This is a genomic window from Sporosarcina sp. FSL W7-1283, from assembly GCF_038003105.1.
GTDB lineage: Bacteria > Bacillota > Bacilli > Bacillales_A > Planococcaceae > Sporosarcina > Sporosarcina newyorkensis.
The window spans coordinates 1,268,772-1,326,442 of sequence record NZ_JBBOOL010000001.1; the positions used below are offsets into that span (position 1 = coordinate 1,268,772).

59 protein-coding genes (2 of these 59 cut by a window edge) are annotated in these 57,671 nt (G+C 43.1%); all 59 read left to right on the top strand.

What is annotated here, in order from left to right:
- On the top strand, window positions 1-1,044 hold the 3' portion of the coding sequence (locus MKY93_RS05950) for a DAK2 domain-containing protein (RefSeq protein WP_340758534.1). The gene continues 615 nt to the left of window position 1, outside the view; only the last 1,044 of its 1,659 coding nucleotides appear in the window; its start codon lies beyond the left edge, outside the window; the stop codon is at window positions 1,042-1,044.
- A 91-nt stretch (window positions 1,045-1,135) separates the two neighbouring features.
- A complete protein-coding gene (gene recG / locus MKY93_RS05955) occupies window positions 1,136-3,199 on the top strand; it encodes an ATP-dependent DNA helicase RecG (protein ID WP_340760910.1) in 2,064 nt (687 codons plus the stop codon).
- A 527-nt stretch (window positions 3,200-3,726) separates the two neighbouring features.
- Window positions 3,727-4,302, top strand: a complete 576-nt coding sequence (gene fapR, locus MKY93_RS05960) for a transcription factor FapR (RefSeq protein ID WP_009765546.1) — start codon at window positions 3,727-3,729, stop codon at window positions 4,300-4,302.
- A 1-nt stretch (window position 4,303) separates the two neighbouring features.
- Window positions 4,304-5,296, top strand: a complete 993-nt coding sequence (gene plsX / locus MKY93_RS05965; RefSeq protein WP_078817773.1) for a phosphate acyltransferase PlsX — start codon at window positions 4,304-4,306, stop codon at window positions 5,294-5,296.
- Entirely contained in the window at window positions 5,293-6,237 is a 945-nt protein-coding gene (gene fabD / locus MKY93_RS05970) for an ACP S-malonyltransferase (protein WP_009765544.1), read from the top strand. The genes plsX and fabD overlap by 4 nt, the downstream gene beginning before the upstream one ends.
- Window positions 6,237-6,983, top strand: coding sequence for a 3-oxoacyl-[acyl-carrier-protein] reductase (gene fabG, locus MKY93_RS05975; RefSeq protein WP_340758535.1), 747 nt, complete (start codon window positions 6,237-6,239; stop codon window positions 6,981-6,983). The genes fabD and fabG overlap by 1 nt, the downstream gene beginning before the upstream one ends.
- 114 nt (window positions 6,984-7,097) lie before the next feature.
- On the top strand, window positions 7,098-7,337 hold the full coding sequence (locus MKY93_RS05980; protein ID WP_040758847.1) for an acyl carrier protein: 240 nt from the start codon (window positions 7,098-7,100) through the stop codon (window positions 7,335-7,337).
- Window positions 7,338-7,666: 329 nt separating this feature from the next.
- Window positions 7,667-8,434: a ribonuclease III gene (rnc, locus tag MKY93_RS05985; protein ID WP_009765541.1), complete on the top strand. Its 768-nt coding sequence runs from the start codon at window positions 7,667-7,669 to the stop codon at window positions 8,432-8,434.
- Window positions 8,435-8,436: 2 nt separating this feature from the next.
- Window positions 8,437-11,997: a chromosome segregation protein SMC gene (smc, locus tag MKY93_RS05990; protein WP_340758537.1), complete on the top strand. Its 3,561-nt coding sequence runs from the start codon at window positions 8,437-8,439 to the stop codon at window positions 11,995-11,997.
- Between the two features lie 13 nt (window positions 11,998-12,010).
- On the top strand, window positions 12,011-13,033 hold the full coding sequence (gene ftsY, locus MKY93_RS05995) for a signal recognition particle-docking protein FtsY (RefSeq protein WP_078817769.1): 1,023 nt from the start codon (window positions 12,011-12,013) through the stop codon (window positions 13,031-13,033).
- 63 nt (window positions 13,034-13,096) lie between these two features.
- Entirely contained in the window at window positions 13,097-13,429 is a 333-nt protein-coding gene (locus MKY93_RS06000) for a putative DNA-binding protein (RefSeq protein WP_078817768.1), read from the top strand.
- Between the two features lie 12 nt (window positions 13,430-13,441).
- Window positions 13,442-14,797 (top strand): signal recognition particle protein, encoded by a 1,356-nt coding sequence (ffh, locus tag MKY93_RS06005; RefSeq protein WP_340758538.1) that lies wholly within the window; start codon window positions 13,442-13,444, stop codon window positions 14,795-14,797.
- Between the two features lie 91 nt (window positions 14,798-14,888).
- Window positions 14,889-15,161, top strand: coding sequence for a 30S ribosomal protein S16 (rpsP, locus tag MKY93_RS06010; RefSeq protein WP_040758254.1), 273 nt, complete (start codon window positions 14,889-14,891; stop codon window positions 15,159-15,161).
- Between the two features lie 15 nt (window positions 15,162-15,176).
- The gene (locus MKY93_RS06015) at window positions 15,177-15,410 is read left to right on the top strand and encodes a KH domain-containing protein (RefSeq protein ID WP_009765535.1); all 234 of its coding nucleotides are present in this window, start codon (window positions 15,177-15,179) and stop codon (window positions 15,408-15,410) included.
- A 695-nt stretch (window positions 15,411-16,105) separates the two neighbouring features.
- Window positions 16,106-16,621: a ribosome maturation factor RimM gene (rimM, locus tag MKY93_RS06020; protein ID WP_340758539.1), complete on the top strand. Its 516-nt coding sequence runs from the start codon at window positions 16,106-16,108 to the stop codon at window positions 16,619-16,621.
- Window positions 16,621-17,358, top strand: coding sequence for a tRNA (guanosine(37)-N1)-methyltransferase TrmD (gene trmD, locus MKY93_RS06025; protein WP_078817866.1), 738 nt, complete (start codon window positions 16,621-16,623; stop codon window positions 17,356-17,358). Before rimM ends, trmD begins: the two co-directional genes overlap by 1 nt.
- Before the next feature lie 128 nt (window positions 17,359-17,486).
- Complete coding sequence (rplS, locus tag MKY93_RS06030; protein ID WP_040758253.1) at window positions 17,487-17,831, top strand: 50S ribosomal protein L19; 345 nt, start codon at window positions 17,487-17,489, stop codon at window positions 17,829-17,831.
- A gap of 105 nt (window positions 17,832-17,936) precedes the next feature.
- Window positions 17,937-18,503 carry a signal peptidase I gene (gene lepB, locus MKY93_RS06035; RefSeq protein ID WP_425441341.1) on the top strand — a complete coding sequence of 189 codons (567 nt, stop codon included), beginning with the start codon at window positions 17,937-17,939 and terminating at the stop codon, window positions 18,501-18,503.
- Between the two features lie 18 nt (window positions 18,504-18,521).
- Window positions 18,522-19,373: a ribosome biogenesis GTPase YlqF gene (gene ylqF / locus MKY93_RS06040; RefSeq protein ID WP_078817764.1), complete on the top strand. Its 852-nt coding sequence runs from the start codon at window positions 18,522-18,524 to the stop codon at window positions 19,371-19,373.
- Between the two features lie 158 nt (window positions 19,374-19,531).
- Window positions 19,532-20,557: a ribonuclease HII gene (locus MKY93_RS06045; protein ID WP_340758540.1), complete on the top strand. Its 1,026-nt coding sequence runs from the start codon at window positions 19,532-19,534 to the stop codon at window positions 20,555-20,557.
- A complete protein-coding gene (locus tag MKY93_RS06050; protein WP_340758541.1) occupies window positions 20,554-22,611 on the top strand; it encodes a hypothetical protein in 2,058 nt (685 codons plus the stop codon). Before MKY93_RS06045 ends, MKY93_RS06050 begins: the two co-directional genes overlap by 4 nt.
- Complete coding sequence (locus tag MKY93_RS06055) at window positions 22,608-22,895, top strand: EscU/YscU/HrcU family type III secretion system export apparatus switch protein (protein ID WP_078817762.1); 288 nt, start codon at window positions 22,608-22,610, stop codon at window positions 22,893-22,895. Before MKY93_RS06050 ends, MKY93_RS06055 begins: the two co-directional genes overlap by 4 nt.
- Before the next feature lie 114 nt (window positions 22,896-23,009).
- Window positions 23,010-24,170, top strand: coding sequence for an ADP-forming succinate--CoA ligase subunit beta (sucC, locus tag MKY93_RS06060; RefSeq protein WP_078817761.1), 1,161 nt, complete (start codon window positions 23,010-23,012; stop codon window positions 24,168-24,170).
- Window positions 24,171-24,188: 18 nt separating this feature from the next.
- Entirely contained in the window at window positions 24,189-25,091 is a 903-nt protein-coding gene (sucD, locus tag MKY93_RS06065) for a succinate--CoA ligase subunit alpha (RefSeq protein ID WP_340758542.1), read from the top strand.
- Window positions 25,092-25,164: 73 nt separating this feature from the next.
- Window positions 25,165-26,043 (top strand): DNA-processing protein DprA, encoded by an 879-nt coding sequence (gene dprA, locus MKY93_RS06070; protein WP_340758543.1) that lies wholly within the window; start codon window positions 25,165-25,167, stop codon window positions 26,041-26,043.
- A 125-nt stretch (window positions 26,044-26,168) separates the two neighbouring features.
- Window positions 26,169-28,244 carry a type I DNA topoisomerase gene (topA, locus tag MKY93_RS06075; protein WP_078817758.1) on the top strand — a complete coding sequence of 692 codons (2,076 nt, stop codon included), beginning with the start codon at window positions 26,169-26,171 and terminating at the stop codon, window positions 28,242-28,244.
- A 37-nt stretch (window positions 28,245-28,281) separates the two neighbouring features.
- On the top strand, window positions 28,282-29,592 hold the full coding sequence (gene trmFO, locus MKY93_RS06080) for an FADH(2)-oxidizing methylenetetrahydrofolate--tRNA-(uracil(54)-C(5))-methyltransferase TrmFO (RefSeq protein ID WP_340758544.1): 1,311 nt from the start codon (window positions 28,282-28,284) through the stop codon (window positions 29,590-29,592).
- Window positions 29,593-29,927: 335 nt separating this feature from the next.
- Window positions 29,928-30,827, top strand: a complete 900-nt coding sequence (gene xerC, locus MKY93_RS06085; RefSeq protein ID WP_078817757.1) for a tyrosine recombinase XerC — start codon at window positions 29,928-29,930, stop codon at window positions 30,825-30,827.
- Window positions 30,828-30,838: 11 nt separating this feature from the next.
- Window positions 30,839-31,375 (top strand): ATP-dependent protease subunit HslV, encoded by a 537-nt coding sequence (hslV, locus tag MKY93_RS06090; protein ID WP_078817756.1) that lies wholly within the window; start codon window positions 30,839-30,841, stop codon window positions 31,373-31,375.
- A gap of 6 nt (window positions 31,376-31,381) precedes the next feature.
- Window positions 31,382-32,773 carry an ATP-dependent protease ATPase subunit HslU gene (gene hslU, locus MKY93_RS06095; protein ID WP_078817864.1) on the top strand — a complete coding sequence of 464 codons (1,392 nt, stop codon included), beginning with the start codon at window positions 31,382-31,384 and terminating at the stop codon, window positions 32,771-32,773.
- A gap of 86 nt (window positions 32,774-32,859) precedes the next feature.
- Window positions 32,860-33,636: a GTP-sensing pleiotropic transcriptional regulator CodY gene (gene codY, locus MKY93_RS06100; protein ID WP_078817755.1), complete on the top strand. Its 777-nt coding sequence runs from the start codon at window positions 32,860-32,862 to the stop codon at window positions 33,634-33,636.
- A gap of 491 nt (window positions 33,637-34,127) precedes the next feature.
- The gene (gene flgB / locus MKY93_RS06105) at window positions 34,128-34,517 is read left to right on the top strand and encodes a flagellar basal body rod protein FlgB (protein WP_078817754.1); all 390 of its coding nucleotides are present in this window, start codon (window positions 34,128-34,130) and stop codon (window positions 34,515-34,517) included.
- Between the two features lie 2 nt (window positions 34,518-34,519).
- Entirely contained in the window at window positions 34,520-34,981 is a 462-nt protein-coding gene (gene flgC / locus MKY93_RS06110; protein ID WP_009765515.1) for a flagellar basal body rod protein FlgC, read from the top strand.
- A gap of 34 nt (window positions 34,982-35,015) precedes the next feature.
- On the top strand, window positions 35,016-35,324 hold the full coding sequence (gene fliE / locus MKY93_RS06115; protein WP_078817753.1) for a flagellar hook-basal body complex protein FliE: 309 nt from the start codon (window positions 35,016-35,018) through the stop codon (window positions 35,322-35,324).
- Window positions 35,325-35,386: 62 nt separating this feature from the next.
- Window positions 35,387-36,979, top strand: a complete 1,593-nt coding sequence (gene fliF, locus MKY93_RS06120; RefSeq protein WP_340758545.1) for a flagellar basal-body MS-ring/collar protein FliF — start codon at window positions 35,387-35,389, stop codon at window positions 36,977-36,979.
- Window positions 36,980-36,993: 14 nt separating this feature from the next.
- Window positions 36,994-38,007: a flagellar motor switch protein FliG gene (fliG, locus tag MKY93_RS06125; RefSeq protein ID WP_078817751.1), complete on the top strand. Its 1,014-nt coding sequence runs from the start codon at window positions 36,994-36,996 to the stop codon at window positions 38,005-38,007.
- Window positions 38,000-38,776: a flagellar assembly protein FliH gene (gene fliH / locus MKY93_RS06130; protein ID WP_050804633.1), complete on the top strand. Its 777-nt coding sequence runs from the start codon at window positions 38,000-38,002 to the stop codon at window positions 38,774-38,776. Before fliG ends, fliH begins: the two co-directional genes overlap by 8 nt.
- A gap of 2 nt (window positions 38,777-38,778) precedes the next feature.
- Window positions 38,779-40,113 (top strand): flagellar protein export ATPase FliI, encoded by a 1,335-nt coding sequence (gene fliI / locus MKY93_RS06135; protein ID WP_009765510.1) that lies wholly within the window; start codon window positions 38,779-38,781, stop codon window positions 40,111-40,113.
- Window positions 40,110-40,562: a flagellar export protein FliJ gene (gene fliJ / locus MKY93_RS06140; protein ID WP_009765509.1), complete on the top strand. Its 453-nt coding sequence runs from the start codon at window positions 40,110-40,112 to the stop codon at window positions 40,560-40,562. The genes fliI and fliJ overlap by 4 nt, the downstream gene beginning before the upstream one ends.
- 1 nt (window position 40,563) lies before the next feature.
- On the top strand, window positions 40,564-41,172 hold the full coding sequence (locus tag MKY93_RS06145) for a MotE family protein (RefSeq protein WP_340758546.1): 609 nt from the start codon (window positions 40,564-40,566) through the stop codon (window positions 41,170-41,172).
- A gap of 28 nt (window positions 41,173-41,200) precedes the next feature.
- Window positions 41,201-42,502: a flagellar hook-length control protein FliK gene (locus MKY93_RS06150; RefSeq protein WP_340758547.1), complete on the top strand. Its 1,302-nt coding sequence runs from the start codon at window positions 41,201-41,203 to the stop codon at window positions 42,500-42,502.
- A 3-nt stretch (window positions 42,503-42,505) separates the two neighbouring features.
- Window positions 42,506-43,189, top strand: coding sequence for a flagellar hook assembly protein FlgD (gene flgD / locus MKY93_RS06155; RefSeq protein WP_009765506.1), 684 nt, complete (start codon window positions 42,506-42,508; stop codon window positions 43,187-43,189).
- Between the two features lie 20 nt (window positions 43,190-43,209).
- Window positions 43,210-43,587: a TIGR02530 family flagellar biosynthesis protein gene (locus tag MKY93_RS06160; RefSeq protein WP_009765505.1), complete on the top strand. Its 378-nt coding sequence runs from the start codon at window positions 43,210-43,212 to the stop codon at window positions 43,585-43,587.
- 84 nt (window positions 43,588-43,671) lie between these two features.
- Complete coding sequence (gene flgG, locus MKY93_RS06165) at window positions 43,672-44,469, top strand: flagellar basal body rod protein FlgG (protein WP_040758248.1); 798 nt, start codon at window positions 43,672-43,674, stop codon at window positions 44,467-44,469.
- A 56-nt stretch (window positions 44,470-44,525) separates the two neighbouring features.
- Window positions 44,526-44,747: a flagellar FlbD family protein gene (locus tag MKY93_RS06170; protein WP_340758548.1), complete on the top strand. Its 222-nt coding sequence runs from the start codon at window positions 44,526-44,528 to the stop codon at window positions 44,745-44,747.
- Window positions 44,737-45,168: a flagellar basal body-associated protein FliL gene (gene fliL / locus MKY93_RS06175; protein WP_340758549.1), complete on the top strand. Its 432-nt coding sequence runs from the start codon at window positions 44,737-44,739 to the stop codon at window positions 45,166-45,168. The genes MKY93_RS06170 and fliL overlap by 11 nt, the downstream gene beginning before the upstream one ends.
- A gap of 48 nt (window positions 45,169-45,216) precedes the next feature.
- Window positions 45,217-46,218: a flagellar motor switch protein FliM gene (gene fliM, locus MKY93_RS06180; RefSeq protein ID WP_078817746.1), complete on the top strand. Its 1,002-nt coding sequence runs from the start codon at window positions 45,217-45,219 to the stop codon at window positions 46,216-46,218.
- Window positions 46,211-47,389: a flagellar motor switch phosphatase FliY gene (gene fliY, locus MKY93_RS06185; protein WP_340758550.1), complete on the top strand. Its 1,179-nt coding sequence runs from the start codon at window positions 46,211-46,213 to the stop codon at window positions 47,387-47,389. Before fliM ends, fliY begins: the two co-directional genes overlap by 8 nt.
- Window positions 47,390-47,411: 22 nt before the next feature.
- Window positions 47,412-47,774, top strand: a complete 363-nt coding sequence (locus MKY93_RS06190; RefSeq protein WP_078817745.1) for a response regulator — start codon at window positions 47,412-47,414, stop codon at window positions 47,772-47,774.
- A gap of 8 nt (window positions 47,775-47,782) precedes the next feature.
- Entirely contained in the window at window positions 47,783-48,466 is a 684-nt protein-coding gene (locus MKY93_RS06195; RefSeq protein WP_078817744.1) for a flagellar biosynthetic protein FliO, read from the top strand.
- Window positions 48,459-49,124: a flagellar type III secretion system pore protein FliP gene (fliP, locus tag MKY93_RS06200; RefSeq protein ID WP_221836078.1), complete on the top strand. Its 666-nt coding sequence runs from the start codon at window positions 48,459-48,461 to the stop codon at window positions 49,122-49,124. The genes MKY93_RS06195 and fliP overlap by 8 nt, the downstream gene beginning before the upstream one ends.
- Before the next feature lie 12 nt (window positions 49,125-49,136).
- A complete protein-coding gene (fliQ, locus tag MKY93_RS06205; protein ID WP_009497384.1) occupies window positions 49,137-49,406 on the top strand; it encodes a flagellar biosynthesis protein FliQ in 270 nt (89 codons plus the stop codon).
- Between the two features lie 4 nt (window positions 49,407-49,410).
- Window positions 49,411-50,187, top strand: a complete 777-nt coding sequence (fliR, locus tag MKY93_RS06210; RefSeq protein WP_078817742.1) for a flagellar biosynthetic protein FliR — start codon at window positions 49,411-49,413, stop codon at window positions 50,185-50,187.
- A complete protein-coding gene (flhB, locus tag MKY93_RS06215; RefSeq protein WP_009497382.1) occupies window positions 50,180-51,271 on the top strand; it encodes a flagellar biosynthesis protein FlhB in 1,092 nt (363 codons plus the stop codon). The genes fliR and flhB overlap by 8 nt, the downstream gene beginning before the upstream one ends.
- A gap of 24 nt (window positions 51,272-51,295) precedes the next feature.
- Entirely contained in the window at window positions 51,296-53,326 is a 2,031-nt protein-coding gene (gene flhA, locus MKY93_RS06220) for a flagellar biosynthesis protein FlhA (RefSeq protein WP_340758551.1), read from the top strand.
- Window positions 53,326-54,441 carry a flagellar biosynthesis protein FlhF gene (gene flhF / locus MKY93_RS06225; RefSeq protein ID WP_340758552.1) on the top strand — a complete coding sequence of 372 codons (1,116 nt, stop codon included), beginning with the start codon at window positions 53,326-53,328 and terminating at the stop codon, window positions 54,439-54,441. Before flhA ends, flhF begins: the two co-directional genes overlap by 1 nt.
- A complete protein-coding gene (locus MKY93_RS06230; RefSeq protein ID WP_078817740.1) occupies window positions 54,434-55,300 on the top strand; it encodes a MinD/ParA family protein in 867 nt (288 codons plus the stop codon). Before flhF ends, MKY93_RS06230 begins: the two co-directional genes overlap by 8 nt.
- Window positions 55,293-56,432: a protein-glutamate methylesterase/protein-glutamine glutaminase gene (locus MKY93_RS06235; RefSeq protein WP_340758553.1), complete on the top strand. Its 1,140-nt coding sequence runs from the start codon at window positions 55,293-55,295 to the stop codon at window positions 56,430-56,432. Before MKY93_RS06230 ends, MKY93_RS06235 begins: the two co-directional genes overlap by 8 nt.
- A 15-nt stretch (window positions 56,433-56,447) precedes the next feature.
- Window positions 56,448-57,671 carry the 5' portion of a chemotaxis protein CheA gene (locus MKY93_RS06240; RefSeq protein ID WP_340758554.1) on the top strand. The gene runs 852 nt beyond the window's last position, so the window shows 1,224 of its 2,076 coding nt (coding positions 1-1,224); its start codon is at window positions 56,448-56,450; its stop codon lies beyond the right edge, outside the window.

A 57,671-nucleotide genomic window follows, 5' to 3' on the forward strand; every position in this document is an offset into this window, starting at 1 on the left:
TTGCCTGCAAAGACTGTTGTCCATTCCATGGAAGACTTGGTCAAGACAGAACATCACCGCAGTGTGCAAAGCTTCATGAACACCGAAGATATTGAGTTTGGCTATTGTACAGAGTTTATGGTGAAATTGGATGCGGATAAGCTGCATGAGAAACCGTTTGATGAAGATACTTTCCGCCAAGATCTGAGTGAGTTGGGTGATTCATTGCTTGTAATATCCGACGATGAAGTGGTGAAAGTACATATTCATACAGAAGAGCCGGGAGATGCTTTGTCTTATGGGCAGAAATACGGTTCCCTGACAAAGATGAAAATAGAGAATATGCGCGAACAGCACAGTGATATTATGGAGCGCGACAGCATTCCGACAGCTGCCCCTAAACAGCAACACAAGTATGCTATCGTCACAGTTTCGATGGGTTCAGGAATCGCTGAGCTTCTAAAGAGTATCGGTGCATCCGCTGTCATTGAAGGCGGACAGACGATGAATCCTTCTACTGAAGATATTATCAAAGCGATAGAAGAGATTGGTGCAGAAAAGGTATTGATCCTGCCGAATAATAAAAATGTTATTATGGCAGCTGAGCAGGCAGCGGATGTTTTGTCTATTGAAGCAGCGGTCGTGCCTACCAAATCTGTACCTGAAGGATTGGCGGCAATATTAGCATTCAATCCGGAAGCGACAGTTGAAAAGAATGCGCAGACTATGAAGGAAGCTGCTTCTTCTGTTAAGACAGGACAGGTCACATATGCGGTACGGGATACTTCTATTGACGGAGTGACGATTCAAAAAGATGATTTCATAGGAATTGCTCAAGGTAAAATCACAAGTTCAGCTCCTTCATTGGATGACGTGACAAAAAGCCTGGCAGCCTCATTGATTGATGAGGACGATGAAATCGTCACGATTATTTATGGAGAAGACGTTGCATCAGACGAAGCGGAAAAGATTGCTGCACATATCGAAGAGCAATTTGATTTCGTAGATGTGGAATTGTATGCAGGAAAACAACCGCTCTATCCGTATATTTTATCAGTTGAATAAAATGATGCGTTGTCCTTTTTTACAAGGGCAACGTTTTTATTTTCCAGCTTTTTCGTGGTAAACTAAAAAAGAAGAACATCCGTTTTCTAACCTGCGTAGAAAGGAGGAGTTTCGGGTGGAAAATATACTGCAAAATAGTGTCGGCACAGTGAAAGGTATCGGAAAGACCACTACTGAACAATTTCAAAAGCTGGGTATTGTGACGATTGAAGATTTACTGTACACATTTCCTTACAGGCATGAAGATTTCAGAATGACCGACTTGACGGAAACTCCGCATAACGAGCGGGTAACCGTTGAAGGACGAGTGGAGTCAGAACCCACCGTTTTTTATTCTGGAAAGAATCGTTCACGCCTTCAAATCCGTCTATTGGTTGGTCATCATTTAGTGAAGGCCATTTTTTTTAATCAACATTATTTAAAGGAACGTCTTTCGACTGGGATGAAAATCAATGTGACAGGTACTTGGGACAGAGGTCGCCAATCTATCACAGTTAACCGTTTGCATACAGGAGAGCAAATCGACTTTGAGCCGGTTTATAGCTTGAAAGGCGTCATGCATCAAAAAACATTCAGGCGATATATGCGAAATACTCTGGATGTTGCTGCAGGGGACCTTATCGAGACGTTGCCTGCTTCTATCATAGAAGAATACCGTCTTCCTACATTGGCGGAGGCGCTCGAAATGATTCATTTCCCGACAAAGCTGGAAGACGTCAAGCAAGCACGCAGAAGATTTGTTTATGAGGAATTATTGCTTTTTCAGTTGAAAATTCAAGGAATGAAGAAACTGCGAAAAGAGCAGGAACAAGGGCTTATTATCCAATATGACTTAGATTTACTGAAGAAATTCATCAAATCACTACCTTTTGAGTTAACCAACGCACAAAAAAGAGTCGTCAATGAGTTGTGTGCCGAATTAAAGGCACCGCTCCGTATGAATCGTTTGTTGCAAGGGGATGTTGGTTCAGGGAAGACAGCAGTAGCGGCTATCGCTTTATATGCAACGATTACAGCAGGTTTTCAAGGGGCGCTCATGGCCCCGACAGAGATTTTGGCTGAGCAGCATGCGGAGTTGCTGGCGGATTGGTTTGAACCGTTTGGCGTCATCGTGGCGTTTTTGGCCGGTTCTACAAAAGCGAAAGCTCGACGGGAATTGCTTGAAAAGTTAGAAGCAGGAGATATTGATTTGCTGATCGGCACACATGCTCTTATACAGCCTGAGGTTCAATTTTGTCGGCTGGGATTTGTCGTGACGGATGAACAGCACCGTTTTGGTGTAGAGCAGCGGCGTGTATTGCGGGATAAAGGATTGAATCCTGATGTCTTGTTCATGACAGCGACTCCGATACCCCGGACACTTGCGATTACAGTCTTTGGTGAAATGGACGTCTCCATACTCGATGAATTGCCGGCAGGACGAAAAGAAATTGAGACACATTGGCTGAAAGAGGAGTCTTTGCTTCCGGTCTTGCAGAAGATGGAGAAGGAACTGCGGGCGGGTCGCCAGGCATATGTTATTTGCCCGCTTATTGAGGAATCCGATAAACTGGATGTCCAAAACGCGGTGGAAGTCCATGCTGAACTAAGCAATTATTTTGCTGGCCGTTACAATGTCGGCTTAATGCATGGCCGCTTACCTTCTGTTGAAAAAGATCAAGTAATGCGCTGTTTTAGTGAGGGAGAACTCAATATTTTAGTTTCTACCACTGTTGTCGAAGTGGGAGTCAATGTGCCGAACGCAACATTTATGCTGATCTATGATGCGACCAGGTTTGGACTAGCGCAACTGCATCAATTAAGAGGACGCGTTGGGCGCGGTTCAGATCAGTCGTATTGTGTCCTGCTCGCCAATCCCACATCTGAAGAAGGAAAAATGCGTATGCAGTCCATGACAGAGACGAATGATGGATTCGTTTTGGCTGAAAAAGATTTAGAACTGCGTGGAGCTGGGGACATTTTTGGGAAAAAGCAAAGCGGTATGCCGGAGTTCAAAGTAGCCGATTTGGTCCATGATTTTAAAGCGCTGTCGACTGCGCGGCAAGATGCAGAGCGTTTATTGAATTCGCCGCAGTTTTGGCACGGCGATGAGTTTGCAACATTGCGAAACCAGCTTGAACAGTCTGGAGCGTTAACGGAAAAAAGAATTGATTAAGGGAATGTCAGGCGTGTTGATTGACTGATTTTTAACATTTTCCTGCAAATTGCATTATAAATGCAACAAAAATTAAAAGAATGCAGTCGGCGAGTTCTTTTGGCCAAGTTGTTGTGGCACGGGTGTATCCATGGGGATTTCCGTTCCAGACGGTACGCTTTCCGGGGGGTGTGGCTTTGAGCCTTCAGGAGTCGACCGTCTTACACTTCACTCCCTATTTTGTGTAGACTAGGCAATTCGACTTTCATTTGAAATTAGGAAAAACTAAATAATATCGCTTTTATTTTGGTCTTCTCCTTAAGAGTGAACACACTTTAACTCGCTACTTACAAGACAAAAGCCCTTGCGCTATCCAACAAGAAGTCGGGGATTTGCTCGGAGGACAAATCCCGAGGAATACACCTTTTCCCACACTATTTCGTTCTTTTTCCAAAACAGCAAACAAATTCGTTAACCTCTTGCAATCTGTTAAACCTCTTTATATACTTAGTATTAATACCAAGTGCTAATCTGAAGGGGTGTAGCAATTGAAAGTTCCTAAGAAGGAGAGGCAACACTTATTAAGGAGCTTGCTTGACGAAGATCCTTTTTTAACGGATGAAGATATCGCCGGGCATTTTTCGGTGAGTGTTCAAACAGTTCGGCTGGATCGTCTTGAGTGCGGCATTCCTGAACTAAGAGAACGTCTGAAGTCCGTTGCTTCGCAGCATATGAAGGAAACAGTGAAGTCTTTGCAGACCGAAGAAATATTCGGAGAAATCATAGACGTGGAATTGGATGATAAAGCGCTCTCAATCTTTGATGTCACGGACGACCATGTCTTTAAACGCAACGGGATTGCTAGAGGACATCATTTATTCGCCCAGGCCAATTCGCTCGCCGTAGCTGTTTTGGATGACGATTTGGCTTTGACTGTTCGTTCTTCTTTACATTTTGCGAAACCCGTAAAGGCAGGAGACCGAGTCGTAGCTCGGGCAGTTGTGCGCCAAGAGACATTAAAAAATAAGAGTACGGTTGTTGATGTCATTTCTACAGTGGAAAGTGAACCTGTTTTTTCTGGAGAGTTTTTGATGTACCGTACTACAAAAAAGGCAGGTAAGTGACATGATTATAGCAGTGGACGCAATGGGCGGAGATCATGCTCCTGGAGAGATTATTAAAGGAGTATTACAAAGCCTGCATGCATTTGATGATATTTCAATACATATATTCGGTGATGAAGAGAAAATGGCACCCTTCTTAGAGGAGCATCCCCGCTTACAAGTAGTTCATTGTTCAGAAGTGATTGAACCTGACGATGAACCGGTGCGTGCGATACGGAAGAAGAAGGACGCTTCGATGGTTCGCATGGCTCAAGCGGTGAAAGATGGAGAAGCGCAGGCATGTGTCTCTGCCGGAAACACAGGGGCGCTCATGTCGGCAGGGTTATTCATTGTCGGTCGATTGGAAGGAATCCAAAGGCCGGCACTTGCGCCAACATTGCCGACCCTTGACGGCAAAGGTTTCGTACTGTTGGATGTAGGAGCGAATTCTGATAGTAAACCTGCACATTTGGTTCAATTTGCAGTTATGGGCAGTGTGTATGCCGAAAGAGTACGTGGCATTGAAAAGCCGCGTGTTGGGTTATTAAATATCGGAACAGAACCAGGTAAAGGAAATGACTTGACGAAACATGCATTTGAAGAACTGCAAAATGCACCGATTCATTTTATCGGCAACGTAGAATCTCGGGATTTGCTGAATGGGGCAGCAGATGTTGTCGTGACGGATGGGTTTACGGGGAATATGGTTCTGAAGACGATTGAAGGCACGGCATCTAACGTGTTCTCTATGTTGAAGGAAGTATTCATGTCCTCTTTCAAGACAAAGCTTGCTGCAGGATTAGTAAAAGATGACATGAAAAGTCTTAAACAAAAAATGGATTATTCCGAGTATGGCGGGGCGGGTCTATTCGGCTTGAATCATCCTGTGATCAAAGCACATGGATCTTCAAACGCCAATGCATTATTCAATGCAGTACGCCAAGCACGCACGATGGTACAATATCGTGTATGTGAAACAATTAGAGAAACACTTGGGGAGGAAGAGGAATCTTGAGTAAACTGGCATTTGTTTTCCCGGGACAAGGCTCTCAAGCCGTGGGGATGGGTAAGGAATTTGCGGAGAAGGATGAGGCGTGTAAACAGTTCTTGCAACAGGCTGATGCTGCACTTGGCTTTGAGTTGAGTAAACTGATCCTCGAAGGACCAGCAGATGATCTGACGCTGACCTATAATGCACAACCTGCACTTTTGACAGTCGGTGCGATGATTGCAGCGAAATTAGAGAGAGCTGGCATCACACCTGATTATTCAGCAGGCCATAGCCTTGGAGAATACACGGCACTTGTCGAATCAAAAGTACTTTCATTTGAAGATGCGGTAGTAGCAGTGCATAAACGAGGAAAATTCATGAATGAAGCAGTTCCGGCTGGAGAAGGAACAATGGCGGCGATTCTAGGCATGGACCGGGATGTGTTGGAGTCGATCACTCGTAATATTACAGAATCAGGGGATCCCGTTCAGCCCGCTAATCTTAATTGCCCAGGTCAAATTGTTATATCCGGTGCGAAAAAAGGTGTAGACAAAGCATGTGTCGCACTAAAAGAAGCCGGTGCAAAACGTGCATTACCTTTAAATGTCAGCGGGCCATTCCATTCGGTATTGATGCAGCCGGCTGCGGATGAGTTGCAAAAAACATTAGCTGGTATCGTGATGAAAGATGCAGAAATTCCTGTAGTTGCCAATGTTACAGCAGATGTTGTGACCGAGCAGGCAGAAATTAAGCGCTTATTGGTTGAGCAATTGTATTCACCAGTTCGCTGGGAAGAATCAGTAGAAAGACTTCTTGAACTTGGCGTAACTCGTTTCATTGAATGCGGACCAGGAAAAGTACTCAGTGGATTGATCCGAAAGATCGACCGGACAGCAACAGTGTATCCGGTGTATGATGAAGCGTCATTGCAAAAAGTACTAGAAGAAGCGAAAGGGTGGGCGTAATGGGAAGATTCGATGAGAAAACAGCGGTCGTCACAGGTGCTTCCAGAGGGATCGGACGCACTGTTGCGTTACGTTTGGCATCAGAAGGCGCTAAAGTTGTCGTGAATTATAGCGGCAGTCAAGAAAAAGCAGAAGCTGTTGTGGAAGAGATACGTTCAGCAGGAGGAGAAGCATTTGCATTCCAGGCGAATGTCTCCGATGCCGATCAAGTGAAAGAAATGATGGATGAAGCTATCAAGCAATTTGGTTCCATCGATTTCCTCGTCAATAATGCAGGCATTACGCGTGATAATTTATTGATGCGCATGAAAGAGGATGAGTGGGATGATGTACTGGCTATTAATTTGAAAGGTGTCTTCCTTTGTACGAAAGCTGTCACTCGGCAAATGATGCGTCAGCGTGCAGGAAGAATCGTCAATTTAGCTTCAGTCGTTGGTGTCGTTGGAAACGCTGGACAAGCAAACTATGTTGCTGCAAAAGCTGGTGTTATTGGCCTGACGAAAACAACGGCGAAAGAATTGGCAGCCCGCAATGTTCTAGTAAATGCGGTAGCGCCTGGATTTATTACAACGGATATGACAGACGAACTGGGCGAAGAGATGAAAGAACAGTTACTGTCGACTATTCCTTTAGGTAAGCTGGGCAGTGCTGAGGATGTTGCAGGCACAGTGGCGTTTTTGCTTTCCGATGAAGCGAAGTATATTACGGGCCAAACGATCAATGTCGATGGCGGCATGGTGATGTAAACGAATTAGTTCTTCGGATGCTTCAATCTATGGTTGCACTTTGAGGAGAGAAACCTCTATAATTCAATAGAAGTTATGAGGCGGACACTTGGCCTTTGAGAGGAGGTGACTATGTTGTCAACAGTACTTGAGCGAGTAACAAAAGTAGTTGTCGACCGTCTAGGCGTCGATGAAAGCGAAGTAAAACCTGAAGCTTCTTTCCGGGAGGACTTAGGGGCTGATTCACTAGATGTAGTAGAGCTTGTTATGGAATTTGAAGATGAGTTTGAAACAGAAATTTCTGATGACGATGCAGAGAAAATTGCAACTGTCGGAGATGCAGTATCGTACATTAAAGAAAAAGTTGGCGAATGACCTTTTCGGTGAGACACTTTCGACCTTTCATCTGGGAGGTCGAAAGCGTCTCTTTTCTCATGCAAAAGTGTAAGACGCCGTTTAGCCCCGAGAGGCTGGCGTCTGAAACTAGATGATGCAAAAGCGGAGACGGCTGTTTAACCCCGACAGGCGTTGGAAGACTGGCAATAAAGGTGCCTTTTGCCTTTACTGCCAGTCTGAAACGACCCGAGGGGCTAGCCGTTGCAGCTAGATGATACAAAAGCGGAGACGGCTAGCCGTTGCAGATTTTTATTACAAAAGGAACACAAAAAGTCAACACAGATTACAGATGAGAGGCAGAGTAGCTTATGAAAAATAAAAGACATTATAAAGAAGCATCATCCCATCCTTCATTGCCGCAAGCTGTTCGAGAGAAATTCAAAGCGCTTCAACAGCAATTAGGTGTACAATTCAAGGATGAAAATTTACTGTTTAACGCGTTTACGCACTCTTCTTACGTTAATGAACACCGCCGCAAAAAGTTTTCCGACAACGAGAGATTGGAGTTTTTAGGGGATGCCGTATTGGAACTGGGCGTCTCTAAATTTCTGTTTCGTACAGAACCGACAAAAAGTGAAGGTGAGCTGACGAAGCTGCGAGCCGCTATTGTATGTGAGCCATCACTCGTTAAGTTTTCCAATGAGCTCCATTTTGGTGACTATATTTTGCTTGGCAAAGGTGAAGAGCTGACAGGGGGAAGAATGCGTCCCGCGTTGCTGGCAGACGTATTTGAAGCATATATTGGCGCATTGTACTTGGATCAGGGCATGGAAGTGGTTGAAGAATTTCTAAAACGAATCGTTTTTCCGAAAATCAGTGTCGGAGCTTTTTCGCATGTGACAGATTATAAGAGTCGTTTGCAAGAATTGGTGCAGCAAAAGAATCATGGACCTCTTCAATATGAAGTGGTTGAGGAAAAAGGTCCTGCACATGCGAAAAAGTTTGTTACCGTAGTCAATCTTGATGACCAACAACTCGGTAAAGGAATTGGAAAGTCTAAAAAAGAAGCCGAACAGGAAGCTGCCCGTCGAGCGATCGAACAATTACAGTCGCAGATAGACGAAGGAGAGAACTGATCGTGTTTTTGAAGAAATTAGAGATTACAGGATTCAAGTCTTTTGCAGAGAAGATCCATATTGACTTTGTTCCTGGAGTCACAGCCATTGTCGGCCCAAACGGCAGTGGGAAAAGTAATATTATTGATGCCATTCGATGGGTGCTTGGCGAACAGTCAGTGAAATCTTTGCGTGGCAGTAAAATGGAGGACGTCATTTTTGCAGGAAGCGATTCTAGAAGAGGCGTCAATTTTGCGGAAGTCACGTTAATTTTAGATAATAGCCAAAATCTGTTTCCGCTCGACTATACAGAAATCAGTGTCACCCGCCGTGTTTTTCGTTCAGGAGAAAGTGCTTATTTGATCAACGGACAAGCCTGCCGACTAAAAGATATTACGTCCATGTTCATGGATTCAGGTTTGGGAAAAGAAGCATTTTCTATCATCTCTCAAGGCAGAGTCGATGAAATCCTGAATAGCCGTGCAGATGAACGCAGAAATGTCTTTGATGAAGCGGCAGGCGTATTGAAATATAAGACACGTAAGCTGCAAGCAGAACATAAACTTTTTGAGACCACAGATAACTTAGATCGAATCTTAGATATTCTGAAAGAAATCGATGATCGTCTTGGTCCTTTGGAAAAAGAAGCGACGGCTGCACGTCAAGCAGAGCATTTTCTGGCTGAACTTCGAGAGGCGGATGTTCGTTTATTAAACTATGATGCCTGGACACTTCGGCAACAAATTCTTGAAAAGTCAACAGCGATGAAAGCCGATGCAGATGAACAAATGAAATTGAATGGCCAATTGACTGAACGAGAGAAAGAGCTGGAACACGATAAGAAAAGCTTGCAGAAACTAGAGTCCACGCTTGAAAGTTTGCAAAACGAGTTAATAAATAAAACGTCTGAGGCGGAAAAATGGGAAGGCAGACGGTTGCTTTCCCTTGAAAAGAATCGGAATACAAAACAGCAACTCGATCGAATTCAGTCAGAGTTGCAATCAGCAGAAAAAAACAAACAGCTTACTGAAGAAAAATTACAGGCAATGCAATCAAAACAACAATTATTAAAAAAAGAGTTATCCCACGCGTCTAAGGATATCAATCAAGTGACTGGCATGCTGAATAGTTCGCTCAAGGAAACGGAACAACAGATCGACGATTTGAAGTCCGTTTATATTGAAAAACTGAATGAAGAAGCGACTTTACGCAATGAAGTGAAGCATGTGGAAGAGCGATTGCAAGGAGAAAAATCCTCAACTGAAAAAATCACTGTCCAAACTGCCCTACTCTCAGAACGCATGCAAGTATTAATCAAAGAACAACACGAAAAGAACCGGCAAAAAGAGAGTATTCAACAGCAGATTAATGAGACGGAACAGTCGGTTGAAAAATGTCTATTGCAGTTGAAAGAATCAGAAGAACTTCTAACTACGCAACAGCAGTTTTTGCAGCAAGCCGTGCGTAAACAGTCGGAAATGCAAGGAAGAATGCGGGCTCTTGAAAGTTTGGAAAAAGATCTTTCGGGATTTTATTCAGGTGTGAAAGAAGTGCTGCACGCGAAAAGTCAGCAACGTATTCAAGGAATTGAAGGGGCGGTAGTGGAGTTGATCTCGACTGAACCCGCTTACGCAAAGGCGATTGAAACAGCCCTTGGCGGTGCGATGCAGCATATCATTGCGGCAACGGAGCGCGATGCAAGGAAAGCGATCGGCTATTTGAAATCGAAAAACTTAGGTCGAGCGACATTCCTTCCGTTGGACATTATAAAACCGCGTGAGTTGCCGATGAACAGCAGACAGCTCTTAAGCCGTCAGCCAGGTTTTATCGGTACAGCATTTGAATTGACTCAGACAGCTGCGAAATATGAATCAATTGCCAAAAACTTATTAGGGCAAACGATTGTGGCGAATGACTTAAAAGAAGCAACGGCAATCGCTAAGGCCATTGGCTATCGATTTCGTATTGTCACGCTGGATGGGGATGTCGTCAACGCAGGAGGTTCTCTGACAGGCGGCGGTGCGAAAGGGCAGTCTACCTTGTTCTCACGGAAAGCGGAATTGGAAACAATCTCCGAACAGTTGCAACAAATGGATGAATCGATTCGGCAAGCAAATCATAAAATGTCGCGGACACGAGAGCAAGTTGGCGTGGGCCTACAGCGTCGTGATCAATTGCAGAAAACAATGGAAGAACTGCAACGGCAGAAAGCCATTGCGCATACTTCATTGCAGGAAACGGAGATGGAGATCCGTTCTGTCAAAATGGAGATATCGACCATTGAAATGGGCAGGAATGATACCGTATCTGCCGAAAAAGAATTAACGGGCAAAAAGGAAAGGCTCTCTGCACAGCATTCTGCAATCCAACATGAGCTGAATGAAATTACAGCCAAATTGGAAAGTTTAGAGCGTCTGGTAGAAAATCGCAGAGAAGAGCAAGAGGCATTACGACAGAAATTACATGAGCTGCAGCAAAAGAGCGCAGTCTTGAAAGAACAAAGTACCTATCAATCCAGTACGATTCAAGAAGCGCGTGATATGATGGTTGAGTTGGATCAGACGATCTTACGCCTGCGGGAAGAACAACGATATAACCAAGAGCATCTAGTCGGTACGGAACTTTCACCTGAAGAAATTGAAGCAAATATGAAACAGTCGAACACCGCAAAATTGCAGTTGGAAGAAACGATTGAAGTGGAGAGAGCGAAGCGGCTTCAGCAAACTGAGCTCGTCAATCAACATGAATCTCAGCTTAAGTTGCTTCGACAGCAGGTTCATACGATCAATGACCGATTGAATACGGTGAAAATCCAGTTGTCGAGGCTCGAGACACAGCATGAGACAGTGACGAATCGTTTAGATGAAGAATATGGTTTACTGCCAGATACCGCTTATTTAACAGATGAAACGGATATCCCGCAGCTTAGGACAGCGGTGGATTCTTATAAGCAGCAACTGGCGGATCTCGGTCCAGTCAATCCGAACGCGATTCAAGAGTTTGAAGAAGTTTCAGAACGTCATCAGTTTTTAAGTGCACAGCGTAATGATTTAGTCGAGGCAAGAAATACGTTGCAAGAAGCGATGTCTGAAATGGATCAAGAGATGAAGAGTCGCTTCCAGACAACGTTCGAAGCCATTCGAAGTCATTTCCATCGAGTGTTTCAAGATATGTTCGGCGGCGGTGAAGCGGATTTAATTCTGACGGATCCATCTAATTTGCTGACAACAGGAATCGATATTGTCGCACGTCCGCCAGGTAAGAAACTGCAAAATCTAAGTCTTCTTTCGGGCGGAGAGCGTGCATTAACCGTCATTTCACTGTTATTCTCCATTTTGGAAGTCCGCCCGGTACCATTTTGTATTTTGGATGAAGTGGAAGCCGCGCTGGATGAAGCGAACGTGGTGAGATATAGTAATTACTTGAAGAAGGTTTCAGAACAGACACAGTTTATCGTCATTACACATCGGAAAGGAACGATGGAAGGTGCGGATGTGCTGTATGGCGTCACTATGCAAGAATCTGGTGTATCCAAACTGTTATCTGTCAAACTTTCAGAAGTGGCAGAAGAAATCAGTAGCTAAGGAGTGGGGTTAATTGTCTTTTTTCAAGAAGCTGAAAGAAAAAATTACAGGTACCAATGAAGCCGTTACAGAGAAGTTTAAAGATGGTTTGACCAAAACACGCGATTCATTCACGTCGAAAGTCAATGACCTAGTCTCACGTTTCCGTGTGGTGGATGAGGAGTTCTTTGAAGAATTGGAAGAAGTGCTCTTGCAAGCAGACGTGGGCTTTGAAACAGTTATGGAATTGATTGATTTATTGAAGGATGAAGTGAAACGCAAAAATATAAAAGATACAACCGGCATGCAATCATTGATTTCTGAAAAGCTCGTGGAGATTTATAATGCGGGTGAAGAAATGTCTAATGAATTGAATATCGAAGAAGGCCGTTTAAATGTCATTTTAATGGTCGGTGTTAATGGTGTAGGGAAAACGACCACAATTGGTAAAATGGCAGCCCGTTTGCAAAAGGAAGGGAAAACCGTCATGCTCGCTGCAGGCGATACATTCCGTGCAGGCGCAATCGATCAGCTCGTTGTTTGGGGAGAACGGACAGGAGTTGAAGTCGTACGTCAGGCAGAAGGCTCCGACCCGGCTGCTGTTATATATGATGCAGTTAAATCTGCCAAAAAACGAAATGTTGATGTCTTAATTTGTGATACTGCAGGTCGTTTGCAAAACAAAGTGAACTTGATGAATGAGCTTGAAAAAGTGCATCGTGTCATTGGCCGCGAAATCGAAGGCGCGCCTCATGAAGTGTTGTTGGCACTCGATGCAACGACTGGACAAAATGCTTTAATTCAAGCTCAAACATTCAATGAAGCAACAAAAGTGACTGGCATCGTATTGACGAAACTTGATGGGACAGCGAAAGGCGGTATCGTCCTGGCAATCCGCAGCAAGCTGGATATTCCTGTGAAATTTGTTGGTCTTGGGGAAGGTATTGAAGACTTACAACCGTTCGATCCGGAAAAATATGTGTATGGTTTATTTGCAGATGGTCTGGAAATGGAAGATCGCGATGAAGAAGAGGCGGAAAACGAAGAAGACAAGTAAATATACTTGACAGACATGCGTGTGAACGCTAGTATGAAAAGGTGAGGAAAAGGGGTTGGCGTCATGCTTGAAAAAACGACAAGAGTGAACTTCCTCTTTGATTTTTATCAATCATTATTAACGGATAAACAGCGATCATATATGCAATTATATTATTTGGATGATCTTTCTCTCGGTGAAATCGCTGAACAATATGGCGTGTCGAGACAAGCGGTGTATGATAATGTGAGAAGAACGGAAGCTATGCTGGAAGATTATGAGGAAAAGCTCAATCTATTCGAGAAGCATGAGAGGCGTCTTGAAGTCGTTGAGCAATTACAGCAAATTATCCCGGCAGACGATTCCTCTTCCACCAAAGTTCTTGAGCTATTACATACCTTGAAAGATTTTGATTAGGGGGGATTGTCTATGGCATTTGAAGGTTTAGCCGAACGCCTGCAAGGAACGCTGAATAAGATTACAGGCAAAGGGAAAATCAATGAAGCTGATGTCAAAGAAATGATGCGTGAAGTACGTTTTGCATTGATTGAAGCGGACGTTAACTTGAAAGTCGTAAAAAGTTTTGTCAAAACGGTCAGCGAACGCGCAGTCGGTCAGGATGTCATGAAGAGCTTGACGCCTGGACAGCAAGTTGTAAAGATCGTTAAAGATGAATTGACGAACTTGATGGGTGGAGAACAAAATCCAATTCAGTTTGCCCGGAAATCACCAACGGTCATTATGATGGTCGGATTACAGGGTGCGGGTAAAACAACGACGACAGGGAAATTGGCAACCGTACTACGCAAGAAACACAATAAAAATCCATTGCTGGTTGCAGCGGATATCTATCGTCCAGCGGCGATCCAACAACTTGAAACGTTAGGAAAGCAAATTTCGGTTCCTGTGTTTTCTATGGGGACGGATCAGTCCCCTGTTGAAATTGCTCGCCGGGCGATGGAAGAAGCGGAAAAAGAGCATAATGATGTCGTCATCATCGATACAGCCGGCCGCTTACATGTGGATGAAGCGTTGATGCAAGAACTAAAAGACATTCGTGAATTGACGAAACCGGATGAAGTATTCTTAGTTGTCGATGCAATGACAGGTCAAGATGCGGTCAACGTAGCGAAAAGCTTCGACGAAATGATCGGCATCACGGGTGTCGTCCTAACAAAACTAGATGGCGATACACGAGGCGGGGCGGCTTTATCCATTCGTACCGTTACCGAAAAGCCGATCAAATTTGTCGGTATGGGCGAGAAAATGGATGCGCTCGAATCATTCCACCCAGAGCGTATGGCTTCAAGGATACTCGGCATGGGCGACGTCATGTCGTTAATCGAGAAAGCACAAGAAAATGTGGACGAAGAGAAGGCAAAAGAGCTGGAACAAAAACTTCGCACACAAAGCTTTACGCTGGATGATTTCCTTGATCAGCTACAGCAAGTGAAAAAAATGGGGCCGCTCGATGAAATTTTGAAAATGATGCCTGGTGCCAATAAAATCAAAGGGCTCGACAACGCAAAAGTAGATGAGGGCCAAATGGGGCGTGTGGAAGCCGTCATTTATTCGATGACGCTTGCTGAACGCGAAAGTCCGGATATCATCAATGCGAGCCGAAAGAAACGAATCGCAGTCGGATCCGGTACGTCGATTCAAGAAGTCAATCGCTTACTGAAGCAATTTGAAGAAATGAAGAAAATGGTCAAGCAGATGACCAATATGCAACAAAAGGGTAAAAAGAAGGGCAAAATGCCTAGTTTTGATTCGTTTTTCAAATAATATAACAGGTGTTAAGAAAAAACACTTTACAAACAAACGAAACCTTGATAATATACTATCTTGTGTGAAACTATTCGGAGGTGTAGATAAAATGGCAGTTAAAATTCGTCTAAAACGTATGGGAGCTAAGAAATCTCCTTTTTATCGTATTGTAGTAGCTGATGCACGTGCACCACGTGACGGCCGTCAAATCGAAACAGTGGGTACATACAATCCACTTACTAAGCCAGCAACAGTCAATATCAATGAAGAATTGGCTTTGAAATGGCTTCAAGATGGCGCAAAGCCATCTGATACTGTGCGTAACTTGTTCTCAGAACAAGGCATCATGGAAAAATTCCATAACGCTAAATACAGCAAGTAATTTGGAGGGGTGGACATGAAGCAGCTGATTGAAACAATTGTAAAGCCGTTAGTCGATTACCCGGATGACGTGAAGGTGGTAGCAGATGAACAGTCACAACGTGTTGTTTATCAGTTATCAGTGAATGCGGAGGATATGGGAAAAGTGATCGGAAAGCAAGGTCGTGTGGCAAAAGCGATCCGTACGATTGTTTATTCAGCAGCAGGCAGCCACCACGGCAAAAAAGTGTATTTGGATATTTTGGATTGATCCAAAAGGAAGGAGCCCCGGTTCCTTCCTTTTTTGCACGTATAAATGTGTTTCGTATAAAGAAAATTAGTGAAGAAGACTTTGGCTTGTGGTCTGGGGATTTGCGCTCTGGGTGGACGCTTTCCGTGGGGCGTGCGGTGAGCCTCCTCGTCGCTGCGCTCCTGCGGGGTCTCACCTGTCACGCTAATCCCACAGGAGTCGCCACCCGCCGCTTCAATCCCTACTTTGTGACGGATAGTATAATGACTAATCCATTGTACTTTTTAAGTGACAGAGTGTTATTTCCTCGCAATAATGATCAACGTTCAAAGACAGATGATAACCAGCTTTGTTCGTGGGCTTTTTGCAGTTGAAATCACCTTAAAGCCTTTAAACTTAGTCAACGAAAGATGCCAGTTTTGCGACCTGAATATGAAATCTCTTCTCAGATTTTAAAACAACTACAGTGGTCTTGCTATTTGCTACCACACTCATAGTCAGGATTGGAGCGGAAGACGGGGGCGACTCCGGGAGGATCAGCGTGAGTCTTGAGACCCTGGACTGAGCGAAGCGAAGGAAGCGGCTCAAGCCACGCCCTCCGGAAAGCGCCTCCGTCTGAAGCGTAAATCCCGGAGTACTCGCTAACTGTCCTTTCAACCTATTCAATCTAGTTTATTTGATTTTATTCTTAAATATATTTTAACGGAGGCGAAATAATGGAATGGTTTAATGTAGGGAAGATTGTTAATACGCACGGTATCAAAGGCGAAGTTCGTGTCATGTCTACAACGGATTTCCCGGACGAGCGTTATGCTGTCGGGAGCGAACTTGCGATCTTCATGCCGAAGAGCAAGACACCGATTTATGTTAAGGTAGCAAGTCATCGCAAACACAAAAACTTCAACCTTCTAACATTTGAAGGCTACCCGACGATCAATGACGTGGAAAAACTGCGTGACGGCATCGTCAAAGTATCGGAGAAAGAACTGACCGAGCTGGAAGAGAATGAATTTTACTACCATGAAATCATCGGCTGCCGTGTCATCACTGAAACAGGGGAAGACATCGGAAAAGTCACTGAAATTATCGAGACGGGCGCCAATGATGTCTGGACGGTTACACCGGCAGAAGGAAAACCGCATTACATCCCCTATATAGAAGATGTCGTAAAAGACATCGACATTGAAGAACAGGTTATCACCATCGAACTGATGGAAGGTCTGCTTTCATGATGCAAATCGATGTACTGTCGCTGTTCCCTGAAATGTTCGAAGGCGTCCTTCATTCATCGATCATGAAAAAGGCGCAGGATCAGCAAGCCGCTTCTTTCCGCGTCACAGACTTTCGTGACTACTCAACGAATAAACATAGAAAAGTGGATGACTATCCGTATGGCGGCGGTGCAGGAATGGTATTGAAGCCGGAACCGCTGTTTGCCGCCGTCGAATCATTGACAAGCACCAGTGAAAGTAAGCCGCGTGTAATTTTGATGTGTCCTCAAGGAGAGCGCTTCACACAGAAGAAAGCGGAAGAACTCGCACAGGAGCAGCATTTGATTTTCATCTGCGGCCACTATGAAGGATATGATGAACGGATCCGTGAGCATTTGGTGACCGATGAACTTTCCCTTGGCGACTTCGTCTTGACCGGAGGAGAAGTGGCTTCAATGGCGATGATCGACAGCGTGGTTCGCTTATTACCTGATGTGCTCGGCAATGATCAATCGGCTGTCCACGACTCCTTCTCCACTGGCATGCTGGAACATCCACAGTATACACGCCCTGCCTCTTTCAACGGCCTCGACGTGCCGGCTGTACTGTTATCAGGGAATCATGCCGAAATCGATAAGTGGCGGGAAGAGCAAGCATTTCAGCGTACGGCAGAGCGGCGTCCGGAGTTGTTGGAAGAAGCCCCGCTGACCGAACATCAGCAAAAACTTTATCAGCAATGGAAACGAAAAATAGACTGAAATTGCTTGATTGAACAGAAAGCTTATGATATGATATGTGAAGCGCTTTTTAAAAAAGTGCCTATTTACTGACGTTCCGCTGCAAATGTAAGGCGTGCAAGAACTTCAGAAAAGAAGGAGAGAAAATCATGCAAAAACTAATTGCAGACATTACAAAAGATCAGTTACGTACTGAACACCCTGATTTCCGTCCTGGAGATACACTACGTTTACACGTAAAGATCATTGAGGGTACTCGTGAGCGTATCCAGTTATTCGAAGGTGTTGTAATCAAACGCCGCGGTGGTGGAATCAGTGAAACATTCACTGTCCGTAAAATTTCAAACGGTGTTGGAGTGGAGCGTACATTCCCTGTACACACACCAAAACTTGCTAAGATCGAAGTAACTCGTCGCGGTAAAGTTCGTCGTGCTAAGTTGTACTACCTACGTAGTCTACGTGGTAAAGCAGCACGTATTAAAGAACTCCGCTAATCAGATAAGCGCAAAACGAAGGAGGCCTTGCATTTGGCCTCCTTTCTTTTTGCGCATAAAGTAATTAGGCGTTACAATAATAGCAGACAAGGGCAGGAGGCTAGATTGATGGAAGAGAAAAAAACGAAAAGTGAAGGGCTGGAATGGATCAAAGCACTCTTGATCGCATTTGGATTGGCTGCAATTATACGAGTCTTTTTATTCACACCGATCGTCGTCGACGGTATTTCCATGATGCCGACACTAGAGCATGGGGATCGAATGATCGTCAATAAAATCGGTTATACCATTGGAGAACCACACCGCTTTGATATCGTCGTATTTCATGCACCTGAACAAAAAGACTATATTAAGCGTGTAATTGGGTTACCAGGAGATACAGTGGAATACAAAGATGACGTTCTTTATATTAATGATAAACCTTATGAAGAACCGTATCTTGATAAATACAAAGCGGAAATTCAAGATGGCACGTTGACTGAAGATTTCACGCTGCAAGACATACCGCAAATCCAGGCGAGTGTTGTGCCGGAAGACCATGTGTTTGTTATGGGAGACAATCGTCGAAAAAGTAAAGATTCCAGACATATCGGTCCGGTTGCGATAGATGAAATCATTGGCAGCACTAGCGTAATATTTTGGCCGATCAAAGATTTCGGTTTTGTGAAATAAAGAAAGGAGACGATTCGAATGACTATTCAATGGTTTCCAGGCCATATGGCAAAAGCAAGACGGGAAGTATCTGAGAAGCTTAAACTCGTCGATATCGTATTTGAATTAATAGATGCAAGACTGCCGCTGTCTTCACGTAATCCGATGATCGACGAAGTGATTCAGCAAAAGCCGCGGCTGCTGATTTTAAATAAAATGGATTTAGCAGATGAAGTGCAGACGAAGCGCTGGATTGCTTATTTTGAAGAGCGTGGCTTTCGAACAGTGGCGATCAATTCATTTGAAGGCAAAGGTCTGCAAACTGTCACGAAGGCAGCAAAAGAAATCCTTCAGCCGAAATTTGACCGAATGAAGCAAAGAGGAATCCGTCCAGGTGCCATACGTGCGATGATTGTCGGTATACCAAACGTAGGGAAGTCGACACTGATCAATCGATTAGCTAAGAAAAACATTGCGAAAACAGGAAATAAACCAGGTGTGACGAAAGCGCAGCAATGGATTAAATATGGCAAAGAGCTGGAGTTATTAGATACTCCAGGTGTGCTTTGGCCAAAATTTGAAGACCCTGAAGTTGGTTTCAAGCTGGCATTGACAGGTGCGATCAAAGATTCTGTTCTGAACATGGAAGAACTGGCTGTCTATGGTCTTCGATTTTTATCGGAACATTATCCGGAACGACTGGAAGCACGTTATCAACTGACTACGATTGGCGAAGATATTTTAGCGATCTTCGATCAAATTGGAGAGCGGCGGAAAGTTTACAGCGCAGGTGCAGAAATTGATTACGATAAAGTGGCAGATTTAATTGTTCAAGATATACGTGATCAGCAAGTGGGTAAGCTAACGTTTGATTTTCCGGAAGAATCATAACAAATTAGAGCAACTGTTTGGGACGTCATTTCCCGGCAGTTGCTTTTTTATTCGAAAAATTGATTATTAAACCGATATAATACATAGATAAGAATTTTGTTATTTATGTTGAATTTAAGTTTTTACATGAGTTTGTTCAAAAATGGACACTTAGTTGATTGGAGTGGAAGGCGGCGAAGGGCAAAGATGTGCTCCCAACGCTTCGCTTATGCTCGCAAAAACCGTTCTACGTTACGGCTTTTCCTGCGGGAGATAGCGCGAATGGCGAGACCCCGCAGGAGCGAAGTGACGAGGAGGCTTGCCCGCGCCCCGCGGAAAGCGTCCGCCTGGAATGGAAATTAACAGGTTCTACGCTTTACTTTGAGTGTAAGTTATTTATTTCAGTTTATATGGATGGACAGGTGAAGAAATTGACAACGATTCAGCAAATAAAAAACCAATTGCAAGACTTAGAAGAACCGAATGAGTGGCTGGATGAACTTCGAACGGATGAACGAAAAGGTGTGCAGCTCGCGATTAAACAATGGAAAAAACGATATGAGAAAAGACAGCAATTGATCAACGACTTCTTACAGAAGAAAGCATTTGATGATGCATATAAAACGACAAGAATTTCACTTATTGCAGGAATTGATGAAGCTGGAAGGGGTCCATTAGCCGGACCGGTCGTCACGGCAGCTGTAATCCTGCCTGAAGAGAGTTCTGTTCTACTAGGTGTAGATGACTCGAAGAAAATTTCGAAAGTCGAGAGGCAGCGATTTGCACAGCTGATCAAAGAACAGGCGGTAGCATACTCAATTCACGTACAGTCGGCAACGGTTATTGATGAACTGAATATTTACCAAGCAACGAAGCAGTCAATGGAAGCAGCAGTCAATCAGCTATCTGTAAAACCGCACACGGTTATTGCGGATGCTATGAACTTGATGCTTGACTGTCCTGCGTATTCCATCGTTAAAGGTGACGAAAAGAGTCTGTCTATCGCAGCGGCTTCCATCTTGGCTAAAACGACGCGGGATGATCTAATGACGGAGTTACATGAACAGTTTCCTTGGTACGGCTTTGATGAGAATGCCGGCTATGGAACGGCAAAACACTTGCAAGGACTGGAAACGCATGGATTTACTGCGCAACATCGAAAATCATTCGAACCAATCAAAACGATGTGGAGGAATCGCCAATGAATATGAATCCATTATCCATTTCGTCCGTCAAAGTTGCTTCCGCAGATTCCCAACCGCTGACTTTAAGAGAAGGCCAGATGATCCATGGAAAAGTGCAACAATTATTTCCGGGGCAGATGGCGCAAGTCCAGGTAGGGAATCAGCAGTTGTACGCAAAATTGGAAGTGCCAATGCAAGCGGGCGATACGTATTATTTCAAAGTTAATGGGACAGAGCCGGAAATACAGTTGCAAGTGATCGCGGGACCTATGCGCGGATCGGAAGGTCAAACAGGGCAATTGGCACAACTGACGGAGTCGCTGAATTTACCGAAGACGGCAGAAATGAAAGAATTACTTGCTGCAGTTATCAAACAAAAGTTCCCGATGACGAAAGAAAATTTAGTGGACGCTGCCAATTTACTCAAAAATGTGCCAGACGGGATGAAAGAGCAGGCACTCGCAACCCTTGGAAAAATGGCCAACATGCGTCTTCCTTTCACGCCTGCTGTATTTCAATCGCTGATGCAAGCGCAGACAGGCACGATCACTCAAAGTCTTACTTCACTACAAAGCGCGTTACAGACTGAACAGAATCTTGCACCCGCTGTACGCGAACAAATACTTAATGCATTGCAGGCGTTAGCCAATCCTGCAAGCCAATCCGTCGGCAAAGAGTTACTCGGTCAGACGATAACACAATTATTGAATCCTCAAACGAGTAAAGGAGACCGTTTTGCTGCTCTGCAACTATTGAAAACGGCGGGCATCCTTCCTGCTCAGACGTCACTCGCCAATCTGCCGCAAGCAGTAGCCCAATTGATGACACAATCAAGTGACGCAAAGGCTCCAGCTCCGCAGCAACCGCAGATTGCAACAAATCAGGCTGCTGGAAGCCTTGTAGCGTCCGGCAAAGTAAACGGAAGTGTTCGGGTCCAGGTAGATGGTACAGCGCCGTCAACAAGCTCTAGCGCAGCCACACAAACCGACCAAAGAGTCAATATGGACAGCCAAGCGGCTACATTAAAAGCTGTGCAGGCATTACTCAGTAAGTTGAGCCAAACACCAGCGGCTGAGCAACAAACAGCAAAAACAATTATTCAAAATCTAGCTCAGCAAATCAACACAAATCCTATCCTTCCTGAATCAGCAAAAGTTGCTTTACAGACCGTCATCAATCAAATCTCGCAACAGCCGGTAATGAATGACAGTGTCAAAGCGGCTTTCATTGAACAATTCAGCCAAACGTTCTTGCAACAAGTCAGCGGGTTGTCGTCTGTTAATTCGGTTGCACCACGAGATGTACAGCAAGCTTTGATGTCACTCGTATCGATCCCACCTGATCAAGCGGATGAGACATTACGAATGCTTATCCAAAATGCGGAAAGAACCGGCAACACACAACTGAAACAACTGGTCCAAACAGCAGAAATGCAAGTGTCCCAAGCAATGAACGGCCCAGTTATGAAAGAAGCGATACAAAGTGTATTAAGTACGTTAGGTTTCAATTATGAAGCTTTACTGAACGGAAAAGAACCGAATTTAGCGAATCTGGCCAATACATTAAAACCCCAGCTACTGACTCTGCTGCAAGATCCCTCTCTGTCTCCGCCGTTGCGTGAGGCTTCAGAAACGATGGTTTTGCGGATGAATGGAACGATCATCCAGACAGCGGAGACGAGCGTCCAGCAACAGTTGATCATGCAAGTGCCGCTAGAATTATTCGGAAAAAAGATCGATGCCACACTGCAGTGGAATGGCCGCATGAAAGAGAATGGTCAGATTGATCCAGCTTTTGCGAGAATTTTATTTTATTTGGAATTAGAAGCTTTATCAACGACGTTAGTAGATATGCATGTACAGAATAAAGTGGTGAATCTCACTATTTTTAATGAGCAAGAGTCATTGCGTACGACCGGATTGACATTCCAAACCATGTTGAAAGACGGTTTGGAACAAGTGGGCTATAAACTTTCAGGTGTATCATTTAAACCATTTACTGAAACACCACAATCTGTGAAAAAACCAGTTGGCTCCTTGTATACTGATGAAGGAGGAGTGGATTATCGGATATGAAAGAAGAGCGCTATGTAAGGAAAGAAGCGGTTGCACTTTCTTATGACCCCGAAGTATCAGACGCGCCAAAGGTCATTGCAAAAGGAAAAGGGATGATTGCGGAAAATATTCTTGAAAAAGCTAAAGAGCACGATGTTCCGGTTCAGGAAGATCCCAGTTTGCTAGAATTACTCGGACAATTAAATGTCAATGAAACGATTCCGGAAGAACTTTATCAGGCGGTATCGGAAGTGTTTGCCTATATTTATCGTTTAGACCGCGAAAAAGGTAGTAGGAATAGTTGAAAAATAGAGACTTTCACTTCACAATAGTCATTCTTGGACAAAATGTGACGGTTTGTTTACAATAATAAAGTAATTGAACTTCAAGTAATTGCAAATCGAATGGAGGCAGTACTTATGAACATCCATGAATACCAAGGGAAGCAGCTATTGAGAGAGTACGGTGTTGCTGTTTCGAAGGGCCGTGTTGCATTTTCGCCAAAAGAAGCAATGACTGTAGCGAAAGAAATCGGAACTGAGCCTATTGTGGTAAAAGCACAAATCCATGCGGGTGGACGTGGGAAAGCTGGCGGAGTTAAAATCGTCAAAACTCCTGATGAAGTCCGTGCAGTAGCAGCCGAATTAATCGGAAAACAGCTTGTTACACACCAAACAGGTCCTGAAGGACAAGAAGTAAAACGTCTTCTTGTCGAAGAAGGAATCGACATCGAAAAAGAATTTTATATCGGTCTAGTCGTGGACCGCGCAACAGATCGCGTTACGTTAATGGGATCTGCTGAAGGCGGCGTGGAAATTGAAGATGTGGCTGAGAAGAATCCTGAAAAAATCTTCTATGAAGTCATTGATCCGGTAGTAGGATTGGCTCCTTTCCAAGCACGTCGAATGGCGTTCAATATGGAAATTCCAAGCGGACTGATCAATAAAGCAGTCAGCCTATTTTTAGGTCTATATAAAGTATTCAGTGAAAAAGACGCATCAATTGTCGAAATTAATCCACTTGTCGTAACGAAAGATCAGCGAGTACTGGCTTTGGATGCTAAATTCAATTTTGACGATAACGCAACATTCCGCCATAAAGATATTGTCGAATTGCGTGACTTTGACGAAGAAGATCCAAAAGAAATCGAAGCATCTAAACTGGACTTAAGCTATATTTCTTTAGATGGGAATATCGGCTGTATGGTTAATGGTGCGGGTCTTGCAATGGCAACAATGGATACGATTCACTATTATGGCGGCGAACCCGCTAACTTCCTTGACGTTGGGGGCGGCGCGAAGAAAGAAAAAGTCGCTGGTGCGTTCAAAATCATTTTATCCGATCCGAACGTAAAAGGTATTTTCGTCAATATTTTCGGTGGAATCATGAAATGTGACGTCATCGCTGAAGGTGTTATTGAAGCAGCGAAAGAAGTAGAACTTCAAGTACCACTTGTTGTACGTCTAGAAGGAACGAATGTTGAACGCGGGAAAGCTTTGCTTGAAGAGTCCGGTATTAATATTGTAGCTGCGGATTCAATGGCTGAAGGCGCGAAAAAAATCGTTGAGTTGATAGGATAAGAAAGGCAGGTACAAAGCATGAGTATTTATGTAGATAAAGACACCAAAGTAATTGTACAAGGAATTACAGGTTCCACTGCCCTGTTCCATACGCAGCAAATGTTGGAATATGGTACAAAAATCGTCGGCGGCGTAACACCTGGAAAAGGCGGCCAAACAGTTGAAGGAGTACCGGTCTTCGATACAGTTGAAGAGGCTGTGAAAGCTACGGGCGCAACTGTTTCCATCATTTACGTACCTGCGCCGTATGCAGCAGACGCGATCATGGAAGCGGTCGATGCAGAAATGGCTATGACGATCTGTATTACAGAGCATATCCCAGTACTCGACATGATCAAAGTGAAGCGTTATATGGAAGGCAAAGAGACACGTCTTATCGGTCCAAACTGCCCGGGTGTTATCACGGCAGATAAAACGAAGATCGGTATTATGCCAGGCTATATTCATACAAAAGGCCATGTAGGTGTAGTATCACGTTCTGGTACACTGACTTATGAAGCGGTACACCAATTGACACAAGAAGGAATCGGCCAAACAACTGCTGTTGGGATCGGCGGAGACCCTGTTAACGGTACGAATTTCATCGATGTACTGAAGGAATTCAATGAAGACCCTGAAACGTATGCAGTCGTTATGATCGGTGAAATCGGCGGAACAGCTGAAGAAGAAGCTGCTGCTTGGGTTAAAGAGCATATGACAAAGCCGGTTGTAGGATTTATCGGCGGTCAGACTGCACCTCCAGGAAAGCGTATGGGCCACGCAGGCGCCATTATTTCGGGCGGTAAAGGAACAGCTGCAGAAAAGATCAAAGCTTTAGAAGCAGCGGATATACAAGTGGCAGAAACGCCATCTGTCATCGGCGAAACGCTTATTAAAGTTCTAAAAGAAAAAGGTCTGTACGAAAAATGTAAAACGAAGTAAACTAGAGGGTGTAGCGATAATGCTGCACCCTTTTTTCGTGCTTTGCTTGTAGTGTCGATTAAAGGAGCTATCGATGCAATTTACTGAACAACAAAAACAATTAATAAACCTTCATTATATTCATCCCGTACCGTATAATAAATTTCAGTTATTAGTGCAGGAAAATTCGTTCTTAGACAGAATGGAAGCGTATTCAAGTGATTATTTGAAACAACTTCTAGGCCTTTCAGAAGAGAAAGCTGTACGATTTAAAGAACAATATATGGAAGTTTCCAAGCTTCCTCTTATCGATTTATTACAGCAAATCAATTGCACCCCCATCCCTTATTTCCATCCGGATTATCCCGAAGAATTAAAGCAATTATGCGATCCACCGGCGGTATTGTATGTTAAGGGAAATCAATCTTTGCTAAAAAAACGACTGCGTGTGGGAATTATTGGTTCCCGAAAAGCGACGGTGTATTCTAAGAAAGCGCTCGATTTCATTGTACCGCCTTTAGTTGATCAAAAGATACCGATCGTCTCAGGTTTGGCAGCGGGCGCGGACGCTATGGCCCATCAAGCAGCTATGCATTTTGGCGGAGATACAATTGGCGTATTAGGTCATGGATTTTCGTATATGTACCCCAAGAAAAATGAACGAATTGCGCAGGAGATGGCTGAGAATCATCTATTAGTAACGGAATATCCACCGTATATCCCACCCGCTAAATGGACATTTCCAATGCGTAATCGAATTATTAGCGGGCTGTCGAGTGCCATCGTCATTACAGAATCTGTAGAGAGAAGTGGAACGATGAGTACAGTGGAGCATGCACTGGATCACGGAAAAGAAATTTTCGCAGTGCCGGGTGCTATCGATTCGCCTTTATCCGCCGGTCCGAATAAGTTGTTAGATGAAGGCGCCAAGCCATTATGGAGCGGCTTTCAGATTATCGATTTATTACAGTAATTTGCCAGTGTACCTGTTCGTAAAATGTTTAAAAGGTTGCATTATCCGAGAAACTGTTATACATTTTGCAACAGATATTCTTTTGATGAATAAATATAAAAAAATCTCTCTGAGGAGGGAAATGTATGGCAGATTACTTAGTAATTGTAGAATCACCTGCTAAAGCGAAAACCATTGAGCGCTACTTGGGGAAGAAATATAAAGTCAGTGCATCACTTGGACATTTACGTGATCTACCCCGCAGTCAAATGGGTGTAGATACCGAAAATAATTATGAACCGAAGTATATTACAATCCGAGGAAAAGGACCGATACTTCAAGAATTAAAAAAAGAAGCAAAAAAAGCGAAAAAAATCTTTCTCGCGGCTGACCCGGATCGCGAAGGGGAAGCAATTGCTTGGCATTTATCCCATCAACTTGGCGTGGATATCGAATCCGATTGCCGCGTTGTATTCAACGAAATAACGAAAGATGCGATTAAAGATTCATTTAAGCATCCGCGTCCGATCAATATGAATCTAGTCGACGCACAGCAAGCGCGACGTATTCTGGACAGACTAGTCGGTTACAACATCAGTCCGATCCTCTGGAAAAAAGTAAAAAAAGGATTATCGGCTGGACGCGTTCAATCTGTCGCATTGCGCTTGATTATCGACCGTGAAAATGAAATCAATGCGTTTGAGCCGGAAGAGTACTGGAGCATTACAGCTCAATTTACTAAAGGCAAAAAGACATTTGAAGCTGCATTCTACGGGGATGCGAATGAGAAAGTGAAGCTGACGAATCAAGAGCAAGTCGAAAAAATCGTCAATTCACTTCAAACGGACGAATTTGAAGTATCCAAAGTAGTGAAAAAAGAGCGAAAACGTAATCCGGCATTGCCGTTCACTACGTCATCCCTTCAGCAAGAAGCTGCGCGTAAACTAAACTTCCGTGCGAAGAAAACGATGATGCTCGCCCAACAATTATATGAAGGAATAGCGATTGGAAAAGAAGGAACGGTTGGGTTAATCACCTACATGCGTACCGACTCTACAAGAATTTCCGATACGGCGAAAGATGAAGTGAAATCGTATATCCACACCATGTATGGAGAAGAGTTCATTTCTACCAACAGCCGGAAAACAAAAGCCAAAGCGAACACACAGGATGCGCACGAAGCAGTCCGTCCTACTTCCGCAATGCGGCCACCTGAAGCCATGAAAGCGTTTTTATCGAGAGATCAATTGCGTCTGTACAAACTGATTTGGGAACGATTCGTAGCAAGTCAGATGGCGCCTGCTATTTTGGATACAGTAACTGCTGATTTTCTGAATGGTGATATTCGTTTCCGTGCCTCAGGTTCTCAGGTGAAATTTCCTGGTTTCATGAAAGTGTATATTGAAGGCGATGACGATCAACAAGAGGAAAAGGAGAATATTCTTCCGCCGCTTGAAGAAGGGGAGCGTGTCAAATACGAAGAAGTGGATCCTAAACAGCACTTCACGCAGCCTCCGCCAAGATATTCCGAAGCACGCCTAGTGAAGACCTTGGAAGAATTGGGGATAGGCCGTCCTTCCACGTTCGCGCCGACATTGGATACGATCCAAAAACGTGGGTATGTCACATTGGATGCTAAACGTTTCATCCCGACAGAACTAGGCGGGATTGTTCATCAAGCTGTCAATCAATACTTCCCTGACATTATTGATATCGAATTTACAGCCCAGATGGAGCGCAGTCTTGACAATGTCGAAGAAGGCAGTGTCGAGTGGCGAAAAGTCATTGATGAGTTCTATCGTGATTTTGAGAAACACGTAGAAGTTGCAGATGCAGAGATGGAGAAAATCGAGATCAAAGATGAGCCTGCAGGAGAAGATTGCGAGAAATGCGGATCTCCGATGGTATTCAAAATGGGACGATACGGTAAATTCATGGCTTGCTCCAATTTCCCGGATTGCCGAAATACAAAAGCAATTATCAAGCCAATCGGTGTGACTTGCCCTAAGTGTAAGGAAGGCGAAGTGGTCGAACGTAAGAGCAAAACGAAGAGAATATTCTTCGGTTGTGATCAATATCCAGAATGTGATTATGTATCGTGGGATAAGCCGATTTCACGGCCTTGTCCGAAGTGTCAACATACATTGGTAGAAAAACGCCTGAAAAAGGGTGTTCAAATACAATGTACAGAATGTGATTATAAAGAACAGCCACAAAGTTAAATACGCAAGTGAGCAAAACGAGGAAGAGGGATTTGAAATGACGCAAACTGTAAATGTAATCGGTGCAGGCCTGGCTGGAAGTGAGGCTGCCTGGCAACTGGCCAATCGGGGAATCCAAGTAAAATTATTCGAGATGCGTCCGGTCAAGCAGACGCCGGCACACCATACAGATAAATTTGCGGAGCTAGTGTGCAGTAACTCCTTACGGGCGAATAATTTGACCAATGCAGTAGGTGTCATCAAAGAAGAGATGCGACAGATGAATTCATTGATCATTCAAGCGGCAGATCGCTGTGCAGTGCCTGCTGGCGGTGCACTTGCGGTAGACCGTCATGAGTTTGCCGGGAATGTAACGGAGCAGATTCGCAATCATCCGAATATAGAAGTCATTAACGAAGAAGTGACGAAATTACCTGAAGGAATTACAATCATCGCTTCTGGTCCATTGACATCGCCTGCGTTAGCTGAGGAAGTTCGTCAGTTGACGGGGGAAGATTATTTGTACTTCTATGATGCTGCAGCTCCTATTGTTGAAAGTGATTCCATTGATATGGAAAAAGTTTATTTGAAATCCCGCTACGATAAAGGGGAAGCGGCTTACTTGAATTGTCCAATGAATGCTGAAGAGTTTGATCGGTTCTATCAAGCGCTTATCACGGCAGAAGTGGCGCCATTGAAAGATTTCGAAAAAGAGATGTATTTTGAAGGGTGTATGCCGATTGAAGTTATGGCGAAGCGTGGAGAGAAAACGATGCTTTTCGGTCCATTGAAACCGGTTGGACTGGAAGATCCGAAGACTGGCAAACGACCTAAAGCTGTCATTCAACTCCGGCAAGATAATGCGGCTGGCACATTATATAATATCGTGGGCTTCCAAACGCATCTGAAATGGGGAGCACAAAAAGAAGTGTTGCAGTTAATACCTGGTTTGGAAAATGTTGAAATCGTGCGGTATGGTGTAATGCATCGAAACACCTTCATCAACTCTCCAAAAGTGTTGAGCTGTACGTATCAATTAAAGTCGCAGCCGACAATTTTCTTCGCGGGTCAAATGACAGGCGTAGAAGGTTATGTCGAATCAGCTGGTTCCGGACTCATTGCAGGTATCAATGCCGCTCATTTAGCGAAAGGTGACAAGCCAATTCGTTTCCCAAGGGAAACAGCGCTAGGCAGTATGGCGCGGTATATTACAGATGCTGATCCAAAAGGCTTCCAACCGATGAATATCAACTTCGGATTGTTTCCTGATTTGGGCGAACGCATCAAATCAAAAGCGGAACGTGCGGAAAAACATGCCAATCGTGCATTGGATGCATTACAGCAATTCAAAGAAACTACGACAATTTAACCCAAACCTTACCCATTCAGTGGGTAAGGTTTTTATATGCTTTAAATTGGGTGGGAAACTAAACCTTGGCAGAAACGTCTGTTAAGAGAGCTAACATAGTTTGACAATCGACTAATTTTGATAAGTATTTTGAACAATATGTGTCAAAACGGATGTTTAGGGGAATAATTGAGGATGAAGTAGTTTTCAAAGTTGCCGAAAAATCCTTGCTATTGTATAGTGTTTGATGGAGAACATTTGGATTAGATTTTAAATTCCAAACTATATACATTCAAGAATTTTTAGAATCTTTCGCAGCACTCTGGATAACTTACTAAAAGTGGCGAGGTGATCCAATGATTCCGGAAATAAAGGACTTGGCGGATGAATATGTATCTTATATTCGTTTGGAGAAAAACTATTCTTCGTACACCGTAGCAGAATACGAAAAAGATCTGCGAGAGTTTTTAGCATTCTTGCATGAAGAACATATCAATGTTTTAGATGATGTGGAATATCCAGTTGCGCGGCTTTATGTCACCCGTTTATATGATCGCTCTTTTGCGAGAACGACAATCTCCAGGAAAATTTCTTCGATTCGCTCTTTCTTCAAGTTTACCAATGCTCGATATGGTATTCAAGACCAGGCTTTCCGATTGCTGTTTCATCCGAAAAAAGAGGAGCGTCTTCCTGCTTTTTTTTATGAACAGGAGCTCGAAAAGCTTTTTGATGTGACGGTGGGAGAAGATTATCGCTCCTTGCGTGATCGTGCATTGTTAGAACTGCTGTATGCGACGGGTATTCGGGTCGGTGAACTCGTGACCATGGAAATGCAGGATGTAGATCATTATTTGGGAATCGTCAAAGTAATGGGGAAGGGACGAAAAGAACGATTCGTCCCCTATGGCAGTTTTGCTGACGATGCTTTGCAGCAATATATGGATAATAGCCGTCCGCAATTGATGAAGCAAAAGAAACACTCTATGCTTTTTGTCAATCTGCGAGGTGATCCATTAACTGATCGGGGGGTCCGTTATATATTAAATGATTTGATGGAACGAGCTTCTTTACATACGAAAATTACACCGCATATGATCCGTCATACATTTGCCACTCATTTACTTGGAGCGGGCGCGGATCTAAGGTCTGTACAGGAACTGCTCGGTCATCGTCATTTATCGTCCACACAAGTGTATACCCATATTACGAATGAACATTTACGCCAAACGTATTTACAAACGCACCCTCGTGCATAGGAGGAGAGACAATGGAATTTCATGCAACAACGATTTTTGCAATTCATCATGATGGCAAGTGTGCCATGTCAGGCGACGGGCAAGTAACAATGGGCAACGCGGTCGTCATGAAACATACAGCAAAGAAAGTGCGCAGATTATTCAATGGTCAAGTTCTTGCAGGCTTTGCTGGATCGGTGGCAGATGCTTTTACGCTGTTTGATCTGTTTGAAGCGAAACTCATGGAGTACGACGGTAATTTGCAAAGGGCATCTGTTGAACTTGCGAAAGAATGGCGGGGAGACCGGATTTTACGTAAGCTGGAAGCGATGTTACTCGTTATGGATAAAAAAACTCTTTTACTCGTCTCTGGTACAGGTGAAGTGATAGAACCGGATGACGGTATTCTGGCAATCGGCTCCGGCGGAAATTATGCGCTGGCGGCGGGAAGAGCTTTAAAGAAATATAGTACAGGTTTAACTGCCGAGGAAATTGCAAAAGCTTCATTAGAGACCGCTGCTGATATATGTGTCTACACGAATCATGAAATCATTGTGGAGGTGCTTTGATTGGTGATGAAACAAGAATTAACGCCAAAAGAGCTCACTGCTTATTTGAACCGTTTTATCGTCGGTCAGGAAAAAGCGAAGAAAGCAGTAGCTGTCGCAATGCGTAATCGCTATCGAAGAATGCAGTTAACAGAGGAAGAACAAGAAGAAGTCATCCCTAAAAACATCCTGATGATCGGTCCTACAGGTGTAGGGAAAACTGAGATTGCACGCCGAATCGCTAAATTAATTCATGCTCCATTTGTCAAAGTGGAAGCGACGAAGTTTACTGAAGTAGGTTATGTAGGGCGCGACGTGGAGTCCATGATTCGTGACTTGACAGAGGTCGGTGTTCGCATGGTCAAGGAGGATTTGCGTGAATCCGTCAAAGAACAAGCGCAGAAGCTTGCGGAAGAGCGCTTAGTGAAACTCCTTGTACCAGAAGCGAAAAAGAAAAATAGCGGACAAAATCCTTTCGAAATGTTCTTCGGTCAAAAAGGACAGCCGGAAGAAGAAAATCCGGAAGAACAAACAGAAATAAGACGTAAACGTTCCGAAATAGCTGAGCTGCTGAAAAATCGTCAAGTAGAGGAACAGATGGTAACTGTTGAGGTCACTGCACAGCAACCGTCGCTATTTGATGCGCTACAAGGTTCAGGGATGGAACAAATGGGTACAGGTATGCAAGACGCTCTTTCTTCTCTCATGCCGAAAAAATCAGTAAAACGCCGTATGAAAGTAAAAGATGCGCGGGTCGTATTAGAGGCGGAAGAAGCGGATAAGTTGATCGATCAAGACGAAGTGGCGCGTAAAGGGATCGAATTAACAGAGCAGGCAGGCATCATCTTCTTGGATGAAATGGATAAAATCGCGAGCAGCAACCAGAAATCTTCAGGCGAAGTGTCTCGAGAAGGTGTCCAGCGCGATATTTTACCTATCGTAGAAGGCTCGACAGTTACAACTAAGTATGGCGCGGTCAAGACAGACTACATTCTATTTATTGCAGCGGGTGCTTTTCATATGTCCAAACCATCGGATATTATCCCGGAATTGCAGGGGAGATTCCCGATTCGCGTAGAACTGGATAAATTGACAAAAGAGGATTTTGAGCGCATACTGCGAGAGCCTGATTTTTCGTTGTTACGACAATACGAGCGATTACTTGCAACCGAAGAAGTTGAAATTGAATTTACGGATAATGCAATCAGCAAACTTGCCGAGATTGCATTTGAAGTAAACAATGAAACAGAAAACATCGGTGCCAGAAGATTACACACGATTTTAGAAAAATTGTTGGAAGATCTGTCGTTCGAAGCAGCTGACATCGGTCCGGCTTCCATTAAGATCACACCTGCTTATGTAGATGAAAAGTTAGAAGGAATTGTTAAAAACAAAGATTTGTCACATTTTATACTTTAATGAAGGCTTAACTGTTTATTTAATGATTAAAAACCTTTAGAATATTCATTAAAGTCAACTGTAAATTTTGAGGAGGAACTTTAGAAATGAGTTTATTAGTAAAGACAAGAAAAATTAATGCAATGTTACAAGAAGGCGCCGGCGGTCCTGTCAACTTTAAAGAGATGGCAGAGGAATTAAGTGACGTCATCGATTGTAACGCGTTTATCGTAAGCCGTAGAGGGAAACTACTTGGCTTAGAGGTACACCATCAAATCGAAAACGATCGGATGAAAAAAATGTTTGAAGATCGTAAATTCCCTGAAGAGTATACAAATAATTTATTTGCTATCCAGGAGACATCTCCAAACCTTGATATTAACAATGAGCACACAGTCTTCCCTGTAGAGAACAAAGACTTGTTCAAAGATGGTTTGACAACGATTGTGCCGATTATCGGTGGCGGTGAGCGTTTAGGGACATTGATCCTGGCTAGATTGAAGGAAGGTTTCACTGAAGACGATCTTATCCTTGCAGAGTACGGCGCGACGGTGGTAGGAATGGAAATCTTGCGTGAAAAGTCTGAAGAGATCGAGCATGAAGCCCGCAGTAAAGCTGTTGTTCAAATGGCGATCAATTCACTTTCATACAGTGAACACGAAGCGATTGAGCATATTTTTAGAGAACTGGACGGCAACGAAGGTTTACTAGTTGCATCTAAAATTGCAGACCGTGTAGGGATTACTCGTTCCGTTATAGTCAATGCACTTCGTAAATTAGAGAGTGCCGGTGTTATTGAATCCCGCTCTTTAGGGATGAAAGGTACGTATATTAAAGTATTGAACGATAAGTTCTTGACGGAATTAGAAAAACATAATTCGTAAAAATAAAGCACTACTTCTCGTTAGGAGTAGTGCTTTTATATGTTCTTTGGCATGCGGAATGTTTTTTTCTTACTATTGCAAAAACATATGAATAATATTTCCTAGGATTTTATATCTATTTACAATTTGTCGTATTTAAGAGATATTTGTCATAAGGAAAAAGACTATGGTAAGTAAGACCGAGCTTCTTAGTAAAGCAAACTACGCTATAAGCGAACTAGTGTTTATAAAATTATGTATATGGGTAAGAGGAATAGAAGTAATGAATATTCAGTGACAAAGTTGTGTGTAATTGGAAAAAATTCAATTAAGAGCCATGAATTTTTTTGAAATATATTGGACAATATTCAGCAGAATCCGTTACAATAGACTAGTAGATTATTAGAAAATATCCTTTATATATATAGAAAATGGTAAGTAGTACACTTTTTGCGAAAAATGCTGTCGGATTAAGGTGAAATGGTACTACATGAAGAAAGGAAATAGAGCCTATGAATATTTACGGAGGCACCATTGCAATGCTTGAAAAAGGCCTGGATTATTCATCTGCCAAAAGCAAAGCTATCTCGCAGAATATTGCAAATGTCGACACGCCTAATTACAAGGCAAAATCTGTCAATTTTAAAGAAGTGTTTTCTAATGAAATTAGCAAGGGCATAGAAGCCTACAAAACGGATGTAAGACATATGGACTTCACTCGTTCTGCGGGAAGCAAAACATTTGATGTATCGAATCTCCGTTACCGACAAGATCACAACGGGGTGGATATGGACAAAGAACAGGCGGATTTAGCGGCGAATCAAATCTATAACTCAGCGTTAATTGAACGTTTAAGTGGGAAGTTCAACACATTACAAAGCGTTATTAAAGGAGGTCGCTGATTGTGAGTATATTCCACAGTTTGAATACATCTTCCTCAGCCCTCACTGCGCAACGCCTTAGGATGGATGTCATTTCGTCCAATATGGCAAATGTCGACTCCACACGTGCAAAACAAGTGAATGGTGAGTGGGAGCCGTACCGTCGAAAAACAGTGACTTTGCAACCGAAAGAAGGACAATTTGCTTCTTTCCTGCAAGCGGCAAAAGGGGTTCACTCCCACGGCGGCGCAGGCAATGGCGTAGCAGTAACACGAGTGAAAGAAGACCGTGAAACGCCTTTTAAGTTGGTTTTTGATCCATCACATCCTGATGCAAATGAAGAAGGCTATGTACAAATGCCGAATGTTGATCCGTTGCGTGAAATGATCGATTTGATGTCTGCGACGAGATCCTATGAAGCCAACGTAACCGTACTGAATGCAAATAAATCGATGCTAATGAAAGCGTTAGAGATCGGAAAATAAACAGCACAAGCTTTTAGAAAAGGAGTGAATATGGATGCCGATTCAATCAATCACTGGGGCTACATCCGCCATGTCTGTACAACAGCCTGAACTAAAGACACAGAAAACCCCTTTCGAGGCTCAGCAAAGTTTCTCCACTATGTTGAATGACGCAATTCAACAAGTAGATCAAGCGCAGCAAGCTTCTGATACAATGACGGTCAAGTTGATTAAAGGAGAAGATGTCGATTTGCACAACGTCATGATCACTGCTCAAAAAGCAAGCGTCGCACTGAATGCGACTGTCGAAATACGCAATAAAGTGGTAGAAGCCTACCAAGAAATTATTAGAATGCCTGTCTAACAGATAGTGAAACACTAGGCAGACTTAAAAATTTGCCTAGCTAGGCTGACCGGGGGATTAAAATGAAAGAAAGATTTACAAAGCTCAGAGCAGACCTCAAGGCGTTCTGGGAAAGCTGCTCGAAAAGTAAAAAAATCACATATATTGCTACAGCAGCCAGTGTTATTGCATTGGCCATTTTTTTAACGGTGTATTTGTCTAGGACCACCTATGTAACCCTCTATTCGGAAGTATCGCCGTCTGAGATAGGCCGTATCAAGGAAGTGTTAGATGGTCAGGGTGTCGCGTATCAAGTGGAGCCCGGCGGTACAGCTATATCAGTACCGGAAAAGCAGTTGGACAATCTGCGAGTTTCGTTAGCAGCGGAAGGATTTCCGGATTCCGGGCTGATCGATTACTCTTTTTTCTCAGAAAATGCGGGATTCGGTACGACAGACAATGAATTCAACATGATCAAACTTGCAGCGATGCAGACGGAACTAGCGAATTTAATAAAGGGTATAGAAGGTATCAAGGATGCAAAAGTCATGCTTACTTTACCGACAGAGGGTATTTTCGTAAATGACAGCACGCAAGAGGCCAGTGCTGCAATCATGCTGAAAACGAACCCTGGTCAAACTTTCTCAGAGCAACAGATCACCTCACTCTATAACTTGGTTTCTAAAAGCTTACCGAACTTATCTACTGACAATATTCTTATACAGAACCAGTATTTTGAGTACTTTGATCTAAATGACTCAGGAAATTCTTACGGACAGAGTGTAACTGATCAAATGGGCGTGAAAAAGACAATTGAACGAGATCTACAGAGACAAGTGCAAACGATGCTTGGCACAATGATGGGGCAAGACAAAGTGGTTGTTTCTGTTACAACAGATATCGATTTTAAAGTAGAAAAGCGTGAAGAAAACCTTGTAACACCTGTCGATGAAGAAAACATGGAAGGTATTGCGTTAAGTGTTCAACGGATTACAGAATCGTTTTCTGGAACGAATCCAGCTGTTGGCGGTACACCTGAAGCGGAAGATCCGACCGACAATCGAACTACCTATGTTGAAGGCGACATGGGGAACGGCGATTATGAGCGTTTAGAAGAGACGATCAATAATGAAGTGAACCGAATCAAAAAGGATATCGTGGAGAGTCCTTATAAAATCCGGGACATCGGCATACAAGTAATGATTGAGCCGCCGACAGCGGACGATCCTACTTCACTTTCCACTGAAGTGGAGCAAGATATTGAACGGATTCTAGAAACAATTGTACGTACTTCTTTAGATAAAGAAGCAGCTGGAGAATTGACGGATGAAATGCTGGCTGAAAAAATTGCATTGTCTGTTCAACCTCTTAAAGGTAAAAATATGGCGTTTGAAGAAACGAAGACAGCTATTCCTTGGTGGGTTTACGTAATTGGCGGTGTCTTGTTGCTAGCAATTATCGTCCTTGTTGTTCTGTTCTTGCGTAAGCGACGCAGAGATGCGGAAGAGGAAGAAGAACTGGCATTGGCGGAAGAAATGGAAGCAATCCAAGTGGATGATATTAACTTGGAACAAGAGACGGAAGCTACTGCACGTAGAAAACAGCTCGAAAAAATGGCGAAAGATAAACCAGAAGAATTTGCGAAGTTATTAAGAACGTGGATTGCTGAGGAGTAACGGAGGGGTAAAAATTGGTAAAGAAAGACAAAGGTATGTCAGGCAAACAAAAAGCTGCCCTATTGCTTATCTCTCTAGGACCTGAAGTCTCAGCGGCGGTTTATAAGCACTTAAATGAAGAAGAGATTGAGAGATTGACATTGGAAATATCAGGTGTCAAAAAAGTAGATTCCGCTGTAAAAGAGGAAATCATAGAAGAATTTCATAATATTGCCCTTGCGCAAGATTATATTTCGCAGGGCGGGATTGGATATGCGAAGACGGTACTTGAAAAAGCGCTCGGTAAAGATCATGCACAGGCGATCATTAACCGTCTGACCTCGTCGCTTCAAGTACGACCGTTTGATTTTGCTAGACGGGCAGAGCCTTCGCAAATCTTGAACTTCATTCAAAACGAACACCCGCAGACGATTGCGCTCATCCTGTCTTATCTAGAAGCGGAGCAAGCAGGATTGATCTTATCTTCATTGCCACAAGAAATGCAGGCGGATATAGCTAAACGTATTGCAACTATGGAGTCAACTTCCCCAGAAGTGATCAGTGAAATCGAAGCGGTGCTTGAACGTAAACTGTCATCTACTGTCACACAAGATTTCACGGAAACAGGCGGTGTCGATGCAGTAGTAGAAGTATTGAACGGTGTCGACCGGGCAACCGAGAAAACAATCCTCGATGCACTGGAGATTCAAGATCCGGAGTTGGCAGAAGAGATACGCAAAAGAATGTTTGTCTTCGAAGATATCATTACATTGGATAACCGCTCCATTCAGCGGGTTGTTCGTGAGTGTGAGAATGAAGACCTCATTTTATCTATGAAAGTATCAAGCGAAGAAGTAAAAGATATTCTATTCAAAAACATGTCACAACGGATGGCGGAATCCTTCCAGGAAGAAATGGAAGTTATGGGTCCGGTCAGACTGCGGGACGTGGAAGAGGCACAATCAAGAATAGTAGGTATTGTTCGCAGACTAGAGGATGCAGGCGAAATCATTATTGCACGCGGCGGAGGAGATGACATCATTGTCTAATCTATTTCGTTCAGAACGTACGGTAGTAAAACAAAATCAAGTGAAAGAAATCTCGATTCGCAGTTTGCAAAATGAACCGGTGCCTCAAGTTTCTTCTGAGGCACCGGTAAACAATGCAGCGATGTTCGCTGAGCGTAATCAGATGCTTCAAGAAATTCAGCAACGCAGCGATATTGCGAATGCTGATATTCAAAAGCGAATGGAAAGTGCAGCAGTAGATATCGAGTCGATGCGCTCTGCCTGGTCAAATGAAAAAGAGCAATTGCAGCAGCAGGCATATGACGAAGGGTTTCAGGCTGGCTTCGAAGATGGGCGCAATAAAGTGATATCAGATATGCAGGAAATGATCCAAGCCGCAAATGAAACAACGACATTGTCCTATCAGAACGCTACGCAATATTTGATTAACCAAGAACGAGTCATTTTGGATATTGCGCTTCGTTCAGCTGAACAAATTATCAACCAAACGATTGAAGAGGATGAAGAAACATATCTTTCAATTGTCCGGAAGGGTATAAAAGAAGCACAAGAAATGAAAGAAATTAAACTATTTGTTCCCACAGAACACTTTAAAATGGTGACCGATAATCGAGCAGAATTATCCTCCATCTTTCCGCCTGAAACGCCATTCTTGATTTTTGTCAATGAAGACTTTGACGCCACGGATTGCTTTATAGAAACCAATCACGGCCGCATAGTAGTAAGCGTCGATGAACAATTGAACGAACTGAAAGAACAGCTTGTTGAAATTATGGAAAGTGGTGCGTAATTTTGAGAAAAGCCGAAGATCTTATCCGAATTATTCCAAATATCAACACGATGAAAAAGTATGGCCGAGTTATTCGAGTAGTCGGGTTGATGATTGAATCGCAAGGGCCTGAATCTTCTATTGGTGATGTATGTCACATCCATTTAAATGTACCAGATACAGGGCGTTCGATTATTAAAGCGGAAGTAGTGGGATTCCGTGAAGAAGTCGTCATGCTCATGCCATATACGGACATCAGTAATATTTCAAGCGGCTGCCTAGTTGAAACGCTCGGTAAACCTCTTGAAGTAAAGGTTGGAATGAACTTGATAGGACAAGTTCTCGATTCCATGGGTAATCCGATTGATCACAGTGCATTGCCAAAAGGTTTAGCAACTGTGCGGACAGAAAACAGCCCCCCGAATGTCCTTACGCGTCCGACAATTAATGATAAACTTGCAGTCGGAGTTAAAGCTATTGATGGCATGCTGACAGTAGGAAACGGCCAGCGGGTCGGAATCTTCGCAGGGTCAGGTGTCGGGAAAAGTACATTGCTCGGAATGATTGCTCGCAATACTGAAGCGGATATAAACGTTATTGCACTAATCGGAGAACGTGGCCGGGAAGTGCGAGAGTTTATTGACCGTGACTTGGGACCTGAAGGGTTGAAGCGTACGATCGTTGTGGCGGCCACATCGGACCAACCTGCGCTCATGCGGATCAAAGGTGCTTTTACAGCTACTGCGATCGCGGAGTATTTCAGGGATAAAGGTATGAATGTGATGCTGATGATGGATTCGGTTACGCGGGTAGCAATGGCGCAGCGAGAAATTGGACTGGCTGTTGGTGAACCACCTGCAACGCGCGGCTATACACCTTCTGTTTTTGCTATTTTACCGAAACTTCTAGAACGTACAGGCACCAATGAACTAGGCGCAATTACTGCTTTCTATACAGTGCTTGTGGACGGTGACGACATGAACGAACCGATTGCAGATGCAGTCCGGGGGATTCTTGACGGCCATATCGTGCTTGACCGAACGCTTGCAAATAAGGGACAGTACCCTGCAATCAACGTCTTGAAAAGTGTCAGCCGTCTAATGAATCATATTGCAGACCCTGAACACGTCAAGGCAGCAGAACGATTGCGTGAACTCTATTACACTTACGATAAATCAGAAGACTTGATCAATATCGGAGCTTATAAAAAAGGGACATCCAAAGAAATAGATGAAGCAATTGAATATGAGCCGATTATCACGAACTTTTTGAAGCAAAGCTATAAAGATAATGTCCAGCTGGAAGATACAGTGAATGAGATAGTAGCTTTAGCTTCTGGAGGAGGCGGCAACATATGACTTCTTACCACTATCGTTTTGAAAAAGTGCTGACATTGCGCGAGCAAGAGCGGGATGAAACAGAAATGGCTTATAAAGAGGCCATTCAGCAATTTGAGGAAGTGGCGAGGGAGCTGTATGATCAGCTGAAGAAGAAAGAAGACACGCTTGAAGAACAGCAACAGCGGATGAGCACAGGTTTTTCTATCGATGATTTGCACCACTATTCACGTTTTATTAACACGTTGGATATGAAAATTGATTATATCCAACAGGAAGTGGTGAAATCACGTTCAAAAATGAACTGGTACGAGTCGCAGTTATTAGAAAAGAATATAGAAGTAAAGAAATTCGAAAAAATGAAAGAAAAAGGCAAACAACAATATGATGCAGAAATGGACCATGTGGAGGCAAATCGGATCGACGAACTGTCTACGATGAAATTTCGCTCGAAAGAAGACAGGTGGTAAAGTGGCTAAAGCTAAGAAGACAAAAGAAACGAAATCAGTAGAATTAAAAGAGAAAAAGTCTGCCGGTTTTTTTCAGATTTTATTGGCATGGATTATTATACCCCTTATGTTCACAACAGCTGTCGTATTAATCATCGCCAAAGTTGCTGATATCAATGTGTTCGATCAGGCAAAAGAATGGACATCTAAGATCCCTTTTTTAGAAGAAAAAGCGCCCGATGAAAAAGTCGAAGGTGATTTAATTTTAGAAGAACGTGTCATTTCATTGCAGGCAGAAATTCAAGAAAAAGAAGCACAGTTATTTGAAGTCCAAGATGAACTAACGAAAGTAAAGGATTCAAACGAAACGCTGGAAATAGAAAAAGAGAAATTGAATGAAGAAATCGAAAAAATGAAGCGCGCACAAAGCGAATCCAAAAGAGATTTCAAAGAAATTGTCACCACATATGAGCAAATGTCGGCAAAATCTGCTGCTCCTGTTATTACGAAAATGGGCGATGCGGAAGCTGTGCAGATTTTATCCAACTTAAAACCTGCGACTTTAGCAGCGATACTTGAAAAAATGGCACCGGAAGAAGCTGCGAAATATACTTACATGCTCACAAAGTAGTATAATCATAGTGGAAGGAGGTGAGAGAGTGAATTTAGGACTATTAATGGGAGTCAGTTCTTCTAGTGTTCCAGCTAGTTCTCAAGTCTCTTCATCTGCAAATGCAAAGGGAGCGGGTTTTGGCAGTGTATTCCAAAGTTTAATGGGAGCATCTCAATCGTCGGATGTACAACAGTCAACCGGGAAAGATGTAGAAACGGCTCAATTGTTGGAAGGTATTTTGCAAGCAGAAACGTTAGAGGAGCTTGCGGGGATTCTTGAACAATTAGAGCAAGATGAACAGACATCCCTAGGTACAGCTTTACAATGGAGTAATGGCATAGAAGCGTCTTTAGCAGACTTGAAAAATATTCAGAAGTTTCCTAGTTTGCAACAATTGGCATCTATTATTAGCGGAAATCCTGATAAACTAATAGAAGAGATGACGAAGGCGATGGAAGAAGCCGGGTTAGATGAAAAAGCAATCGATCAAATGCAGGCAACAGGTGATATTTGGTTTGTGATCGAGTCATTGCAAAATTTGTCGTCTGATCAATTGAATGAAGCGATGCAGCTGTTGCCTGAAAAAATAACAGTAGATATCGCAGCATTATTCAAAGCGATTGAACTTTCAGCCCCTTCAAAGGACCTGTTCGTTAGACAGGAAGAGTTAATTCATACAATCCAACCTTTACTGGCGCAATTTGCGAGTCATTTAGAAGATAAGACGATACAGCCTGAAGTGAAACAAGCTATCCAATTACCTACTGCAGTCCAACATATGATCCGATTTGCGGCAGAACAACCTGCTACGGACACAAAACAACAGGAACAGCAAACAAAGAATGAAACACCCGCTGTGCAACCTGCATTGACCCAAACAGAAGGAAGACCTGTATTCCAGATGACGCAGACAGAAAAAGTGCCGGAAAGCCGCAGTGAAGCGTTGATGCGCGAGTTCCAAGCGATATTGAATCGGGCAAATTTCGGACAGACAGGCGGAACGAATCGTCTGATGGTCAAGCTTTATCCAGAACATCTGGGACAAGTGCGTATTGAGTTGCTTGAAATTAATGGCGTGATGACGGCAAGAATCTTAGCATCCACTGCGATGGCACGTGAAATGCTCGACAGTCAAATGCATCAGCTACGTCAAGCGTTCAATCAGCAAAACTTACAGGTAGAGCGTATCGATTTGTCACAAACAATACAAGAACCTTCTAAGAATGATCGGGAACAGGCGTTCAATAAACAAAACGAGCAACAGAAAGAACAGCTTACAGAACAAGATCAAAATCAGGATGAACAAGAACGGACTTTTGAAGAGTTCATGATTGAACTGGAGGTATAGACATTGCCCAACGAAATTAATTCACCAGAAGGATATAAACCGATTACAGATTCAATGTACCTGATCAATAAGCAGCGAGATGAACGAAAGACTGGCCCCGACACGATGGGGAAGGATGCCTTCATGAAAATCCTTATTGCACAGTTGACGAATCAAGATCCAACGAATCCGATGAAAGATAATGAATTCATTGCACAAATGGCCCAGTTTTCGTCACTCGAACAAACGATGAACATGGCAAAAGCATTTGAAAAGTTTGCAGAAGCGCAGAACCAAAGTCAATTAATTCAATACAACAGCTTTATCGGCAAAGACGTTAAATGGCATGAAGTGACAGATAAGAAGGATGAAGACGGCAAGCCGATCATCAATGAAGGAACCGGAAATATTCAATCCATCAAATATGTTAATGGTTCGATTGTGTTTACATTGGAAGATGGAAAAGAATTAACTCCAGGTAATATTTCTGAAGTATTATCATCTGGTGCAGGCGGAGGTTCCGGTAGTCAACCGAACAATCTTGTGCAGGCAAGTATGCTTATTGGCAAGACAGTCGGTTATATGGATGGCGACGAAGAACGTACAGGGAAGGTAGTTTCTGTTACGAATAAAGATGGCAAGTTGCATTATATTTTGGAAGGCGACATTAAGATTGAAGGAAACCAATTCACTTCGATCAGTGAATAAGACAAGAATGGAGCGATGTCATGAATAAGATTGATTTCCATCGCATTCCATCACAGCCACTCATACACCAAGGGAAAAGCCAACAGACAGCCAAGCCTAATCATTCATTTATTGAACATTTGCAGAAAGCGACGCAACCGGAGAAGTTGAAGATCAGCAAACACGCAAACGACCGCCTACAAGAACGAGGCATTCAAATGACTGATGCAGAATGGACACGCATCTCAGAGAAAGTGGACGAGGCGAAGAGGAAGGGAATACGTGAATCACTTGTGTTGACCGACCAGGCTGCACTCATCGTCAGTGCAAAAAATTCAACCGTCATCACCGCGATGGACCGCATGGAAGCAAAAGACCAATTATTTACGAATATCGATGGAACGATACTACTCAGCTAAACTTGGCAGGACCTTACGAGGATGCCAACGCACCGCCGACTGAATGACGCGGTGCACTTTAAAATCGAGAGGGGAAACTACATTATGTTACGGTCAATGTACTCAGGAATATCAGGATTGAAAAACTTTCAGACGAAATTAGACGTGATTGGTAATAATATTGCGAATGTGAATACGTATGGATTTAAGAAGGGGCGTACTGTATTTAAAGACTTGTATTCACAGACTGTGTCTGGTGCTACCGCTCCAGGGGGACCACGTGGTGGTGTGAATCCTAAGCAAGTAGGTTTGGGTTCTCAATTGGCTACCATTGATACAATCCACACTCCTGGATCTACACAGTTTACTGGTAATACACTAGACCTTGCGATAGAAGGAGATGGTTTTTTTGTGGTTGGTGAGGCTGGAGGTGCCAATAGCCTATACACAAGGGCCGGCATTTTTTACATGGATAAAGCAGGAGACTTGGTAGATGGAGATGGTAGATATTTGTTGGATAGTGCGAATGCCAAGATAAATATACCTGAAGGATCTAAATCAATTTCAATCGGGCAAAATGGTGAAGTGAAATATGTGGACTCTGCGGGCGCTCTACAAGGCACTCAGAAAATACAGCTTGCTAAATTCAGTAACCCAGGAGGACTTCAAAAAGTTGGAGGAAACCTCTACCAAGATAGCCCGAATGCCGGTAAACAGACAGGTACTGACCCTCTTCAAGGCGGTCGCGGCTCCATAGTATCCGGCTCCCTAGAAATGTCTAACGTCGACCTATCAGAAGAATTCACCGAGATGATCGTCGCCCAACGTGGATTCCAAGCCAACACCCGGATCATCACAACATCAGACGAAATCCTGCAAGAACTCGTAAACTTGAAACGATAAACCTAGCATAGAATAAAAAAGGAGGGTCGGGCCGGCCTTGGCCTGGCCCCTTACATATGATTAAAGTAACGCGGTTGAATCGAACGACATTCACATTAAATGCTTTGTACATAGAGAAGGTCGAGTCGTTTCCAGACACGACGATCACAATGACGACAGGGTCAAAGTATATTGTCCTTGATACGGTTGAGGAAGTGAACAGCCGGATCATTGAATTTTATCAAGCGGTCCAGTTGCTGTCGAATCCGCATATCCGGGGTGAAGAAGATGAAGAATAAATTATTGACGATCTCATTGATTATTTTAGTAAGTATCACACTTATTGGCGTGGTGGCAGTTGTTCTAATTTTGAATTTTAATAAAGACGATGAAACTGCAGAGAAGGGTCCAAACATCGATGAAATTCTTGAGTCCTCTGTCGATATCGAGGAAATCACGACGAATTTATCAGGTCGCAATTTCATTCGCGTGTCACTCAAGATTCAGACAGACAGCAAGAAAGCGGCAGAAGAGCTGACAAAACGAGACTTCCAAGTGAAAAACCTAGTAATTCAAGAGCTTTCCGAGATGACTGCGAAAGATTTTGAAGGAAAAGCAGGAAAGCAGCAGTTCGAGGATTCTATTAAAGCCCAACTGAATGAATTGATGCAAGATGGTAAAATAGAGAAAGTGTATATTGTCTCTTACATTATCCAATGACGAAAGTTATGATCTGTAAGAGGTGCTTACGCAAGAGGAGGTGGGCTTATGTCGGGAGATGTACTGTCCCAAAATGAAATAGATGCGCTGTTGTCTGCTTTATCGACGGGTGAAATGTCAGCGGAAGAAATGAAAAAAGAAGAAGAAACCCGAAAAGTACGCGTATATGACTTTAAACGGGCACTGCGTTTCTCGAAGGATCAGATTCGCAGTTTGACACGAATCCATGAAAACTTTGCTAGATTGCTGACGACCTATTTTTCTGCTCAGCTGCGCACATATGTCCAGATCAATGTTGTGTCGGTCGATCAGATTCCATTTGAAGAATTTATCAGTTCGATTCCGAATATGACATTGATCAATATATTCGATGTCTCGCCTCTAGAAGGCAATATTTTGATGGAAGTGAATCCGAATGTTGCGTACTCCATGCTTGAACGCTTAATGGGTGGATTTGGCTCTAGTTCTGGAAAAGTAGATAATATGACGGAGATTGAAACAAAGATTTTAACGAACTTATTTGAACGTTCATTTGATAGTTTACGAGAGGCTTGGTCGGGACTGATTGAAATCGATCCATATCTTGCGGAGATGGAAGTCAATCCACAGTTTTTGCAAATGATTTCTCCAAATGAAACGGTCGTTGTCATTTCGTTTAATATCGTTATAGGCGAATCGAGCGGTATGATTAATATGTGTATTCCGCATATTGCACTTGAACCTATCATTCCGAACTTATCTGTCAGTTATTGGATGCAGACGAATAAAAAAGAGCCAACTCCAGAACAGAGTATACTTCTGGAGAGGCGCATTAAAAAAGCGACATTACCGGTAGTTGCTGATTTAGGAAAAGGAGAAATTTCTATAGAAGATTTTCTTTACCTGCAAATGGGAGATGTCATTTCATTGGATACAAAAATTGAAGATCCGCTCGTCATTCGGGTAGGAGAAACACCGAAATTTACCGCACAGCCAGGGAAATTGAGAAACCGGATGGCTGTTCAAATACTGGATACTTTGAAGACGGGAGGGGATGAGGATGATGAGTGATAACATTCTTTCACAGGAAGAAATTGAAGCGTTATTGCGCGGTGAAACGCTGGAGCCAGCTGAAGAACCAGCATCGGAATCAGCAGACATCCAAATCGGCGATTACTTAACAGATATGGAGCAAGACGCCCTTGGAGAAGTCGGGAACATTTCATTCGGTAGTTCAGCGACTGCTTTGTCCGCGTTACTCGGACAGAAAGTAGACATTACAACACCGAAGATTTCATTGATTAATCGCGATGAGTTGGACAAAGAGTTTGTCCACCCGTATGTCGCCATAAAAGTCGAATACACCGAAGGTTTGAGTGGTGTCAATTTACTTGTTATTAAGCAAAGCGACGCAGCAATTATAGCTGATTTGATGCTCGGCGGGGACGGTACTACCCCGAATGAAGAGTTGAGCGATATCCATTTAAGTGCTGTACAGGAAGCCATGAATCAAATGATGGGTTCTTCTGCTACATCCATGTCGACCATATTTAATAAAAAGGTGGATATCTCACCGCCTACCATTGATTTGATGAACATTCAACTAGATCAAGGAACAGAACATATTCCACCGCATAATTTGCTGATCCGTGTGTCATTTAATTTGAAGGTGGGCGAATTGATCGACTCGGATATTATGCAATTATTCCCGCTGGAATTTGGGAAGAAACTTGTCTCATCTCTAATGGGAGAAGAGGAGGCTGCGACGGTTATGGAAGAACCGCCGGCCCCAACACAGCCTGTAGCTCAAGAAGCGCCAGCGCAACAAGAGGTTCAGCAACCTGCACCGCAGCCTGAACCAATGTATCAAGCACCACCGCAGCAACAGGTTCAACAAGCACCAAGACCGACACAGCCGCAAGTACAAGTGCAGCAGGCAGAATTTGCAAGCTTCCAAGCACCTGGCTTAAGTAAAGATGAAGCAAATAATTTAAATATGCTGCTTGATATACCACTTCAAGTAACTGTGGAATTGGGCAGAACAAAGCGTTCTGTACAAGAAATATTGGAAATGTCCAGCGGTTCAATTATCGAACTGGATAAATTGGCTGGGGAACCAGTAGACATCTTAGTCAATAATCGCTTTATTGCAAAAGGCGAAGTAGTGGTCATCGATGAAAACTTCGGAGTCCGCATTACGGATATACTGAGCCAAATGGACCGCTTGAATAACTTACGATAGTAGATATCTGGAGGGAATAGGAATGGGAAAACGAATTTTAGTAGTAGACGATGCGGCATTTATGCGCATGATGATTAAAGATATTTTGACGAAAAACGATTATGAAGTAGTAGGTGAAGCGGCAGATGGTGCACAAGCCGTGGAGAAGTACAACGAATTAAAACCGGATCTCGTGACAATGGATATTACGATGCCAGAAATGGACGGCATTGCGGCGCTTAAAGCGATTAAAGGTACGGATCCTTCTGCAACAATCATTATGTGTTCTGCTATGGGTCAGCAAGCAATGGTAATTGATGCAATCCAAGCGGGAGCAAAAGATTTCATCGTTAAGCCTTTCCAGGCAGACCGTGTTATTGAAGCGATCGACAAAGCGTTGAGCTAAGTCGCCTTATGATAGCAAAAATAGTTACCAAATGGCTTATTGTGTTGCTTGTCTGTCTTGTTTTCATGCCCCAAGCATATGCGGAAACAGATCCTGACGCAAAAATCTCCGATTGCATCGGAAAAGGAAAAGATTGTAGCTCTGATACTCCCCTTTTGGACAATCCAGACAGTAATAAAATTTCCGATCCGGAGACTACAATGGATCCGCCGAAGGGTTTAACTGCTTGGGATTATATCCGAACGTTTCTCGCCTTCATTTTCGTCATAGGTTTACTTGTATGGTTGCTGCGTTTTCTAAATAAACGCAACCGGAACTTCGATCAAACTCGCTTGATGACGAATTTGGGCGGTGTGTCGCTTGGGCAGCATAAATCAATCCAATTAGTAAAAATGGGTAATCATTATTTCGTTGTAGGCGTAGGAGAAGATGTCCAACTTCTTAAGGAAATTGAAGACCCAGATGAAATTGCCGACTTGCTGGCACGCTATGATCAAGAGGGCAGTGAAGTACAAAAAGGGTTAATCTCACAGGTTTATCAAAGATTTTTTGCGAAATCAAAATCTGGGGACCCGGTAGGAGAAGCCTCCGATTTCAGTCAGTTGTTTTCATCCAAAATGGAAGAGATCAAAGCGGATCGCAAGCAGCAGTTGGATCGAATGAAGGGGAAAGGGAGCGACCGGGATGACTGATTTTCTAAATTCATTTTCAAGCAGTGATCCGGCCAATGTCTCCACTTCAATTAAAATGCTTCTGCTGCTGACAGTCCTGTCACTGGCACCCGCTATTTTAATTTTGATGACTTCATTTGCACGGATCATTATTGTGTTGTCTTTTGTTCGTACAGCACTTGCGACTCAGCAGATGCCGCCTAACCAAGTGCTGGTGGGACTTGCGTTATTTTTAACTTTCTTCATTATGGCACCTGTCTTATCGCAAGTGAATGAAGAAGCCTTGACGCCATTATTCGATGAGGAAATTTCATTAGACGAGGCGTACGAACGCGCCAGTGGGCCATTCAAGGAATTCATGAGTCAACATACAAGACAAAAAGACTTGGAATTATTCATGCGTTACAACCAAATGGAACGGCCAGAAACAATCGAAGAGATTCCATTAACGATGATGGTGCCTGCTTTCGCATTGAGTGAAATCAAAACCGCATTTCAAATGGGCTTCATGATTTTTATCCCGTTTCTCGTAATTGATATGATTGTCGCCAGTGTCCTCATGTCGATGGGAATGATGATGCTTCCGCCTGTCATGATCTCATTGCCGTTTAAAATATTGCTGTTTGTCTTAGTGGACGGTTGGTATCTCATTATCCAGTCATTGCTACAAAGCTTTTAGGGAGGGTTTTAGTTGACGAGTGAATTTGTGATTTCCATTGCAGAACGGTCAGTATGGGTTATTCTTCTCGCTGCTGGACCTCTTTTGATCGTAGCGTTATTGACTGGGTTAGCCGTCAGTATTTTTCAGGCAACTACACAGATTCAAGAACAAACATTGGCATTCGTGCCTAAGATCATAGCAGTCATGGTTGCTATTGTATTTTTCGGCCCTTGGATGCTTTCTTACGTTACCAATTATGCGAGTGAAATCTTTTCCAATCTCTCTAGGTATATCGGGTGATTAAATGAATGAACTCATCCCATCACTGCCTGCATTTTTACTTATACTAACGCGTGTCACTTCTTTTTTCGTTACGCTGCCGCTTTTTTCATATCGATCGATTCCAACGACTCAGCGCTTGATCTTTGCTGCGGTTCTCGCTTGGATGATGTCCTATACTGTGGAAATGCCGGTTATGGAAATTGACGGACAATACATATTGCTTGTAATAAAAGAAGCGGTAATTGGCCTGTCGATTGGTATTGCTGCCTTTATTATTATGGCTGCCATTCAAGTGGCGGGCGGGTTCATCGACTTTCAAATGGGTTTTGCCATCGCCAACGTCATCGATCCGCAAACTGGTGCTCAATCTCCTTTGCTCGGCCAGTTTTTCAATTCATTGGCGATGTTGCTGTTACTTGCGGTCAACGGCCATCATATGCTGCTGGACGGTATCTTCTACAGTTACGAGTTTGTCCCAGTCAATGAGTTGTGGCCGCCGTTTGGCAGCGAGGGAATGGCGGAATTCATGGTTCTGACATTTGCTAAAGCTTTTGCCATTGCGTTTCAGATGGCAATTCCTGTTGTCGCTACTTTGTTTTTAGTAGATTTGGCTCTTGGAATTACGGCAAGGGCAGTTCCGCAACTGAATATATTTGTTGTCGGATTCCCTATCAAGATCGGTGTCAGTTTTCTCGCAATCGTGACGATGTCGGGTGTGCTGATTACCTTAATGAAAAAACTGTTCGAAGTGATGATCCTGACAATGAGAGATTTGATGGTACTGCTGGGAGGTGGCTAAATTGTTACTAAGGCTGGATTTACAATTTTTCGCCGGCGAGAAAACTGAAAAGGCCACTCCGAAAAAACGGGAAGATTCTAGAAAAAAAGGGCAAGTACTGAAAAGTCAGGACGTCACAAGTTCGATTGTTTTACTCTCTGTATTCCTGTTCATGTTTTTTGCGGCAGGATTCATGAGAGATAATTTCTTTGTTTTTTTTCGTGAATCTTTTACGCATTTTATACCTATACATACGTTGAACGAAGATCAAGTCATGCTAGTCTATATGGATATCGTCAAACAGATGGCGATTATATTATTGCCTATTATGGTGATAGCTGTAGTTGCAAGTGTTGCAGCCAATCTACTGCAATTTGGCTTGTTATTTACTGGTGAACCATTAAAATTTGATCTAAAAAAGATTGATCCAATTAAAGGATTGAAGCGTATATTTTCAATCCGCGCCATTGTAGAATTATTGAAATCAGTATTAAAAATTTCGTTTATTGGTACGGTTACTACATTAGTTATTTGGATGAACTTCGGACAAGTGCTTGACTTGGCTTTCCGAACCCCTCATATGACACTGCTGACAATCGCTAAATTAGTGGGGATGATGGGAATTATCGCTTCACTCGTTTTGCTTTTTATTTCGATATTGGATTTTTTATATCAGAAATTTGACTATGAAAAAAACCTAAGAATGTCCAAACAGGATATTAAGGATGAACATAAAAATATGGATGGGGATCCGCTCATTAAGTCCCGGATTAAGCAACGTCAGCGAGAAATGGCGATGCGGCGTATGATGCAGGAGATACCGGAAGCGGATGTCGTCATCACGAATCCTACTCACTTTGCCATTGCATTAAAGTATGATGATGAGAAAATGGATTCGCCCATTGTTGTGGCGAAAGGTGCAGATTTTATTGCACAAAAAATCAAGATGATCGCCAAAGAGCATGAAATTGTCATGGTTGAAAATCGGCCGCTTGCACGTTCCATGTATGATCAAGTAGAAGTTGGCGATCGCATTCCGGAAGAGTTTTTCAAGGCGGTTGCTGAAATTTTAGCGTACGTTTATCGCATTCAGCGAAAAATATAAGTGAAATAAGAAAGTAGGGATGGCATGCAATTTAAAGATATCGGAGTACTTGCGGCGGTTATTATGATTGTTGCGATGCTCGTCATCCCGTTACCACCTTGGTTATTAAGTTTTTTGATTATCATCAATATCACATTAGGATTATTGGTCCTATTGACTGCAATGAATATGCAGGAAGCGTTACAGTTTTCCATTTTTCCGTCGTTGTTATTGTTATTAACATTGTTCCGACTTGGTCTCAACGTATCTACAACGCGTGCGATTCTTTCTGAAGGTGACGCAGGTGGCGTAGTCGACACGTTCGGTACGTTTGTTACAGGCGGCAATATTGTCGTAGGTCTTGTGGTCTTTGTGATTTTGATTATTATTCAATTTATTGTCATAACGAAAGGTTCTGAACGTGTTTCGGAAGTTGCTGCTCGGTTTACGTTAGACGCGATGCCGGGTAAACAAATGAGTATTGACGCGGATTTGAATGCAGGCATGATTTCAGACACTGAAGCGCGTGCGAGACGTGAAAAAGTTAGTAACGAAGCCGATTTTTATGGTGCGATGGACGGTGCTACGAAATTTGTTAAAGGGGATGCAATTGCTGGGATCATCATCGTTTTAATCAACTTGCTGGTTGGGATGATCATCGGTGTCGTGCAAATGGATTTACCTTTTGCGGAAGCGGCAACTCAATTCTCTCGGTTGACTGTCGGGGACGGGATTGTCTCACAAATTCCGGCTCTCCTCATTTCGACGGCAACAGGTATCGTTGTGACGCGTGCTGCCTCTGAAGGGAATCTAGGAACAGATATTACCAACCAACTTCTAGGACAGCCTAAACTGCTTTATGTAGCAGCAGTAACCGTTCTGTTACTTGGTTTGGCGACACCCATTAATGATATTTTAACGATACCAATTTCTCTTGCACTAGCGGCAGGTGCCTTTATGATGACTCGTAAATCAGAAGAAGATCCAAACGAGCTGCTGGAGATGGAAGAAGAAGTGGAAACAGAAGGTCTGAAGCGGCCGGAAAACGTAGTGGATTTGCTGAATGTTGATCCAATCGAGTTTGAATTCGGCTACGGTTTAATTCCACTCGTCGATGCTACACAAGGCGGGGATTTGTTGGACCGAGTTGTGATGATCAGAAGACAGTTGGCTATTGAATTAGGGCTGGTTATTCCAGTCGTGCGTATTCGTGACAATATCCAGTTGCAACCAAATGAATATCGAATCAAAATTAAAGGTAATGAAATGGCCAGAGGCGAGTTGTTGCTGGATCATTATTTAGCTATGAGTCCTGGTGGTGAAGATCTGATTGAAGGAATCGATACTGTGGAACCTTCATTTGGTCTTCCTGCGAAATGGATCACAGAAGAAGCGAAAGAAGAAGCTGAGATTATGGGCTATACAGTTGTGGATCCGCCGAGTGTGGTATCTACCCATTTGACCGAAGTGATTCGTGCCAATGCTGCCGACTTGCTTGGACGTCAAGAGACGAAACAACTGGTCGATCATGTGCATGAAACCTATCCTATTTTAGTCGATGAATTGACACCAACACCGCTATCGATTGGCGAAATACAAAAAGTACTGGCGAAGTTGTTAAGCGAACAAGTATCTGTACGTAATTTGCCGATTATATTCGAGACGCTTGCTGATTATTCCAAATACACTTCTGACGTAGATGTATTAACTGAATACGTCAGACAATCGCTCGCTAGGCAAATCACCAATCAGTACGTTGTCGGCAACGAGGCGTTAAAAGTATTGACGGTTTCCGGTAAAGTGGAAAAACTTATTGCAGATAGTATCCAGCAGACAGAACAAGGGAATTTCCTGTCAATCGATCCTGCGCAATCTCAAGCTATTTTAGAACGGATTGCTCAGGAAGTAGAGCGAGTCGCTTTGCTCGATCAGGCACCGGTAATTCTATGTTCTCCAGCCATTCGAATGTATTTACGTCAAATTACGGAGCGGTATTTCCCGCAAATACCTATACTGTCTTATAATGAACTCGAAGCGTCTGTGGAAGTCCAAAGCGTAGGAGTGGTGGATATTTAATGAAAATGAAAAAGTATACAGCCCCTACGATGGTAGAGGCGATGAAAAAAGTACGTGGAGATTTTGGGGATGACGCAGTCATCCTCAGTTCAAATGTTGTAAAGACAAAAGGCTTCCTTGGTTTATTTCAAAAACGCTCAGTGGAAGTAGTGGCGGGTTTTGATCAAACAATAGAAAAACACCCAATTGAGCCGCCTACACGTCCTGTCGTTCAATCAACAGTTCAGACGAATACGACAGAACAGCTACAAAAAGAAATGCTGGAAATGAAGAACATGATCAAGGGAATGCAACAAAGCGACCGGACATTGGAAAAGTTTCCAGATGAATTGGTGCCACTATTAATGAAGTTGCAATCACAAGGACTTGCAGATGAATACATTGTGGAAGCCGGTGATTTGTTATATGAACGAATGAAAAAAGAGAAAAAAGATTTCACCAATAGCGAACAACTTCAAATAATGAAAGAATGGTTTTCCGCCAAACTGAAAGATGTACCGTTCGGCGGAATTTCTTATACCAAAAAATATATCAATGTGTTAGGACCAACCGGCGTCGGGAAAACAACAACGATCGCAAAAATTGCGGCTCGCGCATTACTTGAGGAAAAAAAGAAGATTGCTTTTATCACGACAGATACATATCGTATCGCGGCGATTGAACAATTACGAACGTATGCCAATCTACTGCAAGCGCCTGTAGAAATTGCTTACAATGAAACAGATTTCCGTGCTGCGATTGAAAAGTTGCAAGACCGCGATTTGATATTCATTGATACGGCAGGTCGTAATTATAAGGAAGCAAAGTTTGTAGAAGATTTGCAGGGCCTCGTAGACTTTTCATTGGATATGGAGACATATCTTGTCCTTTCCACTACATCAAAAGAACAAGATATGGATATCATCATTGACCGATTCAAAAAATTCCCGATTGAAAAATTCATTTTTACAAAAACGGATGAAACAAGTTCTGTTGGATCAATGATCAATTTGATGCTGAAGCACAAAATTGGTACGGCATATTATACAGACGGTCAAGAAGTACCTGAGGATATAATAGAGGCAAACGTGGAAAAGTTATTTTCTCTTTTGTTAGCAGGTGATCAAGATGCATGATCAAGCAGAAGCATTGCGGTTGAAAATGTTAAAAGCCCAAGGCAAAGCAGCTCGATCTGTAGCAATTATTAGTGGGAAAGGCGGCGTAGGGAAATCCAACTTTACCGCCAATTTTTCCTATTCACTTGCACAAAAAGGGAAGAAAGTATTGATAATTGACATGGATATTGGCATGGGCAATATTCATATTTTATTTGGTGCCACACCCAATCACAGTTTGAAGGATTATTTGACAGGCTCTAAAGGGTTGTACGATGTTATTACTCCTCTTGAAGACGGATTGGCTTTTATTGCAGGTGGATCAGGTTTAGAAACGGTGATGGAGTGGTCTGAATCCATGTTCGATCGTTTGATTGATGCGTTTTCCATTCTGCAGTCTGACTATGATGTGATTTTATTTGATATGGGTGCAGGCGCTACAAAAAGTTCACTGGATTTAATTTTGGCGGTAGACGAAATCATTTTAATTTCGACTCCTGAACCGACATCGATCACGGATGCCTATTCAATGATGAAGTTCATTTGCCTGCAAGAAGCCGATAAAACTTTTCATATTGTCAGTAATCGGGTATTGAGAGAAGAAGATGGACGTGATTCCGTGGCTCGGTTGCAGCTGGCCATGCGTAAGTTCTTATCTGCGGAGACAAATATTTTAGGATTTTTACCAGACGATATGAATGTACGTAATGCAGTCGTAGCCCAAACCCCCTTTGTGAAGTTGTATCCGAATGCACAAATTACCAAACGGATGAAAGCTATAACTGAGTCATTTCTACTTGGCAATCAATCTAGTAATTCTATTGAGTCTTCAGGATTCCTTGGCAAATTAAAGAACATTTTTCGGAAAGGGCGTGTCTGATGTGCTTACTGGCAAGAAAAAACGAGTACTTGTCGTAGATGATTCAGCTTTTATGCGGAAATTGATATCAGATATGTTGAACCGACATCCGATGATGGAAGTCATTGGGATAGCCAGGAATGGACAAGATGCCATAGAGAAAGTGAAGGAACTGACACCGGATGTTGTGACGATGGATATTGAGATGCCTGTGATGAATGGCTTACAGGCACTGAAGGAAATGATGGATCATCATCCAGTACCTGTTGTCATTTTATCGAGTACAACGAAACACAACACCGAAAATGCTGTACTCGCTATTGAGTATGGTGCGGTGGATGTCATTGCCAAACCGGGCGGCGCTATTTCTTTGAATCTTCACGAAATCGAGAGAGAAATAGTAGAAAAAGTTTTTGCAGCCTCTAATGTCCGAATCACATCGTTGACTAGGAAAATAACACCGAAGAAAACTCGCTATACACTACCTGCAGAAAAGAAGGAAGCCCCAGTCAGAATGAATAGTGTCACAGAAATGCCTGCTAATTTAGCAAGTTTTTCTAAAAATAAAGCCCAAACTACCAAAACGTTTGTTATAATAGGCACATCGACAGGGGGGCCTCGAGCCTTACAAGAAGTGATTACACGCCTACCTGCGGATTTTCCTGCACCTATTTTAATTGTTCAGCATATGCCGCCGGGATTCACAAAGTCGCTAGCTGAACGCTTAAATGGATTGAGTGAAATCACTGTGAAAGAAGCTGAAAATGGAGAGTTACTATATAACGGAACAGCATATGTCGCTCCAGGCGGGCTGCATTTAAAGTTTGAAAAAACAGTTGCAGGTTATAGAGTCTTGCTGGACGGCAATGAAGCTCCGCGTTCCGGACATCGCCCAGCAGTCAATGTTTTATTGGAATCAGCCGCCAAGCATCCGGAATTAGAGTATGTTACGGCTATTATGACTGGAATGGGTTTTGATGGGAAAGAAGGCATGGAGTTATTACGCTCTTCGTGCAAGACGGTGACGATAGCGGAATCCAGGAATACCTCAGTAGTTTATGGGATGCCAAAAGCCATAATAGATGCAGGATTGAGCGATGAGATAAAAGATGTTCAACAGATCGCAGAGGCAATAATGGGAAATTTGAAGTGACTAGGGGGCTTTACATTGGATACGAATCAGTATTTGGATATGTTCATCGAAGAAAGTAAAGAACACTTGCAAGCATGTAACGAACAATTGCTTGCTTTAGAAAACAACCCGGACGATCTAGGAATTGTCAATGAAATTTTCAGAGCAGCCCATACATTGAAAGGTATGTCCGCAACTATGGGCTACGAAGATATAGCAGACTTGACACATAAGATGGAAAACGTCTTGGATGCCATCCGTAATTCCAAAATTAGCGTAACAACTGAAATATTGGATGTCGTATTTGAAGCTGCCGATGATTTAGAACTGATGGTGCTCGATATCGAGGCAGGCGGTAATGGGAAAAAAGACGTCAGTGTCTTAGTGGATACTCTAAATCGAATTGAGGCAGGAGAACCGCTTGACTTAGAAGAAAATGCCCCAATTGCTGCCACTACGGAAGAGAGTGCAACCGCAGTCGTTACGTCGTCAGGAATTCACTACGATGACTTTGAATTGACGGTGATCTCGCAATCATCGGAACAAGGTTTTAATGCCTACGAAATAACTGTTGAGTTACGTGAGGATTGTCTGCTGAAAGTAGCCCGGGTGTTCATGACATTTGAGATCTTAGAAAAATCCGGCGAAGTAATCAAAACCGTTCCGACTGTAGAGAAGCTTGAAAACGAAGAGTTCGATCAAAACTTTACGATTGTCTTATTGACTCATGAAGATGCGGACGACTTGAAAGCTAAAATCATGAAGGTTTCAGAAATCGAAGACGTTCGTATTAAGCATATTACAGATGAATATATCAAGAAATATAAACAAATCGAATTTGAACAGCATGATGAGCAACCGCAAGAAAAACCAAATAACGCAGACACCCTTCCTGCGGCAACAGAGAAAGCAAAAGCCGCGCCAAAGGAAGCTACTCAAGTCAAGAAGACGAATCATGCCTCTTCAAATAAGACTATCCGAGTAAACATCGATCGTTTAGACATCTTAATGAACTTATTTGAAGAACTCGTCATTGATCGGGGGCGCCTTCAATCGATTGCAAGTGAGTTGCATAACCCGGAATTGAATGAATCAGTGGAAAGAATGACGAGAGTTTCAGGCGACCTACAAAATATTATATTAAATATGCGGATGGTTCCTGTGGAGACAGTTTTCAATCGGTTCCCTAAAATGGTTCGTACGTTGGCACGTGATTTAAACAAGAAAATAAATTTAGAAATCATCGGTGCAGAAACTGAA

Excerpts from the sequence above, each read along its gene's own strand:
- hslU (WP_078817864.1), top strand. The coding sequence starts at position 31,382 with ATGAAACAAGAATTAACGCCAAAAGAGCTCACTGCTTATTTGAACCGT.
- MKY93_RS06190 (WP_078817745.1), top strand. The coding sequence starts at position 47,412 with ATGGGAAAACGAATTTTAGTAGTAGACGATGCGGCATTTATGCGCATG.
- ffh (WP_340758538.1), top strand. The coding sequence starts at position 13,442 with ATGGCATTTGAAGGTTTAGCCGAACGCCTGCAAGGAACGCTGAATAAG.
- fliE (WP_078817753.1), top strand. The coding sequence starts at position 35,016 with ATGCCGATTCAATCAATCACTGGGGCTACATCCGCCATGTCTGTACAA.
- MKY93_RS06055 (WP_078817762.1), top strand. The coding sequence starts at position 22,608 with ATGAAAGAAGAGCGCTATGTAAGGAAAGAAGCGGTTGCACTTTCTTAT.
- flgB (WP_078817754.1), top strand. The coding sequence starts at position 34,128 with ATGAATATTTACGGAGGCACCATTGCAATGCTTGAAAAAGGCCTGGAT.
- plsX (WP_078817773.1), top strand. The coding sequence starts at position 4,304 with ATGATTATAGCAGTGGACGCAATGGGCGGAGATCATGCTCCTGGAGAG.
- fabG (WP_340758535.1), top strand. The coding sequence starts at position 6,237 with ATGGGAAGATTCGATGAGAAAACAGCGGTCGTCACAGGTGCTTCCAGA.
- trmD (WP_078817866.1), top strand. The coding sequence starts at position 16,621 with ATGCAAATCGATGTACTGTCGCTGTTCCCTGAAATGTTCGAAGGCGTC.
- sucD (WP_340758542.1), top strand. The coding sequence starts at position 24,189 with ATGAGTATTTATGTAGATAAAGACACCAAAGTAATTGTACAAGGAATT.
- fliL (WP_340758549.1), top strand. The coding sequence starts at position 44,737 with ATGAAGAATAAATTATTGACGATCTCATTGATTATTTTAGTAAGTATC.
- MKY93_RS06000 (WP_078817768.1), top strand. The coding sequence starts at position 13,097 with ATGCTTGAAAAAACGACAAGAGTGAACTTCCTCTTTGATTTTTATCAA.
- rimM (WP_340758539.1), top strand. The coding sequence starts at position 16,106 with ATGGAATGGTTTAATGTAGGGAAGATTGTTAATACGCACGGTATCAAA.
- hslV (WP_078817756.1), top strand. The coding sequence starts at position 30,839 with ATGGAATTTCATGCAACAACGATTTTTGCAATTCATCATGATGGCAAG.
- flhA (WP_340758551.1), top strand. The coding sequence starts at position 51,296 with ATGCAATTTAAAGATATCGGAGTACTTGCGGCGGTTATTATGATTGTT.
- MKY93_RS06195 (WP_078817744.1), top strand. The coding sequence starts at position 47,783 with ATGATAGCAAAAATAGTTACCAAATGGCTTATTGTGTTGCTTGTCTGT.
- MKY93_RS06050 (WP_340758541.1), top strand. The coding sequence starts at position 20,554 with ATGAATATGAATCCATTATCCATTTCGTCCGTCAAAGTTGCTTCCGCA.
- flgG (WP_040758248.1), top strand. The coding sequence starts at position 43,672 with ATGTTACGGTCAATGTACTCAGGAATATCAGGATTGAAAAACTTTCAG.
- rnc (WP_009765541.1), top strand. The coding sequence starts at position 7,667 with ATGAAAAATAAAAGACATTATAAAGAAGCATCATCCCATCCTTCATTG.
- fliF (WP_340758545.1), top strand. The coding sequence starts at position 35,387 with ATGAAAGAAAGATTTACAAAGCTCAGAGCAGACCTCAAGGCGTTCTGG.
- ylqF (WP_078817764.1), top strand. The coding sequence starts at position 18,522 with ATGACTATTCAATGGTTTCCAGGCCATATGGCAAAAGCAAGACGGGAA.
- rpsP (WP_040758254.1), top strand. The coding sequence starts at position 14,889 with ATGGCAGTTAAAATTCGTCTAAAACGTATGGGAGCTAAGAAATCTCCT.
- fliJ (WP_009765509.1), top strand. The coding sequence starts at position 40,110 with ATGACTTCTTACCACTATCGTTTTGAAAAAGTGCTGACATTGCGCGAG.
- flhF (WP_340758552.1), top strand. The coding sequence starts at position 53,326 with ATGAAAATGAAAAAGTATACAGCCCCTACGATGGTAGAGGCGATGAAA.
- fliY (WP_340758550.1), top strand. The coding sequence starts at position 46,211 with ATGAGTGATAACATTCTTTCACAGGAAGAAATTGAAGCGTTATTGCGC.
- sucC (WP_078817761.1), top strand. The coding sequence starts at position 23,010 with ATGAACATCCATGAATACCAAGGGAAGCAGCTATTGAGAGAGTACGGT.
- MKY93_RS06230 (WP_078817740.1), top strand. The coding sequence starts at position 54,434 with ATGCATGATCAAGCAGAAGCATTGCGGTTGAAAATGTTAAAAGCCCAA.
- MKY93_RS06160 (WP_009765505.1), top strand. The coding sequence starts at position 43,210 with ATGAATAAGATTGATTTCCATCGCATTCCATCACAGCCACTCATACAC.
- fliR (WP_078817742.1), top strand. The coding sequence starts at position 49,411 with ATGAATGAACTCATCCCATCACTGCCTGCATTTTTACTTATACTAACG.
- MKY93_RS06170 (WP_340758548.1), top strand. The coding sequence starts at position 44,526 with ATGATTAAAGTAACGCGGTTGAATCGAACGACATTCACATTAAATGCT.
- xerC (WP_078817757.1), top strand. The coding sequence starts at position 29,928 with ATGATTCCGGAAATAAAGGACTTGGCGGATGAATATGTATCTTATATT.
- codY (WP_078817755.1), top strand. The coding sequence starts at position 32,860 with ATGAGTTTATTAGTAAAGACAAGAAAAATTAATGCAATGTTACAAGAA.
- fliM (WP_078817746.1), top strand. The coding sequence starts at position 45,217 with ATGTCGGGAGATGTACTGTCCCAAAATGAAATAGATGCGCTGTTGTCT.
- dprA (WP_340758543.1), top strand. The coding sequence starts at position 25,165 with ATGCAATTTACTGAACAACAAAAACAATTAATAAACCTTCATTATATT.
- rplS (WP_040758253.1), top strand. The coding sequence starts at position 17,487 with ATGCAAAAACTAATTGCAGACATTACAAAAGATCAGTTACGTACTGAA.
- MKY93_RS06015 (WP_009765535.1), top strand. The coding sequence starts at position 15,177 with ATGAAGCAGCTGATTGAAACAATTGTAAAGCCGTTAGTCGATTACCCG.
- fliP (WP_221836078.1), top strand. The coding sequence starts at position 48,459 with ATGACTGATTTTCTAAATTCATTTTCAAGCAGTGATCCGGCCAATGTC.
- topA (WP_078817758.1), top strand. The coding sequence starts at position 26,169 with ATGGCAGATTACTTAGTAATTGTAGAATCACCTGCTAAAGCGAAAACC.
- trmFO (WP_340758544.1), top strand. The coding sequence starts at position 28,282 with ATGACGCAAACTGTAAATGTAATCGGTGCAGGCCTGGCTGGAAGTGAG.